The organism is Paraburkholderia sp. (assembly GCF_036488795.1).
Classification (GTDB): domain Bacteria; phylum Pseudomonadota; class Gammaproteobacteria; order Burkholderiales; family Burkholderiaceae; genus Paraburkholderia.
On the sequence record NZ_DASXHA010000134.1, the window covers coordinates 1 to 50,428 of the forward strand.

The following is a 50,428-nucleotide window of genomic DNA, read 5'->3' on the forward strand; positions in this document are numbered from 1 at the left end:
CTTCGCGAAACTCCAAGAGCTGCATCAGTCGCATTTGAAGGGATGGGAAGAAATGCGCGCGCGAGATAAGGATGACTAAAAGCTGTAACTTCGGTGGAGCTTACGCGCCCGGGCTTGACTATGGGTTGCATCGCTCGCGTACAGCGCATGTCCGTCTCGAGATCAGATAGGTCTAGTCGTTATTGCGATCGGCTGGCGGTCTGTAGCAAGAGCAGCAACTGTAGCTGTAGCAAAAGCTAAAAACGCCGAGACATTGGGCGCGAGATCCGAGACGAGTGGGTTCGATCGTTCTTAATCGTCCCGTCGAAAAAACCTACATGGTGCCTACATGGACTGTCTGCAGCGTCTTTGCCTAGCTGATAAACACTGCCAGATCCTTTGCTAGTGGGCATCGGAAAACTGAGCATGAAAAACTCTCTGGAATTTCGAGTTCTGAAGAGACCGCAGTGGAAAGGGTGTGACTCACGTTGATGGGCGGTGACCGAAGCAATAGAGTCAGTAGTTTAACTGTCACGCTTCGGCGTGCTTGCATTGACGCGGGTGGTGGGCTTGATCACTTGCCTGGATCCGTCGGCGACAATTGTTTAACCACGCCAGGAGGATCTTTCATGTCGGCATTAGCACTCTACCGGTGCGGGAATACTTCGCCGATCCGCAATTGCTGCCCTATCTGCGGAACCTGCGCCTGCACATGGTCTTCAATTTGCCGGGTGTCTTCGAAACGAATCCGTTCCCTGGCGCCGTCAACGGCTCCACGTGGTCAATTCCTGTCGAGGTCACATAGTACGTAATACTCGCGGCAGCCGGCCTGCTGACTCTGCTGAAACGTCTCCGGCTGCGCTAGCCATCGGTTGTGGCGTGTTCGCAATGGGCCAGCATATGCTGGGCACGCTGATCGCGCTGGCGCCCTCGATCATAGGGTTCGGCAACGCGTCGACGCCGATCCTGCGCCGCTTCGGGCGCTGTGGCGATCTGTCATATGGAGTCTACCTGTACGCGTTTATGATTCAGCAAGTGCTTATCTGGCGATTCGGCGCCCGCATGACGTTCGCTGGACACCTTGCATGGGCCTCTGCGCTTTCGCTCGCTTTTGCATGGCTTTCCTGGCATCTGATTGAAAAACCGAGCCTTGGCCTGAAGCAGATTTACCGGTCCGGTGCCGCGAAAGTGGTGACGATGATCAGGTCCAAAAGCGGGCCTCGCTATCGTGAAGCGCTTCGCGACCAATAACGTTGGCGTGTCAATCTCGACGGAGGTGACGGGATGTCCGGGATATCGTCTAATGCGATGAGGTGTCTGCTTTCTCTCGCGGCAGTGCCGCTTTTCTCGCTGCATTGCGTGGCCGCACTGGCCGGCGATATTTCGCGGGATACGCCCGCTGCGTCGATGGCACTTGCGCAAGGGTTGTATGCGACACCCGCGCCGTCCGCAACGGTATCGGTCGTGGCGACGCCGACCGTCACAGCGTCCGCGCTACCGTCGGAATCGCCGCCGGACAGAGTAACGGTTGCTGCACCGCCCCCTGTCGAAACGCCACCGCCCTTGAAGGCATCCAGGACGGACTGGACCAGTTACGTGGCTATCGTTACGGGCATAGTGGGTGCGATTGCAGGTATCGCGGGGGCCATCATGGGTGCCCTGGGCCTTCGCAGGGCCAATCGTCAAAGGCGGCGGTATTGATCAGCCATCCCCCAACGCGCTTCATCTAGACGTTCGCGGGCGTGAAACACATGTTCCGACCTGAGCCGCGCGTGGACGGGCGGCGTGCTGATGCCCTTCTCCGCGCCGATGTCGTGAATGAAAAAGTCCCCGCCGGCGGGGACTGGCGGGGACTTGCACAACAGCACTACGCTTAAAGAGCCTGAGGTAAGGCCGGCCAGCATCATACTGCCGCGAGTGGCATAGGCGAAGTCCATACCACGCAAGAGATATTTGCTGCAGTAGCGTCACTATGTCGCGGCTAGTCGCGAAGGAGAAGCGCACTCGCAAATGCGGGCAAATCGGTCATCGGCAGAAAACGACGCGCCGTGCTAGTGTGATGTCCCTTAACTAATGGAGCGTCCATGAATATCGGCCAAACCGCCAGTAGTGTAGCTATGCAGGTCATGCAGCAACCTTCATCTTTAGGTAACGGCGCGGCAGCGTCGCCTCAGCGTGATGCGCTTGCGCTTGTCGAAGCCGCAGCCGCTACCGCGCCGCAGGCTGGCTCGAACGGCATGGTGGGCAGCATCATCAATACCTTCGCTTGACCGGAGGTTGGGCAACAAAACAGCAGGGGGCCACACAGGCCCCTTCGCGTCGGGTCTGAATGGTTGCCGCCTGCATTATCGCAACGGGCGACAGAAAACTGTCACATCGCACGCTGTATAGTGCGGACGCCGCCTTGTTTGGGCGGAGATCCGTCAAGCAGCAGCACCTCGCCGCGCGGGGCCGGAAATACCGCGAAAACCACACGACACGAACTGGCAGCCGGGAAGACGGCATGGGCCGACCTCACAAGGGTCGGCTTTCGCGTTGATGGCGCCGGCAGAGAGCGACACACAGAAGGAACTTCGACGCCCTTGTTCTGGTTGGAGCGCTGTCCGCAGACTCCCGCACTTTTACCAGGCACCTGCGGGCACCTGTCGTCATTGACGCGTATCGGCGTGCGCCGCATGGCGCGGGGAAGGACGGTACCCGCTATCCAGGCGCAGGCAGCGCCGCGATCAACCAAAAAACTAGCCCCGGCCGTGACGTATTCCGTTGGCGCGGGGCTGCAAAGTCAAACGCTCTGTCTCGAGAGCAGACGCGAAGGTACATGTGTCGAAAAGACGCTTCAACTTATCGCAAACACCTATAAAGGAGCCTGCGCGACGACGTCAGGCAATGAGCGTGAACTAGCCAGGGAGACCGTCGACGAGTCGGCGGCCTGCGCGATACGCTGCGTCGCGCGCCTCATCTTCGCTGCCAAACGCCTTGATCAGTTCATAGAACCGCGTGCTCTGCCCGGCGAGATGGGGATTGGCGCCGTGGCGACAGACGTACGCCGAGTAATGCCATAAGGTGACTGGAGCCGACGGAGCGTATGCAGGGAGCGGAAGTACCCAGATTTCAAAGCCTTCGTGTTCGATCTTGTCCCACATGGCGGGCTCCTTCATCAGGTGCGCGGAAGGCCGCCGCGCGCGGCTATGGGTTATTTCGCAAGCTTTCGCCGTTTGGTCGGCGGCTTCCACTCTCAAGTGCGGGACTCGATCGGGAACGTCGCCTCATGATCGCGTGCACATCGTCTGCTTGAGCAGGATTGTGTCGAATTCGACAAAGGTGCTTTGCCGACTGATGTGGTGACGCGCAACAGCGTGCCGCGCATAATTACTCACATGACGAATCTAGCTCCCGGCTGGGGCGAAACCGGACTCCTCATCCGGCGGTTCGTCACCTCATTCCCCCTGTTGTACACCAGCCGTCCGGATCTGCTTTCTGCTGATCCGGACCGGCATGCGGCGCTCATCGAAGCGCCTTTTTCGCTCTTCCTTCCTTGATCGCAACCAGGCTGCGCAGCACAGTGACGGTGTGCTCACGTACGATGGCCGTCAGCCTGGCCAGCCGTTCGGCATCGATCGCGTCCCATCCCAGCACACCCAGCGATTTGCGGCAGTGAATGTGAAACACCAGTAGCGGCCCGTTGAGCGTCATTGCGCGAATCAGCGTCTCTTCGTCGTCTGCCGGACGTCCTAGCAAACGCCCCACGATTGCGGCGTACACCTTCACGAGACGAGAGCTGACCCCCTTGTCGATCATCTCGAAGCCCGACGACGGTCCGAGTCCGGCCTGCTCGCGCGCCATGAACAGACGCCAGTCGCTGGACTCCGCCGAGGTCAGGATGAAGCCGGCGATGCGCCCCTGAATCGCGCAAACCGCTTCGATGAGTACATCGTCAGGCGCGTGATTTTGCAGCGCGGCCTCGGCCGCTTCCACTGGCTCGGCAATGCGGGCCCAGACCCGCGAGATGATGTGCTCCACGCACGCCAGGTAGACCCCTTCCTTGTTGTCGAAGTAATAGCCGATCGCAGGCGCATTGACGCCCGCGCGTTCAGCGATATCGCGCGTGGACGCGCCGTCGAAGCCGCGTTCGCCGAACAGGGAGAGGGCGGCGAGCACGATCCGCGCGCGGGTTTCTTCGCCGCGCTGATAGCCGCCGTCGACGGCATGGCGATGTCTCGGGGGTGGGGACATCCGCAGGGATCCTCGAACTTTCCGTAAGGGAAGCAAAAATATATCAATTGACACAAATTTACCAACTGGAATAATTATACCAATTGGAAAAATTTGGAGTCACCGATGTCAACCACCCTTCCCGCCGCCGAAGCCGGGCGCGCCAATCCCGCCCGAAGCACCGGGCGGCGCAAGCTGCTGCTCGGGGTGGGACTCGTCGTCCTGCTCGGGGCTGCCGCCTGGGGCGCGCGCTGGTGGACCGTGGGACGCTTTATCGAAAGCACCGACGACGCCTACCTGCAAGCCGATAGTATGACCGTCGCGCCGAAGATTTCGGGGTATATCGCTGAAGTGTATGTGGGCGACAACCAGACGGTCGCAGCCGGCCAACCGTTGGTGCGGCTCGATAGCCGCCAGTATCAGGCGGCGCTGGACCAGGCCGACGCGACGGTTGCCGCGCGCCGGGCCGACATCGTGCGTGCCAATGCCGAGCTGGCGCAGCAGCAGGCGAGCATCGTGCAGGCGCAGGCGCAACTGGACGGCGCCGTCTCGAACGAAGCTCATGCCCTCGCACAAGTCAAGCGCTATGAACCGCTTGCCGCGACCGGCGCCGAGACCGACGAGCGCGTTGCCGATTTGCGCAACACCGCCCGCCAGGCCACCGCAACGCGCGCCGCCGACGCCGCGGCGCTGCAAGTCGCGCAACGGCAGATCGGCAACCTGCAGGCGCAGATCCAGCAGGCGCAGGCGCAGCTCGAAGCCGCGCTCGCCAGCGCGCGTCAGTCCCAACTCGACGCGCAAGACACCGTGCTGCGCAGCACGATTGGCGGGCGGGTCGGCGACCGTTCGGTGCGCGTCGGGCAATACGTGCAGCCCGGCACGCGTCTGATGACCATCGTGCCGGTGCAGGACGTCTATCTAACGGCCAACTTCAAGGAAACGCAGATCGGCTTGATGCGGGTCGGCCAGCCGGTGACGATCCGCGTCGACGCGCTGCCCGGCACGGACCTGCATGGCACGGTCGACAGCTTCTCGCCTGGCACCGGCGCGCAATTCGCGTTGCTGCCCGCCGAAAACGCCACCGGCAACTTCACCAAGATCGTGCAGCGCGTACCGGTGAAGATCCGCATCACGGCCGGGCCGGAAACGCGCAAGGTATTGCTGCCGGGCCTGTCGGTCAACGTGGATGTGGACACGCGCGGCGCGCGTGACACCGGGAAGCGCATCGAGAAAGAAAACGCCGGGGACAGCACCCGTGGCTAATGTCACGCCAGTCACCTCGGCGGGCGCGGCACCCACGCCCGCCGCCAGGCCCGCCAATGCTGCCGCTGCCGACTGGATCGCGGTGGCCGCCGGCGCGCTCGGCGCACTGATGGCGACGCTCGACATCTCCATCACGAACTCGGCGCTGCCGCAGATTCAGGGGCAAATCGGCGCGACCGGCACCGAAGGCACGTGGATCTCGACCGGCTATCTGATGTCCGAGATCGTGATGATTCCGCTCGCCGCCTGGCTCACACGGGTGTTCGGGTTGCGCAATTTCCTGCTTGGCAACGCGACGCTGTTCACGCTCTTTTCGATCATGTGCGGCGTCTCGCACAGCTTGCCGCAGATGATCGCGGGGCGCATCGGCCAGGGCTTCGTGGGCGGCGCAATGATCCCGACCGCGCAGACCATCGTGGCGACTCGCCTGCCGCGCCATCAGATGCCGATCGGCATGACGATGTTCGGCCTGATCGTGCTGCTCGGGCCGCTGCTCGGTCCGGTGGTGGGCGGCTGGCTGGCGGAGAATATCGACTGGAGCTGGTGCTTCTTTTTGAATCTGCCGGTCGGTGTCGCGCTAGTCACCTTGCTTATTCTGGGGCTGAAAAACGCTCGCACCGACTGGAGCCAGTTCGTCAAGGCGGATTGGCTCGGCATTGTCGGGCTGGCGGCGGGGCTCAGTTCGCTGACCGTCGTGCTCGAAGAAGGCCAGCGCGAGCGCTGGTTCGAATCACCCATGATCGTCTGGCTGAGCATGCTCTCCGCGCTCGGCATCGGGCTGCTGCTGATCGCGCAGTTCGTGTCGAAGTCGCCCATCGTGCGTCTGAAGCTGTTGAAGAACACCCGCTATGCCAGTGTGATTCTGATCGTGTTCACGGTCGGCGCCGGCCTGTATTGCGTGTCGTATCTGTTGCCGCAGTTTTTGAGCGGCGTGTCCGGCTACAACGCCGAACAGTCCGGCGCCGTGATGCTGATATCCGGCGTACCCGCATTTCTGATGATGCCGGTGTTGCCGCGCCTGATGGGCAAGATCGACACGCGCCTGCTGGTGATTGGCGGACTCTGCTGTTTCGCGGCGAGCTGCATGCTCGATATTTCGCTGACCGCGCAAAGCGTCGGGCATGACTTCATCTGGTCACAACTGCTGCGCGGCGTGGGCCAGGTGCTGGCGATGATGCCGCTCAACCAGGCGTCGATGGCGGCTGTGCCGCGCGAAGAAGCCGGAGATGCCGCGGGGCTCTACAACATGGCGCGCAACCTGGGCGGTTCGGTGGGGTTGGCGTTGCTCGGCACCTTCATCGACCGTCGCAATACGTTTCATGCACACGTGATCCACGAATCGCTGACAGCCAATTCGCTGATCGGGCAGGAGCACATCACCGCAAGCGCGGCGGGCTTCTTTGCGCAACACGGCGACATGGCCTACGCGAAGCTGCAGGCGCTGGGTCAGCTTGCCGCGCAGATGCAGGTGCAGGCCACCGTCATCACTTATTCCGAAACTTTCTACGTGCTGGGCGTGGCGCTGCTGTTGTGCATTCCGCTCGCGTTCTTCCTGAAGAAGCCGACCGCCGGCACGCCGTCGGCGGGACATTGAAAAGCTCATGAAGTCATTGAATTCCGCTCTCTGTTTTGGCCTGCTGCCCATTGCCGCCGTGCTTGTGCTGGCCGGCTGCACGGTGGGTCCCGACTATCGCGGCGCACCCCAGGCCGCACCCGTGGCGGCACATGCGAGTGCGTTCAATCGCGCGCCGCAGGGCGCGCTTTCGACAGCGCCCGCGGTGGCTCAATGGTGGCTTGCGCTGAACGACCCGCAACTGAATGCGCTGATCGACGCGGCGCTCAAGGACAGCCCGGATCTGCACGCCGCCGAAGCACGGGTGCGCGAAGCGCGCGCCGGGCTCACGCAGCAGGAGCGCAATGAGTTGCCGAAGGTCAGCGCCAGCGCGGCGTATCTGCGCACGCGTTCACCGGATCTGTCGTCGCTCGAAGGAGGCTCGGGGTCGTCCTCTAGCGGACGCGGGCCGCTGAGCCTGTACGTTGCCGGTTTCGACGCAAGCTGGGAGATCGATATTTTCGGCGGCACGCGGCGAGCGATTGAAGCGGCATCGGCGGAGGCGGACGCTTCTGCAGCGGATCTCGCGGATGCTCATGTGCAGCTCGCCGCCGAAGTCGCCCAGGACTATGTGGGCCTGCGCGATCAGCAGCAGCGCGTGGCGATCGCGCGTGAATCCGAGCAGCTCGAAGCGCGCATCCTCGAGCTGACGGTGCAGCGCCGCTCGCGCGGCGTGGCGTCGGATCTCGATGTGGAGCGCATCCGCTCGCAAGTGGAAAACACCCGCGCGAGCATCATTCCGCTCGATGCGCAGATTGCCGAATCGCTCGACGAACTGGCCGTGCTGACGGGCCGCGAACCGGGCGCGCTAGATGCGGAACTCGCCGCGCCGAAAGCGCTTCCCGCGCTGCCGTCGACGGTGGCAGTGGGCGATCCGGCGCGCCTGTTGCGCCAGCGTCCCGACATCCGTGCAGCCGAACGGCGGCTGGCCTCACAGAACGCGCAGATCGGCGAGCACGTGGCCGACTGGTTCCCGAAGGTCACGCTGTTCGGCGACCTGAGCTTTACGGCGGCGGATCCGGGTCATCTGGTACGCAAAAGCAACTTCACGTGGCTCGGCGTGCCGTATCTGCAATGGAACGTGCTTGATTTTGGCCGCACCCAGGCCGCCGTCGATCAGGCCAAGGCCGGTCGCGACGAGGCCGAGGCGAAATACCAGAGCACGGTGCTGGGCGCGCTGAAAGATGCGGACGTCGCGTTGTCGCGCTACGGACATGAGCGTGAAAACGCCGTGAGTTTGCGCGAAGTCGAAAACTCGGCGACGCGTGCCGCGACCTTGACCGAGCAGCGCTATCGCGCCGGCACGACCACGGCGCTCGACTGGCTCGACGCGGAACGCACGCGCTATTCCGCGGAGCAGAATCGCATTCAGAGCGACGCACAGGTCATCAAGTACTACGTGGCGCTGCAGAAGAGTCTTGGGCTTGGATGGGAAACGCCGGCTGACGACGTGGCCGGCGCGAACAGCGCAAAGGCCGCAACTTCCGTGCAGTGATGGGGCGCCCGGCTTTAGGGACGCCCGGTTTAGGGACGCCCGGTTAGGGACGCCCGGCAGCCAAAGCCGAACTCCGGTAGGCTTCGGATTGGTCCATCCATCATCCACGGAGGTTTTATGGCAAACGCGTTACGCGAGGTCCCTTTGAAAACGATCGACGGCAAGGACAGCAGCCTTGCCGACTATCAGGGCAAGGTCCTGCTGGTGGTCAACGTTGCTTCGAAATGCGGCCTGACGCCTCAATACACCGGCCTCGAGAGCCTCTACCAGGAGAAGCACGGCAAGGGTCTCGAAGTGCTCGGTTTTCCTGCGAATAACTTTAAAGGGCAAGAGCCTGGCAGCGACAGCGAGATTGTGTCGTTTTGCTCGACGAACTACGACGTGCACTTTCCGCTGTTCTCGAAGATTTCGGTGCTTGGTGACGACCAGCATCCGCTTTACGCATTGCTCACGGAAAAGCAGCCGGTTGCAACCGGCGAAGGTCCGATGCGCGAAAAGCTGAAGGCCTATGGCGTCAATCCTGAGAATCAGGCGGACGTACTATGGAATTTCGAAAAATTTCTGATCAGCCGCGACGGCGAAGTGGTGGGGCGTTTTGCACCGGACGTCACAGCGGATGATCCGCGCCTGGTTGCCGCGGTCGACGCCGAACTGGCGAAGGCATAAGCGCATTGACGTGACAGCGTGACAGCGTGGCAGCGGCAGCACCTGTCACGGCAGTCGAGCCATGCGGGCGCGGACCAATGCGCGCACCGCATGGCGTCATCAGGCAACGACTTCTTTACCGATTGACCGCGTAACGCTCGAGCCAATGCGCGTACGGCGCCGGCAGGGTCCACGAAGGACGTTCGATGCCGAGCTTGCGCGCGGCATGGTACGGCCAGTGCGGATCGGCCAGATGCGCGCGGCCGACCATCACCAGGTCGAGCTGGCCGTCGCTGACGGAGTTGTTGGCGAGTTCCGGCGTATCGATACCCCAGGCCGACGAAACCGGCAGACCCGTTTCCCGGCGGACACGCTCGGCGATCGGAGCCAGAAACGCGGGCGCCCATGGAATGTTCGCGCCCGGCGTGGAGAAGCCCACGCTCACGCTCAGCATGTCCAGCCCTTCACGCTTGAAGTTCTTCACCAGTTCGATCGACTCGGCGAGCGTTTCCTCGTCACGTCCGTCGTATTCGATCACGCCGAAGCGCGCCGTCAGCGGCAGATGCTCTGGCCACACCTTGCGCACGGCGGCTAACGTTTCCAGCAGAAAACGGCTGCGATTGTCGAGGCTGCCACCGTATGCGTCATCACGCTGGTTGGAGTGCACCGAGAAGAAGCTCTGGCCAAGATAGCCATGTGCAAAGTGCAGTTCGAGCCATTCGAAACCGGCATCACGCGCGCGCTTCGCAGCGGCAACGAAATCTTCACGGACCCGTGCAATTTCGTCGAGCGTCATGGCGCGCGGTACTTTCGGCAATAGTCCGCCAAACGCCACGGCCGAGGGGGCGATGGTCTGCCAGCCGCGCGGGTCGCCTGCGGGGATATGGTCGTCGCCTTCCCAAGGCGTGTTGGCGCTTGCCTTGCGGCCCGCATGGCCGATCTGAATGCCGGGCACAGCGCCCGCAGCCTTGATGGATGCGACCACCGGTGCGAACGCCTGGGCCTGTTCGTCATTCCAGAGGCCTGCGCAACCCGGGGTGATGCGGCCCTCCGGCGATACGGCCGTTGCCTCGACGATCACGAGGCCCGCACCGCCGCGCGCGAGGCCGGCCAGGTGTACGCGGTGCCAGTCGTTGATCACACCGTCGACGGCGGTGTACTGGCACATCGGCGGAATCGCGATGCGGTTGCGCAAGGACACGTCCTTGAGCTTGAAAGGCTGGAAAAGTGCGGACATCTGTGAGGTTTCCTTGAATAATCCGATTCGATAGTTCGATAAATATCGAATTACAAGTATCGCAGAAAGCTTTATCATTTGCAGGATGCGAACTTATAACCATCCCGCCCCTGAGGACTTCACGCTCGAACGGGTCTTCCATGCGTTGAGTGACCCCGTGCGCCTCGAAATCGTCATGTGCCTCGCGAAAGTGAAAGAGGCCACCTGCGGCGAACTCGACGGCGGGCGCCCGAAGTCCAGCGTGTCTCATCACTTCCGAATCCTGCGCGAAGCCGGGCTGGTGCAGACGCGCGTGGCCGGCACGGTGCATCAGAATTCGCTGCGGCGTGTCGAACTCGACCGGCGCTTTCCCGGGTTGATGGCAGCGGTCATCAAGCAGAAAGTTTGAGATCTGCTTGACGGTCAGAGGTTTGGAGGCGCGACGACATGTCGCGATAAATCACCCGTTGCTGCCCGGAATATCGGGTCCCGACAAGGTTTCGACATGGTGTCGAACACGAGGCGCACACGCGGAGGTACGTGGCCGCGTTGAGGGCGATAGACACAAATGGACCATGGCTCGGGCGTTTCGTCGTCGAGCACGCTGACGAGCTTTCCCGAACGCTGATAGGGTTGCGCGAGATAGCTCGCAACCTGTCCAAAGCCGAGTCCGGCCAGCACCGCGCGGCATTCGGATTCAGACGCCTTCGCCGCAACGGAAATGCTCAATGGATTGTCCGGCGGCGACGGCACGCTTCAGCCACTCGGGCAGATCGCCGTTGCCGTTCCAGCTATTGCCCCATGCGTCGCGGTAGGACGCGGTCTGTTCGGCGCGGCTGTCGGCTTCGAGAGATTGCGCGAGCGCCGACGGCGTAATGCCGAATTCTTCCATACGATGGCGAATCCAGCGGATCAGGCGATCGCGAGCTTCCCCGTCGAGCCGTTCAATGGTCGTAGACATGGTTCGTGAAAGCGCGCAAGGCAGAAGCGGTCAGGCACATGCGGAATCAATTGGCCTTCTTCGGCGCGACCCGGCTCACTGCGGTATCGAAGAAGTCCTGAGCCTCAGCGAGTTCATCCAGGGCCTGTTCGAGTTGCTGCAGTGCCAGCGCATGTTCGATCTGCCGGCTTTCCGGCACGACTTCCCCCCGTACGACACGAAACGCGATATCTACTTGCCGGGTGGCACGAACGAACCGTTCGGCGGCGCTCGCTTCACGTGAGTGCGCATGAGTCGACATGATGAATCTCCATTCTTTTAGATGACGCCTGATCTCAATGCAGTGAACCCGGAGCGCGTCGGACTCCCAGGCAATCTGGCAGAGAAAAAATCGGCAACAGGACTGGTTTCCATAGCATGCCAGGAACCAGGGAGAAGTGCCAGGGGTATGTTGCGAAATATCACTTTTAGGTCCCATAGGACCTGTTAACTTGAGCGTCTTGATGTTAACTTGTTGGGCTGGCGTACGTATCGGTCTCAAGTGTCGAGATGGCATTCGTGTATTGTTGACGCAATGGCGGTCTTCTCCTGAAGCATCCATGTTCACGCTGGAGACATCATGGAACCGTACGACGACGAGCTGAAGCACTTCGCAATACAGGGCGCAGAACCGTTACCGGTGTCTGGCGAAGAGGGTTACGTGCATCACGACGGCGTCCGCATCTGGTATGCGACGTACGGCAGCGGTCCCACGGTGATTCTGCTGCACGGCGGGCTCGGTCATAGCGGCAACTGGGGGTATCAGGTTCCTGCGTTGGTCGGGGCCGGCTATCGGGCGGTGCTGATCGACAGCCGTGGCCATGGCCGCAGCACGCGCGATGCGCGTCCCTATCAATACGAGCTGATGGCATCCGACGTGCTGGCCGTCATGAACCTTCTGCACATCGAAGCGGCGGCCGTAGTGGGTTGGAGCGACGGCGCATGCATCGCCATGATCCTCGGTATGCAGGTGCCTGAGCGGGTGGCAGGAGTCTTTTTCTTTGGCTGCAATATGGACCCGTCGGGCACGAAGGAATTCGTTGCTACGCCGGTCATAGACCGCTGCTTTGGCCGGCATGCCAAAGACTATGCGCAACTGTCCGCCACGCCGGATGACTTCAACGCGTTCGTCGGCGCGGTCAGTGAAATGATGAAGACCGAGCCGAATTACACCGCGCACGATCTGGCGAAAATCAGCGTGCCGGTTGTGATCGTACAAAGCGAGTATGACGAGTTCATCAAGCGGGAGCATGCGGAATATCTGGCGCGCAGTATTCCCGGGGCGCAGTTGATCGTGATGCCGGGTGTGAGCCATTTTGCACCGCTGCAAAGACCGCAACAGTTCAATGGCGCCATGCTGGAATTCGTCAGTAAAGTGCTTGACTGACCGCGCAAAAGCGTCCTGCTGTTGCGCGGCGTCAGGCAGAGGAGGCACTCATGTGCCTGCATTTGTACGCGCTTCAAAGGCGTGGAGAACCGCGGCCATGTCGAAGCGTCCGTACCCCAATGCCTCTGTTTCACCGAACAGCGCGTAACAGACATCCAGCAATGGCGACGCGATGTGTGCGTCTCTGGCCGCCTCGGCGATGAGCCGATTGTTCTTTAGCACATCCGTGATCGACGCCTGGACATCGAAGTCGCGGTTGACCAGCTTGAGGATTTTTACGCGCGAAATGCCGCTTGCCATCTGTCCGGCGTCGACCACTTCGCGAAACTGCTGCATGTTCAGGCCATGACGTTCGGCGAAATGCGCGGCCTCCGCCAGACCCGTAACCGAAGTGATCAGAAACACATTGACGGCAAGTTTCATCAGCAATCCGCCTGGCACGGCTCCGCATATGATCGTCTGATGGCACATAGGCTGGAGCAACGCGCGGACCTGTTCGACCGCGGTGTGTTCGCCCGCCAGCATGGCGACGAGTTGCCCCGCTTCGGCGGGCTTGCGCGAACCCGAGACCGGTGCTTCCACGTAGCTGCCGCCGGCGGCGCGGATTTCGGCGTCGAGTCCGCGCGAATATTCCGGTGAGGTGGTGCCCATGTGGACGATCGTGTGCTGCGCGACGTTCGACGCGAACTCCGGAGTACGGCGGCCGAGGACGGCATCGATGGCGTCCTCGGTGGCCAGCATCAGGATCACGATTTGCGTTTTCCTGAAGATCTCGGCGGCGCCGGTGGCCACTGTCGCGCCCGCTGCGCGCAACAGTTCGCATCTGTCCGCGGAACGATTCCAGACAAGGAGCGGCGTTCCGGCGCGCGCCAGGTTGAGGGCCATGGGCTGGCCCATCACGCCCAGTCCAATGAATCCGATGTGCATCATGCCTCCCTGGCGGGCAGAAGTAGCGTCATGCTACGTGGATCAATGTGGCCAGCAGATTAGCGGCTAGAGGTAACGCGTGTCTTGAACGATTGTGCGCGGGCGAAAGCTGAATGCACGTCATGCGTCGGCCGTGAGACGCGGGGCAAGCGCGCAAGATCGAGCAAAAAGACAGGTAATCAGGGGTACGGATTGCCGCGCGTTGCCGGAAAGCTTTTACAATACATTTCGTCGGCGGATCTTCCAAACCCTTTAGAGGTCAAGAAAACCATGGATCAGATTTTAGCGCTTCGCCCATTCGTTCCTGCCAAAGACTTCGATCTCTCAAAGCGCTATTACCAGGCGCTGGGTTTCCGATTGACGCACGAGGACGACAGCATCGCAATCCTGAAGTTCGACAACTTTAGTTTCATTCTTCAAAACTACTACGCAAAAGAGTTCGCCGAGAATTTTATGGTGCAACTGCTCGTTCGCGATGTGGATGCCTGGTGGAAGCAGATCCAGCCAGACATGCTGGTGAGCGAGTTTGCCGTCAATGCGCCGCGTGCGCCCGCCATGCAAAGCTGGGGCATGAAGGTTGGCTTTATCTTCGATCCCTCCGGCGTGCTCTGGCATGTATCAGAGGTGCCGTTCTAGAGGGAGGCTTGCGTCTATGCTGCATGTATCGTTTAGCCGGCTTTGACTCTTCTATAGCCTGCGAACCAGGCACCGGGTTTCCTTCACGCCATTTAGCGTTATATAGTAGTGCGGTCCCGGCGGGTACTCATTAGACATCTATAAGAACGGGGAAATAGAAGATGGGCTTAGGCGCTTTAGCGGGAAAGACAAAAGGGGCGCTTGCGTGCGCAATCGTTTTGATTCTGGTCGCCTTCTCCGCCGTGCACATGGTGCCCGCTGGGCATCGCGGGGTCGTCAAGCTGTTTGGCGATGTGCAGGACACACCTCTGTCCGAGGGGCTACATGTGCTCAATCCGTTCGCTCGTGTGGTCGATTTCAACGTGCGGTTTCAGAGCGCAACGGCGACCAAGGCAGAGGGCGGCACGGCCGACCTGCAGGAAGTATTCGAAGACATCACGCTGAACTACGAATACGATCCGGCGCATGCGCCGTACGTCTATAACAACTTCGGGGACGATGCCGATATCGAAGCCAAGTTCATCGTTCCCGCGTTGTATGAATCGTTCAAGGCGGTCACGTCGCAGTACACGGCCGAGCAACTCGTGACTCAGCGCGCAAAGGTATCGCAAGACATCGTACAGAAGCTGCAAGCCAAGCTCACGAAGTATCGGATCATCGTATCGGACATCAACGTTCAGAATTTTCACTTCGATCCGCAATTTGCGGAGGCCGTGCGACAGAAGGTCGTGGCCGGTCAAAACAGACTGACTGCGGAACAGCAACTGGAAACGGCACGCGTTACGGCGCAGCAAAGAATCGTCGAGGCCGAAGGACAGGCGAAAGCGATCGCCATTCAGGCGCAGGCCATTCAGCAACAGGGCGGCACCGAATACGTTGCTTTGGAAGCGGTCAAGAAGTGGGACGGGCATTTGCCGCAGCAGTGGTCGGGCGCCCCCATTCCGTTCGTGAACCTGGCCACGCAAAAGTAGGCATAGAGTCGTTATGACGGCGTTGGCCGCTACGGCGGCCCAAATTCGAACCACCTTACGCGGTTTGGTACCATTCACGCTTTTAAAGATGGGCTAACACCAGCGTGACTCGCCAATTTGTATCGTCTGTACGCGCATTCTGTATCAAATGGATGGGCCGGCTTGCACGCGTGGTGGGCGCTGCCTTTAGTTTGCTCGTTGAACTGATCCGCTTCGTCCTGCGCCTGCTCAAGCCCGTGCTGGTAACGGCGCTGTTTCATGTGCGGCATCCGACGCGGCGCGGCATCCTGCTCACGCTCGTTACGCCGCCAGCATTGGTTCTGCTGTATGTAATCATGCTGATTCCGTTCACGCCCAGCATTAGCGACATTCGCAAGGCGCGGGTCGATCAGCCGGCGCAGATTCTCTCAGCTGACGGCAAGCTGCTCGCCGAATACAAACCGTCTAACCGCGAATGGGTCGCGTTGGCCGAGATCTCGCCTCACATGGTCGACGCACTGATTTCGACTGAAGACCATCGCTTCTACGAGCATCACGGCATCGACTGGCGGCGCACCGCGTCGGCGGCGCTGCATACGTTCGGCGGTGCTCGCCAGGGCGGCTCGACGATCACCCAGCAACTGGCGCGCAATCTCTATCCCGACGAAATCGGCCGTGCGCCCACGCTAACGCGCAAGGTGAAAGAAGCCATCACCGCGCTCAAGATCGAACTGGCCTATAGCAAGCCACAGATTCTCGAAACGTACCTGAACACCGTACCGTTTCTCTACAACGCGTACGGTGTGGAAATGGCTTCGCGCACCTACTTCGGCAAATCGGCGGATCAACTGGACATTCTGGAAAGCGCCACGCTGACCGGTATGCTAAAGGGCAACAGCTATTACAACCCGGTGCTGAATCCGGAACGCGCGCTCGACAGGCGCAATACCGTGCTCGGGCAAATGGTCAAATACGGGCGGCTGTCGCCCGCGGACGAAGCAAAGCTCGAGCGCAAGCCGTTGCGCGTCGATTTCGAGCGTCAAATCGAGCCGCCCGGGCCGGCGCCGCATTTTGCCCAGCAGCTACGCAAATGGCTGATCACGTGGGCCGATCGCAACGACTACAACATCTATTCCGACGGGCTGATCGTTCATACGACGATCGACTCGCGCCTGCAATCGATGGCGAGCGCAGCGGTCGCGTTGCAAGGCAACGCGCTGCAAGCCATCGCCAATTCGGCCTGGAGCGGACGCTCCGGCTGCGCGCCGGGCAACGATCTCTTCAAGACCTTCATGCGCGAAACGCCGGATTACCGCGCCGCGCGCAGTGCGGGTCAGAGCGATGACGAAGCGCTCCAGCATCTAGGTGCAGATCGCACGTTCGTGCGTACGCTGTGCCATGACAAGACCGAGGTGCAGGCGGGTTTTCTCGCCATTGATCCGCGCAACGGCCAGATCAAGGCATGGGTCGGCAGCCGCGATTTCGCTGACGAGCCGTTCGATCACGTGCAGCAGTCGCGGCGTCAGCCGGGCTCGACATTCAAGCCGTTCGTCTACGGCGCTGCATTTGCAAACGGCGCGAAGCCGACCGACACCTTCATCGATCAGCCCGTCGAAATACAACTCAAGGGCGGTGAGATCTGGCGTCCGAACGACGACGTGCCGCCCTCCGGCAAGCCCATGACGTTGCGCGATGCACTAACGTTTTCGCGTAACCGCATCACCGCGCAGATGATGGAAGACGTGGGTCCGGACAAGGTGGTGCGCCTCGCGCGCGCCATGGGCGTGCGCGACGGTCAGCTCGACGCGGTGCCGTCGCTCGCACTGGGCACGAGCCCGGTGACGATCAAGGAAATGGTGTCGGCCTACAGTACGATTGCCAACGACGGCGCGTACCTTGAACCGCGCATGGTCACGAGCATCGAGGATCACAACGGCAACGTGCTTGCGCAGTTTCAGCCGGCGACCCCGGAGCAGGCATTGCCAGCCGCCGCGGACCGGACGCTGATCGACGTGATGCGTGATGTCGTGAATCGCGGCACGGGTGCGAGCATTCGTTCGCGCTTCGGCATTCGCGCGGACGTGGCAGGCAAGACGGGGACGACGCAGGACAATGCCGACGGCTGGTTCATTTTGATGCATCCGCAACTGGTTGCGGGCGCATGGGTCGGTTTCGATGACGGACGCGTGACGCTGGGCAGCAACTATTGGGGCGAAGGCGCGCATACCGCATTGCCGATCGTCGGCGATTTCTATCAGCGCGCGTTGCGCGCGCGGCTGATCGATACGCGTGCACGCTTTGCGACCGACGTGCAACCGGGGATCCTTGATCAGTTCCGCGATAAATTGCATACGTGGATTGCCCATCTATTCGGATCGAAGCCGCCGGTGAAGGCGCCGGTAGCGCCGGTGCGTCACGCGTCGCCCAAGGCGGCGCCGCTTACACCTGCGCTCCCGGTAGCCCCGGTCACGCCACAAGCTACGCCGGCACCGCGTGAAATGCCGCCGTTGATCGGCGAGCCCGCTTCGGCGTCTCGATCTGCTTCGAGCGTCGGATCAAGCGGCATGGCCGCATCGGCAGCAACGAACGCCGCGCCGCCGCGAGAGACATCTGCGACGCAGGCGGCACCCGCAGCGAACGGCTCGCAAAGCTTCGGCACGTTCCCGTCCGAGGCGCCGGGTTCGTCGCCCACGCCCACGCCGGATGTACCGGAAGCACCCGCGGGTGCGAATGCCGACTGAGCGACTGTCAACTCATGCCGGGACTCGCTTCCGCTTTGCTTGCGAGACTCCTACGAGTCTCGCCGCAGACGCGAGATAAAGCGGCGAGGGATGGCGGCGGTCTTCGCAAAGACACGTGTAAGTCATCTTGATCACGTGATCGTCATCGGAGGCGACAGCCATCCTGCACACCTCGTTCCAATCCGCTGCGGCAAGCGGTACTTCGCCAGTTTCTTTCACGCGGCCGGCGATCGTCGCATACGCTGCACAAAGTGCAATCCACATCCCCGGCAGCAAGCGGCTGACCATTGAATCGGGCAGTCCGGCAAAGACGATGCGCGCGGCGTGCGTCGCGGTCACGGTGTGAAGCACCGTGAAGTCCGGCATGCGCCAGTAGGCGCGAAGCGTCGCGTGAGCCAGCTCGTCGAGACAAGCGTGAGCGGGGGGTGCGAGCACCGCAGCGCGAAAGCGCGCGTCGCTGGCCACGACGCCCAGGCGTGCCGTGATGGATTGACCCGGGACCACCACATCGCGCATCGCCTGGATCACGCGCTCGAAGCCTGCTTCGGCGCTTTCGGCCGGAGCGCTCGCGTCCAACTCAAGCTCGACGGGCAGATGCGACGACACGTAGGCGGCAAGCGCGGTGGCAATCTCGCCGTGGTGCTTCGCCTCCATCCCGTAAGCGAGGCGGATCAACGCGTGAAAGGCCAGCGTGGCGGGCGCAAACGGGGCTTCCTCCAATACGGTCGTGATGACCGGCAGAGCGCCCACATCCGTAATCCAGTTCAGAAAGCAAAGCCGCAACGCACCGAATGCGCCTTGGTTGCCCAGGTATTGCCACCATGCGTGGCGACGAACGATGGTGCCGACTGGCACCGCATTCAATGCGTACTCGCGCGCCCACATGTCGAAGAACGCTTGCAGCCGGGCCGGGGAGGCCCCCATTCGCGCTAACGCAACCAGCGCCATCGGACAATGGTTGGTGGTACCTCTAGCCGCCAGATCGAAGCCTGCGTTGGCATCGAGAAGCAGGTTCAGCTTGAGATGAACCGGGTCTTGTTGCATGAGGGCGTCTCGCAATCGAAGGGAGGTGCCTGATTATCAAAGTTAAAGTAAACTTGAAGTCAAGTGCTCATTTCGGGGAGCTCCATGAACGAAACCACCATCACCATTGGCGAACTTGCCAGGCGCTCCGGCGTTGCGGCAAGTGCGATCCGTTTCTACGAGGAGCAGGGGCTGCTCACCAGTACCCGGACGGAAGGAGGGCAACGGCAGTATCGCAGGGACATGTTGCGCCGGGTCGGTTTTATCCGCGCGGCGCAGGCGGTCGGGTTGAATCTCGCGGAGATTCGCTCGGCGCTTGCCGCATTGCCGGGGCAACGAACCCCCACCAAACAGGATTGGGAACGTCTGTCGCGCGCCTGGCAGCCGCTGCTTCAGGAGCGTATTGACGGTCTCATCGCATTGCGTGACCAGCTGGCATCGTGCGTGGGCTGCGGCTGCCTTTCGCTCAAAGCGTGTGCACTCTACAACCCCGAAGACGGCGCCCGGCGGCGCGGCAGCGGCGCCCGCTATCTGATGGGTGACACGGCGCAGGCGGTGCTGGCGGAGTGCAGTCCGGAGAAGCGCAAGAAGTGATGCCGGCAGGCCTGCTCGTTCGCCTTATTTCGACAGATGCAGCTTCTTTGACAAAACGATGCCTTTTTGCGGGCTGACCAGCCAGACGGCGTCGACGTTGGTGTAAAGCGTCGAGGTTCGGGTCGTGATGTCGGTAGGCTCGTCGTCGGTCGGATCGCTGTGATCGTGCCGGTCGCTCAGATAGGGCGGCGTCAAACTGCAGATGATCGCGATGGCGAAGTCGCCGTTCGCGTCGGCGAAAGCTGTCTGCGTAAGGGTCATGCGCCCGTGGACTTTGGTCTTGCTTTCGTCGTCGGCCTTGAGTCCGATCACGTCGATGTTCTGGATATAGCCCTTCGCTTTGGCTTCCGGCGCGATGACGAGCCCGCGCCCGCTCGGCCCGACAACCGTCTTCTTGAGCAGCAACACGCCGGGCTGATCGTCCGCGGAGAGGTCGACATCCACCGTCAGCAGATGCGTCCTGGACCGGTAGAGTACGCCATAGGGCACCGGCACAATAAAGGCCATTTCGCGGTCGAGATGATGTCTGGCCAGGTTGAGGTCCTGCGGCGCTTTTTCGGGCACATGAATCAACTTTTCGATGCGCCGCGTCAGCGAAGGTGAATTGGCGTGAATACTCTCCTTGGCCAGCGCATCTCTGATGGCAACGGGGTCGTCGCCGACAAAAGGCGCACTGGACAGGATGGAAGTCGAGACGGCAGCCGCAGCCGTGCTCGCCTGCGTGGGCGTCGACGCGCCTTGCGGCGCTGCGGCGTGCGCGAGCGTCGCCATGCAGGCGAGGGCGCACACGGTGTGCAAACGAATCAGCCGGTATTTCAGATCGGACACAATGGACTCTCCTGGACGAGGGAAGTCTATCGCAAAGCCTTGTCGGGTCAATGTGAGCAGCACACCTCCGCATTACTTTTTGTCGCCGTTTGCGGACTGGCCTGGGTCAGCTTGACCAATATCTGGGCGAACCCGCGTACGTCGACAGGTCGGCCGGCGGCTCGGGGTAGAGCGTGGAAGCAACACCGTTATATCTGATGGTATATTACGGTCTCGATTCTTTTGATGCGGCGCGCAACGAATCCACGGCAGTCTGAACTCCACCCGGTGCAGTCAACGCTTCCGCAACGCTCGCGCACTCACTGCGCCAGGCAAACCCAACGTGAAAGCCGTGAAGCTGTACGAGAAGCTAGCCACTAAGCTTGAAGAGCAGATCCGGAGCGGCATTTTTCTCCCCGGTGACCGCATCCCTTCGGTCCGGCAGACCAGTCAGCAGCACCAGTTGAGTATCAAAACGGTGTTGCACGCCTACCTTTTGCTCGAAAGCAAGGGGGTGGTCCAGAGTCGACCCAAATCGGGCTATTTCGTGCATCCGGAATGCGTGACCGGGCAGACGCCGGCGCATGAGCTGCGCGCTGCGAAGCCGATAGCCGTGTCCGCGCAGGTCGACGTCAGCCGCCTCGTTCTGTCCACGTTACGCTCGATTCACAACGACGCAATACCGCTTGGCTCGCCGTACCCTGATCCTTCGTTATTCCCGGTGCAAAAGATCGACGCCTACGGCGCCACGATTGGCCGCCGAAACGCACCTTGGGGCGCCGCCGATGAATTGCCGCCCGGTAACCCGGAGTTGATCAGGCAAATTGCGAAACGGTATGCGGAAAACGGCCAGGCGGTCGATCCGAACGAGATCATCGTAACCATAGGCGCGACGGAAGCGATCAATCTTTGCCTGCAAGCGGTGGCGAAGCCAGGCGACACGATTGCCGTCGAATCGCCCACCTTTTACGCCATGCTCCATGCAATCGAGCGCATGGGTTTGCGCGCGATCGAAGTGCCGACGCACGCGAAAAAGGGCATTGATCTTGTCGCGCTTGCGCGCATCTTCAAGCAGGAGCGCGTTGCTGCCTGCATGGTGATGCCGAATTTCCAGAACCCGCTCGGGTTCAGGATGTCTGAAACGAACATGCAAAGGCTGGTGGATCTATCGGCGCGGCATGCCGTGCCCCTCATTGAAAGCGCCGTCTATAACGAACTGTACTTCGGCGATTTGCGTCCCACTTCATTGAAGGCGCTCGATAAGCACGGGCTGGTGTTGCATTGTTCGTCGTTTTCAAAGAGCCTGACAACGGGACACCACATCGGCTGGGCCATCCCCGGCCGTTTCAGGGACCAGGTTGAGAAGCTCAAATTTCTCAATACGCTGACCACCCCCTCTATTGCGCAAAAGGCGATCGCCGAGTACCTGAATCACGAACGTTACGAGCATCATCTGCGCCGCCTGCGCAAAACGTATGAGCAGAATGCGAACCTGATGCGTACCACGATTGAGCGTTACTTTCCTGAAGGTACGCGAACGTCGCATCCTATGGGCGGCTACGTTCTGTGGGTCGAGTTGCCGCCGCAAGTCGATTCGCTCACGCTCTATGAACGCGCACTCGAGCGGCAAATTACCCTGGGGCCGGGCTACATGTTTTCAACGTCCAATGCCTATGGGAACTGTATCCGTCTGAATTACAGCTACGCGTGGTCGACGGCGATTGAAAACGCGTTGATCACGCTTGGCGAGTTGACGGCGCATCTGCAGCACGCACAAGAGCCGCGGCGCCGCATTCCGTAGGCACCGGATCGCTTACTTCGAGAACGGCTTCGCAACGAGCGCGGGATCCGTGGGCAAGATCAGCTGGGACGGTATGTGCTCGACGGCGCGACGTGCGGCGACGAAATACAGCACAGCGGGCACCGCGAGTCCAATGATCCAGGAGATATCCGCTCCATCGAGCGCATCGACCAGCGGACCCGTATAGAACGCGCTGGAAATGAACGGTAACTGCACCAGCACGCCGATCACATAGATGACTATGCCGGTCACATTCCAGCGTCCATAGCGTCCGTTTGGATCGTAGAGTGCAGGTACGTCGTAACGGTCGCGGGTGATGAAGTAATAGTCGACCAGATTGATCGCGCTCCACGGTGTGAAGAAGGCGAGCAGGAACAGGATGAACGACGAGAACTCCTTCAAAAACGCGTGACGTCCTGCCAGTGCGAGCCACATCGCGGCGCCGACCATCACCAGAATGTAGGCAAGCCGGCCGCGCGTGGACAGGCGGTTGTCGCCCTTGAAACCGCTGACCACCGTGGTGAGGGACATTACGCTGCCGTAGGCATTGAGCGTGGTGATGGTGATCTTGCCGAAGGCGATGGCGAAGTAGAGCAGGGCGGCGATGCCGCCGCTCGCACCCAGACCGACGACGAACGACACTTCATGTCCCGAGAATTGTTTGCCGGCGAGCGCGGCGGCGAATACGCCGAATATCATGGAAGTTTGCGCGCCGATCACCGAGCCAAGGCCAATGGCCCAAAAGGTTTTACGCGGTGAGGTCGAGCGTGGCAGATAGCGCGAATAGTCGGCCACGTACGGGCCGAAAGCGATCTGCCATGACGCGGACAATGACATCGACAGCAGGAAACTGGAGAGCGTGAAGTGGCGATTCGTCAGCAACGCGGACACGTCGTGGCCAATCAGCAGTTGCGCGAACATATAGACGAACGCAATCACGCCGACCACGCTCGCAATCCGCCCAATGCCGTGAATCACGCGGTAACCGAGCACCGTGAATACGACGATGATGGCGGTAAATACGACGATGCCCAGCGCGTCGTCCACATGCATTAGTTGAGCGACCGCCTGGCCGGCCAGCACCGAGCCGCTCGCCGAGAAGCCGACATACATCAGGCAAACCAGCGCGATGGGAATCACGGCACCGTAGACACCGAATTGCACGCGGCTGGAAATCATTTGGGGCAAGCCGAGTTGCGGACCTTGCGCGCCGTGCAGTGCCATCACCGCCCCGCCGATCACCTGCCCTAACAGAAGTGCGACTAGCGACCAGAACACGTCGCCGCCCAGCACGACCGCGAGTGCGCCCGTCACGATGGCCGTGATTTGCAGGTTGGCCGCGATCCACAGCGTGAACTGGCTCAACAGACCACCATGGCGTTCGGCGTCCGGAATGTAATCGATGGTGCGGCGCTCGGCAACGACGCGAGCCGGCGTGCGGTCATTGAATGCAGACATTGAAATCCTCTAGCCGTGGCGCCGCTGGTTGCGTATCGCCGGTTTTTAAAGTCTCGACCCATGCTTTCGGGGGGGCCCGCGCCGGACCCGTTCAGATGCGCGTGGCCGACCAGATCGACTGTAGGCGAATCAATATGTCTAGACAAGCTAGCTGCTTCATCGTTTACCCGGAAACTGCGCCCGGAGTCGATTTCATGAATTGCGGAGAAATGCCCTTGCGCGAAGCAGGATCCAGCGTTGCAACCTGCGCTGGAGGGCGCTGGAGTGCACCAGACAAATTGCGGATATGTCTAGCCAGGATGACCGGTGCCCAGCATTGCCGGTCAGTCACGAGCCGGCCGCATGCCCGAATTCGTGGCATTATCGCTCGGCACATTCACACACCAATGGAGGGGCACGCGTATGGCTACGTACATCGTCTTTACACGGGAAAGCACGCAGGATCAGGTTGAGCTCGACACTTACATGCAGAAGGTCGCGGCTACTTTCGTGGGGCACCCCATCAAGATACTCGCCGCCTACGGACCTCAACAGGTGCTCGAGGGCGACGCGCCGGAAGGTGTCGTGATCGTGGAGTTTCCCTCAACGGAGGCGGCGCGTGCGTGGTACGACGGTGCGGCGTATCAGGAGGTCGCGCAACACCGCTTCAAGGGATCGCGCTACCGCGCGGTGCTCGTCGAAGGCGTATGACGTCGGCGCCCCCGTTCCAGGCGCCGCGCCCAGTAACGTAATCGCGCCGGCGCCTCGATATCAGCGCGCGAGCGCCAAGGGCGCTCGCGTTGGCCTACGCGTTCTGGCCGACGCAATCCTTAACGCGGCTGATTCGCCGCGTTGCCGGTCTGGGCGCGTAGACGTTCTTCCTGCTCGCGCAGTTCGGGCGTGAAGTCAGCGCCAAAATCTTCAGCCTCGAACAGCGGCCGGATTTCGATTTCAGATTCGCCTTCCATCGGATTGGGGCAGCGTTTAACCCATTCCAGGGCTTCTTCCATGGACTTCACTTGCCAGAGCCAGAACCCGGCGACGAGTTCTTTGGTCTCCGCAAACGGCCCGTCGAGCACGGTTCGCCGACTGCCCGCGAACTGTACCCGCTTGCCCGCCGCGCTCGGGCGCAAACCTTCACCGGCGAGCATGACGCCTGCCTTGACCAGTTCTTCGTTGAAATTGCCCATGGCGGCAAGCAGTTCCGTGCTGGGCATCTTGCCGGCTTCCGATTGGGCGGTCGCCTTGACCATCACCATGACTCGCATTGAACATCTCCTTGAGTGGTTGTGAAAGCCGCGTACCCCGTGCGAGATGAGGTCGATCAAGCGGCTTTGATACGACGACGAATCGGGCGCGCCGAAATCGACGCCGATTCTAGAGGATTTGCTCCGCGCGCCCGCCATTTAATCTGACGAAACGATCCTGCGGCAAGCAGGACGGCCCTACACCGCACCAAAACCCGAACTTGGCGGATCTTCGCTGAAGCTTGGCGCATCTGATCGATGCATTCATCCGTAGCTCAAGTGAGCATATGGTCAGGCCATTGCCGCAACGCACTTGCGATTCTTGCGCCCACCGTATTGCCTTGTCGCGATTGCCTTGCGACCTTCAGGCCGCCACCGCAACGCCGTTCCATGCGCGTAGCGCCTTCCCATGCTTTACGGACTGGATGTCATGTTTGCCAAACCCATCAGCAACCCTAAGATAGCCGTCCTTGCCAGCCTGCTGATCGGCGTGATTGCGAGCGCCGCGTTTGTTTTGCGGCCCGCCGACGAGCCGCTTCCCGCATATCAGTCAGGCTACGAGCGTCATGACGCTGCGACTTCAGCCGCGTTGGAGCGCACTCCACCGTCCGGAACGGAGACGTCCGGGCAAATATTGCCGAGCCCACAGGCGAACGCTCGCGCAGATGCCGCTGTAAACCAGGTTCTCGATGCCGTGCGCGCCACGCTAAAGCGCAATGATCTTGCTTCTGCAAAGGTGTTGTTGTTGAGCGCGGAGCAGACTCTCAATAAGGATGACGTGCGCGTGCGCGCGCTACAAAGGGAGCTCGAGGCGCGCGAACAGAAGTCGGAGACGCCAGCGCCCGTCGTCGATGAAGCGAACCAGCAGAAGAGCGAGGCGTCGAACCGCTTTGCGACGCGCTCGTGGGCGCATGGCGACCGTACGCATCACGCGCGCCGCAGCAGTGCGCCGCAAGTGAGCCCCGCAACGAGTCGCGATCCGGCTGTCGAAGCGTCCACCCCACCCGTGACCGCTGCAGCGGCCGATGCCGCTTTGCTACGACCCGCCATGCCTGAAGCCGCTCCTCCGACGGCGCCTCAGGCGGTCTCCCAGACGGCGATCCAGGCGGCGACCCCGGTGGTTACGCAGGCACCTCATCCAGAAGCGGCCACCACGCAAGCCGCGCAGACAGTACAGCCCGAAGCGTGGACGCCCAGCGTGTCGCAGCAAGGTCCTAAAAGCCGCGAAGAGGTGCGCATGGAACTGGAACATGCCCGCGCGGACGGAGCGCTGCCGCGTTTCGGCAACCCCGATCCCGCTGGACCCGGTGGGGCGCCGAGCCGCACCGTCAATCCGGTGGCGCCGACTGGCTGGTAGCGCTGCGCGGCAAGCCCGCTGGATGTTCAGGCATGCGCAAGGCTAGCCGTGGCGCGCGTCGGCGTCCGCGTGGGCCACTTGTACCGGCGGCACGAACCATGCAAGCCCCAGCCCGACCAGCGCCGCCACGGCGGCCACGGCCAGGCCGACATGGATCGATTCCACTAGCGCACCGCGTGCTGAATTCATCATCGCGTCGCCGGCATGGCCTGCGCTCACGAGACGCGTGATCAAGGCGGCCTGCTCGTTGCGGTCGACCAGCAGTTCCGGACTCGCAAATGACTTGAACCACTGCGTGGCCTGATACGAATCCAGTGATCGATGCACGCTGCGGGTATAGAGATGTCCGAGCAAGGCGCCGGTCATCACCGTGCCTAGCATGCCGCCAAAGGTGCGCAGCGACTGCAGGAGCGCAGTCGCCGCGCCCAGATGATCGCGCGAGACGATCTGCTGTGAACAGATGGTGAGGCTGGTGCCCACCAGGCCGAGGCCGAGTCCGCTCATGCCCATGCATGCCATCCACACGAGATGGGGTTCGTTGCCTTTGAGCACGACCACGCTCAGCGAGGCGAGCGCAGACAACGCAAACCCCACGTACATGATGGCGTTGGCGCGCCGCAGACGCGTGACAATGCGGTTGTTCACCACGCTGCCCACTGTCGTGCCGAGCAGGAGCGGGGTGATCAGCATGCCTGAAGCGTGCGGCGACATCGCATAGCCGCCCTGAAACAGCAGAGGCACGTAAAAGACCAGCGAGAACAGGGCAAAACCGCCCAGCACCGACATGGCAAAGAGCGCGGCCAGTTTGCGATCGAGCAGCATGTCGACCGGCACGATCGGATAACCCATGCGCTGTTCCCAGAACCACAACGTCAAACTGCAAACAGCGGTGATGGAACCGAGCACGAGAGTCGCCGTGCTAAGCCCTTCTTTGGGGAGCAGTTCGATCAGCAATTGCAGCGCACCGAAGGTAACGGCCAGCACGAATGCGCCGACCCAGTCCAGCCGCACCGGACCGCTGTGCCGCGGATGGCGCAGATGCGGCAGGAAACGGTACACGAACAGGAGCGAGACGACTCCGATCGGCAGGTTGAGGAAAAACACCAGGCGCCATCCGCCGTATTGGGTCAAGAAACCGCCGAGCGTCGGCCCGACGATATTGGCGAGGCCGAACGCAGACGTGACGAACACCAGCCAGCGCAGGCGCAGCTTCGGATCGGGGAACAGATCGGCGACCGTCGCGAACACCGTGCCGATCAGAATGCCGCCGCCAATGCCTTGCAGGCCGCGTGCGATGACGAGGAACAGCATGTTGGCGGCCATGCCGCACAGCGCGGAGGCGGCGGTAAACAGAACAATCGCGGCGAGCAGAAACGGTTTGCGGCCGAACAGATCGCCGAGGCGGCCGAAGATGGGAATCGTGATCACCGAGGCCAGCATGTACGAGGTGGCTACCCAGGCGTACAGATCGAAGCCCTTGAGTTCCGCGACGATGCGCGGCAGCGCGGTGCCGACGATGGTTTGGTCGAGAGCAACCAGCATTGCCACACAGGCCACCCCGACCATGGCCAGCAGCGATTCGCGAAACGGCAGCAATTGCCTGCTTGGATCGTGCGTCGCGGTGCCGGGAGTCATGGCGTGCTCGCTGAGTTAAACGCTGCAGAAGCGTAGCGACCGAATGGCGCTACGTTGCAGACCGACTGTTGCATTCCCAATTGAAAGTGGCAAGCGTTTTTGTGCGCAGGCTCTCAGCGCAACCGATAACCCACACCCCTGATGGTGTGAATCATCGGACGAGTGCCCAGGGCAGCCAGTTTCTTGCGCAGCTGCCCGACGTGCACATCGATCACGTTGGTCGAGGGATCGAAGTGGAAACCCCAGATTGCCTCGAGGATCATCGTACGCGTCAGGACCTGGCCCGGGCGCCGCATCATGAATTCGAGCACGCGGAATTCAGTGGTTTGCAGAGTCTGGGTAGTTTGACCGTGAGTCATCATGCGCTTGACCAGGTTCAGTTCCAGGGCGTCGACGCGCAGCACGGTTTGCTCCGCCGGGAGGTTCTTTCGGCGGCGCAGCAGCACCTCCATGCGGACCAGCATTTCTTCACACGAAAATGGCATGCACAGGTAGTCATCGGCGCCGGCACGCAAGCCCTCAATGCGCTCGCCGACTTCGGATGTCGCGCTCATCATCAATACGGGGATGTCCATGCCGATTCCGCGCAGGTGCGTGACGACCGCGAGCGCGTCGAGATCCGGCAGCGTGCGGTCCAGAATCACTGCGTCATAGGGCTGCGCCATGACCTGACTCATGCCGGCGCGGCCCGAATAAGCCACGTCCACACTGAAGCCGCCTTCCATGAGCGCGGGTACGAAGTTGTGTGTTACACGCTCACTACCTTCAATCGTCAAGACATTTTTCATGGCCGGGGTACCGTTGATTCGCGCTGGATTCACGCGGCGTTCGTGTCTGCTGCGTGAGGGCGGGGATGTGGTTGTACTACAGCTAACACGGCGACTGCCTGGTTTATTCCCGATTGCCGGAAAGTTTGTCAGCGGTTCGTTTGTTCTCCAATCCAAATCAGTCTTTTTCGATTTCGCCGGGAATAAAGCGCGGCAAAGGCGGGTTCTCCTTCACGTAACCCCGAACAAATTCACTGGAGTTCGTCATGAAGAAGATTGCCTTTGCCGTGTTGTCTGTCGCCGTGTTTGCATCATCGAGCGCCTTCGCTGAAGGGAAGACTCGCGCACAGGTTTATCAGGAATTGATCCAGGCGCAGCACAACGGTCTCGACTACGTGACCGATACCTCGTATCCGGATGTGAGCCCGGTGTTCGCGCAGCAGGTGGCGCGCATGAAACAACAGGCGCAGGAATCGTCGGCAAACAATCAAATGTCTGTCGGCGTCGATGTATCGAATGGTAGTACTAACTAATTGTTTGAGGGACGCACGAGTTATTTTTAGAAATTCCGGAATATCCGGCGCAACCACGATGTTCACCTTGATGAATGCGCCACTTACCACCACCCCTGAGGAGTTGAAAATGAAGAAGCTTGTTTTGCTCAGCATGTCGGTCGCCGTCCTTGCTTCGACGAGCGTTTTTTCGAATGCCTTTGCACAGGAAAAGACCCGCGCCGAAGTTCGCCAGGAACTGATCCAGGCGGAAAACAACGGCTCGCGTTTTGTGACCGATACCTCGTACCCCGAAGTCAATCCGATCTTCGCGCAGCAGGTTGCCCACCTCAAGCAGCAGGACAACCCGGCAGTCGGTTCGGATATGTCCGGTTCCGCGCAGAGCGGCAAGCGTAGCGGCATGGCGGGCAAACCCAGCGGCACGTCATGCGTGGGACCCGCGAGCTTTTGCTCAGTGTATTTCGGCAGCTAATCGCGCGCCCTCGACCGTGCAGTTTTGACCTCAATCAATGCAGGAGATGGAATCATGAAAACGCTTCTCTGCCTCACATTAGCTGTCAGCGCACTCGCCAGCCCGGCGCTTTCCTTTGCCCAATCCACGAACACGCCGTTGACGCGTGCGCAGGTGTACGCGGACCTCGTTCGAGTCGAGCAGGCTGGCTATCGGCCCGAAGTAGCCGACGACGCGAACTATCCGGCTGATATTCAGACAGCCGAAGCAAAAGTCGCCGCCGAAGATCAGGCCGCCAACGAAGCGAGCGCAAGTAGCGCAAGTAGCGCGGACAACACCGGCACCGGCCCGGGCATGTCAGGAAGCAGTGCCAGCGGCGCGCACGTTCCGATGAACGGTAAGAGCAGCAACAACGCATGCGTCGGCCCGGTCAGCTTTTGTAATGTGTACTTCGGGAGCTGAAGTCGCCATGGCGAACCGTCCAGATCGCGAACCCGAAATCTCGCGCAGCCACAGCGTGGCGAGCCAACGAGGACTGCGGGGTTCGCGTCGGAGGTAGAGAACCGTATTCCTCGTCTGTTTATCGGGTTTGCCTGACTTGCACATCTGGTTGATCGCGCATCTGATTCAAGATGTGATGTGAGCACGTCGATGCACGCGCTGGCTGCTCCATCGAACCATGCGCCGGTTCCCGATTGCCTGAGGAGGCACCGTAAGATGAGACTCGCATTGGCAATGCTTGCCCTCTTTGTCGTCATGACGTGCGTCGCGGTGTTTGCGGGATCCTATGGAGAAAGCGTGGTGCGCATGGCCGGCTATGTCGCGACGATCGCCTTGGGCGCAGGCGTCGCCTTGCTGGTACAACACCGCAGAGAGCGCCGCACGAGCACTCGCCCGCCGCGCTAGGAAGGTCTAAACAGGCGCACCCAGTCTTAAGCTCACACCCACGCCAGCCAGCACACGTAAGTCCTACCGGGCGGATGTCGTTTTTTCCTGTCTGCGTGTTCTGCCCGCCTCCGACAGCATCCCCATTACCTTGTCCGAATCCGTCCAGCATCAGGGGACCCCCGCCGCGTTGCTGCGAAGTCGTTGCGCCCGCAACGTCGTATTATTCGACCTGGCCCGCAATTTGCATTTGAGTGTTCAGCCGCGAATGGCCAGTACTTCGTTCGCTCAGTTCGTTCAAGGAGGGCACATGAACAAGGACCAGATGAAAGGGATGACTCAAAAGGTCAAGGGCAAGCTCAATGAAGCCGTCGGAAAGGCAACTGGCAACAAGTCGCGCGAATTCAAAGGCGATTTGCAGCAGGTTGCGGGCGGAATCAGGGAGTCCTTCGGTGATGCGAAAGCGCGGCTCAAGAAGGCCGTCCGCTGAGCATGACGATGTGTTCTGGCGGCAGCGACCGCCAATTCACCCTTCGCCCCCTCGCGGCTTGTCTATCTATCATTCACATAACAGAAGGAACTCACCATGCGTCGCCGCCAATTCATTATTTCGACCAGTGCCGCCCTCGCTTCGACGGGTCTCGCGCTCGCCGGTTGCACGACGACTCCGCCTTCTTCCGCTACCGGCGAGTCCGCAGATGCCGGCAAACGCCGATCCATCAATGCGGGAGTCGACTCGACGCTAACGCGTCTTTATGAAACCGTGCACGGCTCGCACGAACTCGTCTCCAAAGCGCAAGGCGTGCTGGTGTTTCCGTCGGTCATTGCCGCAGGCTTCTGGGTGGGCGGCCAGTATGGACAAGGCGCACTGCGGGTGGGCGGTCAAACCGCAGGCTTTTACACCCTTGCAGCAGGATCGTTCGGTTTGCAGATTGGCGCGCAATCGAAGGCGGTTGTCCTGTTGTTCATGACGCAAGATGCGCTGAATACCTTCCGCAACAGCCAGGGCTGGGCAGCGGGCGCCGATGCGACGGTGGCGGTATTGAACGTCGGGGCGAACGGCAATGTCGACACGTCGACGGCAACGAGTCCAGTGGAGGCTTTCGTGCTCACCAACGCGGGCCTGATGGCGGGTGTCTCGCTGGAAGGATCGAAGATCTCGCGTCTCGTGATCTAGGCGTCTGCCCGGCCGGGCTCGTGGGCGTCGATGCAAAAAGCGGTGCGAGGACCTCCTCGCACCGCTTTTTTATCGGGTCGCGCTCGCCGGGAAACGCTCACCCGAAGTCGCTTACTTCGCCGCCCGCGCTGCTTCGACAATGGCGGCCGCCACTTCGGTCGGCTTCGACAGCATCGCCACGTGGCTCGCATTCACGTTCACCACCGTCGCGTTGATCTGCTGCGCCATCGCCGTCTGCAGTGCCGGCGGAATCATGCGATCCTGTCCCGTCACCACGAACCACGAAGGCTTGTTTTGCCACGCGGGTTGCGTCACCTTGTCGTCAGTACAGCCGGCGAACCACGGGCCTTGCGTCGCCGCCACGAGGCGCGCCTGGGCGACCGGCAGATCCTGCGCGAAGTCATGGATGATCGCGTCGGTGGAGAGCGTCAGATATCCTGCGGAATCCTTTTGCAGCGCCGCGGCCCACGCGGGCGCCGGCTTGCCCTTGAGGATGTCGTTGATGGACTGGTCTTTCTGCGGTGCGAACGCGGCAACGTAGACGAGCGCCTTGACCTTGTCGTCATTGCCCGCTTGGGTGATCACCGCGCCGGCCCACGAGTGGCCGACCAGAATCACCGGGCCGTCCTGCTGCTCGATCACGCGGCGCGTGGCGGCCACGTCGCCGTCGAGCGAACTGAGCGGATTCTGCACCGCCACCACATGCAGCCCCTTTGCCTCCAGAAGCGGAATGACTTTGTCCCAGCTCGAGCCGTCGGCGAAGGCGCCGTGCACCAGCACGACGTTTTTGCCTTTGAGGTCGTCATTGGAGGTAGCAGCGCTGGCGGGCGCCATGGCGCTGAGCGACAGGAGGCTGCCGAATATCAGCGTGGCGGCCAGACACTTTTTGAACAGGGTCTTCATAATATCGATCCTCATGGGGTAGTCGGGGGTGGGTCAGAGTGCGGAGTGAAGGATGCGCTGATCGGCCGGCTGGCTGTATCGGTCAAATGACCGAGGGGCTGCCGGAGCCCGGCGGTGCAACCGGGCGGCCCGGGCGTCAAACGAACACAGGTCGACATCGATGGCAGACGTTTCAACTATCCGGGCGCTCGACGCCGTCAAGGCGCTGGCGTTCATCGGCGATCTCAGCATGGGACAGCCAACCGATCATTCGCTGCGCACCAGCTGGCTGGCCGCGCGGCTCGCAGCCGAGGCCGGCCACGACGACACCCGGTGCGGCGTCGTGAAGGCCGTCTCGCTGCTGCGCTGGTCCGGTTGCACCGCCAATGCAGCGGGCTTTTCCGAGTGGCTCGGCGACGATATCGGCGCCCGCGAGGCAATGCTCGCCATGCGGCCCGGCTGGGCCGGCGAAGCCGAGACGCAAGGACAGGTGGAGGCGGCCATCACGCCGCTCGCGCAGATTCACTGTGAGGTGTCCGGCGAAATCGCCCGCATGCTGGGGCTCGACGACACGACCCAGGCGGCGCTGCGGCACATTTTCGAAGCATGGGATGGTCGTGGCCTGCCCGAACGGCTCGACCGCGCGCAGGTGCCCGAAGCCGTGTTTGTGGTGGCGCTTGCGAGCGACCTCGAAATCCTCAGCCGCGTCTACGGACTGGACTCGGCGCAAAAGCTGATTGCGCAGAAGGCCGGGCGTCAATATCCCGAGGCGCTGGCGCGAATCGCCGTCGCGCAAGCGGGCGCATGGCTCGCCGAACTGGACGGGCACAATGAGGCGGACCGTGACGCGCCGCTGGACGCGCTGCCCATGCAGCAGGGCACCGCACCTGAAATCGTCGCGGATGTGATCGACCTCAAGCTGCCGTGGATGGCGGGTTATTCGCGTCGCGTGGCCGAGGCTGCGGCAGGTTGTTGCGCGCGCCTCGGTTGCGACGCCGAGATGCGCCGCTCGACTTACCTGGCCGGCCTGCTGCACGGCATGGGACGCATGGCGGTGCCGAACACCATCTGGAATACGCCGGGGCGTCTGTCCCCGGCCGCGTGGGAGAAAGTGCGCCTCGTGCCCTACTGGACCGCGCGCGCCGGCAAGCAGATCGGCGCGTTGGCGCGCGAATCGGAGATTGCGTCGCAGGCCTATGAACGGCTCGACGGCTCAGGCTATTTTCGCGGCACCGCCGGCGCGGCGCTCGGGCGGGAAGCCCGGGTGCTGGCGGCCGCGGCTTGCTGGGTGGCGTTACGCTCGGCGCGGCCGTGGCGTGGCGCGCTGTCGGTAGATGACGCGGCCAGGCTGCTGGGCGAGCAGGTGGCGGCCGGACGCTTCGATGCCGACGCGGTGGGGGCGCTGGTGTCCGGCGCGATCTCGCCCGAAAAGGACGCGCGGGAGGCGGTCGCCGAGCGCACGAAGCCGGCGCGCGGCGCGCTACTGTCGCCGCGCGAGGCTGAGGTGTTGCGGCACATCAGCCTCGGCGCAAGCAACAAGGAGGTCGCCAAGGTGCTGCTGATGAGCCCGAGCACGGTGCGCACCCACGTGGAAAGCGTGTTCCGCAAGCTCGAATGTTCGACGCGGGCGGCGGCGACATTGAAGGCGTCGACGCTGGGTCTGATCTGAACCTGAACCTGACAGAAGCACTTGCCGCGAGCGCGCGCCGCCCGCTGCATCCAGACAAGGCCGGCAGAGGCTACTTGCCGCCTTCCGGATAGTCCGCGCCGACGGTCGTGGCTTCCCAGGTGTCGAAGTCGTGGCGCAAGCTGTCCAGCTTCTTGCGCGCCAGCTCGAGCGCGGTCTTGCCGAGCAGCAGGCGCAACGGCGGCGTATCAGACAGCGCGGCGTCGATGATGGCCTGGGCGGCCCGCACCGGATCGCCCGCCTGGTTGCCGCTGCGCGCGGCGGTCTGCTTGCGGCGCTCGCCGGCCGTGGCCGCGTAAGCGTCGATCTGCGTGGCCGACTGCTTGATCGACGGTCCCGCCCAGTTGGTGCGGAACGGGCCCGGTTCGACGATCAGCACGTCGATACCCAGCGGCTTGACCTCGGTGGCGAGCGATTCGGAAATGCCCTCCACGGCGTACTTGGTGCCGTGGTAGTAGCCGGTCGCCGCAAAGCTGGTGAGGCCGCCAATCGACGACACATTGACGATCAGACCGCTGTGCTGCTTGCGCATCACCGGCAGCACGGCCTTGGTCATGTCCACGAGGCCGAACACATTGGCTTCGAACATCTCGCGCACCGCCGCGTCTTCGCCTTCTTCAATGGCGGCCAGATAACCGTAGCCGGCGTTATTCACGAGCACGTCGATGCGGCCGAAGCGCTCGCTGGTTTTGGCCACCGCCTGGTCGATCTGCTCGCGCCGGGTGACGTCGAGCGGCAGCACGAGTGCGCGGTCGGCGTGGCCCTCGGCAAGGTCCGCGACCTTCGACGGATCGCGCGCCGTGACGACCGCGCGCCAGCCGCGAGCCAGAACCAGCTTCGCCAGTTCGCGGCCGAAGCCGGTGGAACAGCCCGTGATCAGCCAGACGGGGTTGTCTCGATTCATCATGTTGGAAACTCCTGTTCAGGTTGCAAAGCTTGCAGTCGTTGCAGGGCTTGCAACCGGCAAACGAAGGGAATGTGCAGGGCAGAAATCGCAGCCGTGGCAGGCATACGCCGGCACGCCATTGACGGTTGCGACTAGCGTGCCTCGCCGGTCTCCGGTCAACCCGTTGAAACTGCGTGGGGCCGGTGGCGTCGCCTGATGTGGATGGCGCGTCGAGTCGCTGACCGCGCGAGAATGCGGTGGCTCGATGAAGTGGGCGGCAAGGGCAGCAAAGCCATTGTCGCCGATCTGCCGATCCGGCGTGATAACCCTGCTCGCTGTCGGGGCATCCGCGCAGTGGCGGGGTGTCATCCCGTGCAAAAGCTGGCGTGGCTACTGACAGCACGCTGGCAGGAGCCCCTTCGTAGAATCGCTCTCAACATCACATTCGCGCCTTATGCAGCGGGCGTTGCGGAGATCGAGCCATGAAGAAGACCTATCAAGGCAGCTGTCAGTGCGGCAAGGTCCGCTTCGAAGCGGATATCGACCTGAACGCGGGCACACGCCAATGCCACTGCTGGATCTGCTCGCGCGCGAAGGTCTGGGAAACGCTGGTCGAGCCGGAAGACTTTCGCTTGCTGGCCGGTGAAGCGGAACTCAGCAATCCTCCGTTCGGCGCGCCGCGCTGCCAGTATCGGGTGTGCCGGACGTGCGGCGTCGCGAGCTTCGGGCGTGGCTATCGCGAGACGACGGGCGGCGAGTATGTGTCGATTGCCGCTGCGTGTCTGGACGCTGCGCAGCACGGCGCCACTCAGGCGGCGCAGCCCGTCGAAGCGCGCCGCCGCGCGGCTAGCCTTTCTGCTTCTTCAGCATCGCCCTGATCTCGGCGCCCGCCTTCGGACGGCCGAGGTCGCTGGCGGCGAAATGGCCGATCATCCGGCTGGTCAGATCGACCGTCACATAGTCGTTCGGCGCCTTTGCGCTGACACCGTCGCTCGCCGAGTGATATTCGATGCGCAACTGCGCGTCGGTGACGATCACGCGCAGATAGCCGAAGTTGACGTCGTCGTAGTTTTCGAGCACGACCTGATCGGTCGTCTTCGTGGCCGTTTGCACGATCTGCGGCACGCGCAGCGTGGGCTCGCCATGCTTCGAGAGTTTTGCCACTGCGTGACCGCCGTTGCCGCATACAAGGTACGGAATCTGCGTGCCGTCGGCGCCGCGCGTGCGCGTGAAGCGCTGATAGTTGTGCGCGTGGCCAGACAGGAATGCGTGCGGCCACACCCCCGTTTTTTCGCAGATCGCGTCGATCTGCGCGAGCAGTTCCACACTCCAGCCGTGCCGCGCGACGGTATAGGGCGGATGATGATCGGCAATCACCAGCGCGCCGGTGTACTTCTCCGCCTTGACGCGCTTGAGCGCCGCTTCGAGAAAGGCGAGCTGGCTCTTGCCGATATGCTGGCTGTCCGCAATCACACCCGGGTCTTCCAGCGTATTGCTGTAGAGCACGAGCACGCGCAGAAAGGGGGCTTCGAAGGTGAAAAACACGCCCGGCTGAATTTGTGCGGTGCGCGACAGGCCGCCGGCATCGGGCGTGACCGTGAAGGTTTCGGCGCAGAAGTTACGCAGATACGCGGTGAGGCTCGTCGCGTGCGCCTCGGGCGACACCATGCCGTCGTGATTGCCCGCGCAGGCCAGGATAGGCGCCGGATAGTCGCGATACGGCTCGTAGAACTGATCGTAGTAGTAGCGGCCTTCGCCGAAGTCGTAGACCACGTCGCCGAGCATCAGCATGAACTGCGGCACTTCCTTCGCGTCGGCTTCGACAAAGTCGGCCGTCATCTTGTCGGCCACCTGGTTTTGCGTGGCCGGTCCTTTGGTATTGCCGCAATCGCCGGTGGCGTGAAACACGAGCTGGCCGCGCTTGACGATCTGTTTGATCGCGGCGGCATTGGCGCCCAATACCTGCTCCAGCGTCAATTGCGGCTCGGTTCCACCGCGCGGCGCGGGAAACGGTAGCGGAAACAGCTTGTGCTCTGCGTTGAGCTTGTCGATTTCCTTATAAACGCTGGCGTCGGACGGATGACGTACGCGAAAGACCGTCGGGTCCGGCGTGGGTTCAGGCTGCGAGAAGACGGGCTTCTGCAGGGGGCGCGGCGCGAGCGTCGTGGAATTCGCGGAGGTGGCCGCCGTCACGGCGTTGTCGGGGAGTGCGGTGTTACCGGTTGCAGCGGAGGTGGATGTTTTGCGGCGGGATTTGCTGGAGGGGGATGTCGATTTTGCTTTGTCGGCCACGCGAAGACTCCCAGGACAGTATTGAAGGTCGGCATGCAGCGGGGCCGTGAGCGAACGGTTCTTCGCTCAAAGCCCGATCCGTCACATCAATATATGAAACGCTGGAAATTTTTCAAACGCGTGACGCGAGGCAAATCCGGCAAGCGTGCCCTTAACCTTCGCCTTCCTGACAAAAGCGCCGCCCCGGAATATGCGAGACCACCGCTTGAGCGATTTCAGCTGGCGTGCTTTCGGCGGGCACCACGCGCCGGCATGATTCGGGCGTGTGCTTCATGGTCCATTCGACGAGCCGATAGGAGCGTCCCCATGGAGGCTGCAGCGGGTCCGATACGGTGCAGGACCGGATCTGGCGTACCCACTCGTTACCGGGCATGGCCCGCAGATGTTCGAATACCGTATCTTCAACCATGATCTTATTGTTCCCCTCGCAGCAATGCGCCAATTCTTGCGGTGCGCCGGTGGCACCCCCTCAGGTTAAAAAAATGCCGCCGATACTCAGGCGGCTCAACAGGGGATGTTGAGCGTGATAGTTGCAGGGGAAAATTAAGCCAGACTTAAAACAATGCCGAACCGCGTCAGAAAGGCGCAGCCGTTGCCCGTCAAGGCAATAAAATCTGGTCAATGCGCTGACGTTCTCTGCGATCAGGCTCGCGGAAATGAAATCTGCATGCACCCCTTATGCGTGGCGTATTGGTGCGCCGTGTGCCGCAAGTGGACGTGACCCTCAAGACCCGGCAGAAATGGCCGTTATAAAAAGGGTTGGGGCTGCCGACCCCGTTTCGCCTTAGGGCAGCACTATTGAACGTGACCAATCTCGCCCAAACGCCACTTTCCGACCGCCTGCGTGCGCTTGTCGACACCGTGCAGCACAACGAGCGCACGCTGCGCCGCTTCCAGGATGTGGAGTTACGCCTGATCGGAGCACAGGATTTCGCTTCGTTCCTCGAAACGCTGTTTGTCCAGTTGCCGAAGGAATTCGCGCTGGCGACGGTATGCGTCTGGCTCGACGACCGCGCGCCGATGTTGCGCGATCTGCTCGAACCGGGCGCGCTGCGCTCGCTCAATCTGCACAATCTGCGCACCAGCCGCGAAGGCGGCCTTGCGGCGTCGCGGCTGTGCGTAGCCGGGCGGCCGTGGCTGGGCCGCGTGCCGGAAATGGACGAGACCGCGCGCAGTGCGTTTTTCGGCGACACCGGCGCGCCCGCCAGCGCGATCGTGTTGCCGCTGGCTGCGGGCGGCAAGGTGTCGGGGTATTTGTGCCTCGGCAGCGGGGACGCCGGGCGCTTCGGCGAAGGCATGGCGACCGATATCCTCGAACGCTTCGCGAACATCGTCACGGCGAGCCTGGATAACGTCGCTCATCGCGAGCGCCTCAAGCAACTGGGCATGACCGATCCGCTGACGGGCCTCGCCAACCGCCGCTATTTCGATGAACGGCTGCGCGAGGAAATCCTGCGGGCCGCGCGTTACTCGGTGCCGGTCGCGTGCCTCTTCATTGACGTCGATTCCTTCAAACGCATCAACGATACCTACGGACACCTCACGGGCGACCGCGCGCTCGCCGCGGTGGCGGCCTGCGTGCGGCAGCAGGTGCGGCTCGGCGATACGCTGGCGCGCTACGGCGGCGAGGAATTTGCGGCACTGCTGCAGGGTGACCGTTCCGACGCGCTGGTCGCAGCGGAGCGCGTGCGTCATGCGGTGGAGCAACTGGATCTGCAGGACGACCATGGCGAGCGGATTGCGTTGACCGTGTCGATCGGGGTGGCAGCCCGCACCATGGTGGGCGCCGCGCACAAGGCAGCCGGCTTGGGCCAGCTGCTGATCGAGGAAGCGGATCGCGCGATGTATCAGGCCAAGCACAATGGCCGCAATCGCGTGGAAGTGGCGGGTGGTGACGGGAAAAGCTAGCGGGCGACAGCTCACCCGGTTGCCTCGGCATTCCAACAGTTTTCGATGCCGCGCTGCTGCGCGAGGCGGAGCTTCGTCTCGCAGCGCTCGTTTTGCGGGTCGATCAGCGAGAGCGGACGCAGGAACGATGCATTCCCGCCACCTCGAATGGGTGCTCACGCATCGGGCGGCACCCCCAGCAGCTGCAGCGCGCCGCCCGTGACAGCGCCGAATACCGGACCGGCCACGGTGCCGCCGTAAAACGCCTTGCCGGCCGGGTCGTCGATCATCACGGCGACGATCAGACGCGGGTCGCTCATCGGCGCCATGCCCACAAACAGGGCGCGATAGCGGTTCTTCGCGTAGCTCGCGCCCACCTGCTTGCGCGCGGTCCCTGTCTTGCCGCCCACGCGGAACCCCTCCACCGCCGCGGCGCGCCCCGTGCCGCCTTCTCCCACCGCCATTTCCAGCATTGTCCGGATGGACTTCGCCGTGGCGGGTGTCGTCACTGCATGGCCGGCGCGGGCGGGGTTAAGCGCGTCGGTCTGTCCCTCTGGAGGGCGGTCGAGCAGCAGGCTTGCCGGATGCATCGTGCCGTCGCCGGCGTAGGCGGTGTAGATCTGCGCAAGCTGCAGCAGCGAGGCGGATAGCCCATAGCCGTAAGCCATGGTCGCCTGTTCGATGGGCCGCCAGCGTTTGAACGGACGCACCTTGCCGGCCGCCACGCCGGGGAATGTCAGCGCCGGTTTGCGTCCCAGTCCGTACTCCTGATACTTGGTCCAGATGGTTTGTGCCGGCAGGTTGAGCGCAAGTCTGGCGAGGGCGATGTTGCTGGACTTCTGCACCGCTTCGCTCACCGTCACCACGCCGTGGTTCGACGTGTCGTGGATCACCGCGGGTCCGATCCTGTACCACCCCGGCGAGGTATCGATGAGGCTTTGCGGCCCCACCTTGCCCGCGTCCATGGAAAGCGCGACTACGACCGGCTTGATGGTCGAACCCGGCTCGAACGTGTCCACTACCGCGCGATTGCGTAGCTGCCGCCCGCTCAGGCGAGTACGGTCGTTCGGATCGAAGCTCGGGTAGTTGGCGAGCGCGAGAATCTCGCCATTGCGCGCGTCCAGCACGACCACGCTGCCCGCCTCCGCGCTATGCCTCGTCACCGCCGCCTTCAGCTGCGCGTAGGCGAGCTGCTGGATGCGGCGGTCGATGGTCAATTGCACCGTCGCGCCGTTTTGCGCCGGCACGAGCGGGCGCGTGTCGGACACCGCGCGGCCAAGCCGGTCGCGGATCACTTCGCGTTCGCCGGCCTCGCCGAGTAGCTGCGCGTTGGCGGCGAGCTCGATTCCTTCCTGGCCGTTATCTTCGATGTCCGTAAAGCCGACCACATGCGCCGCCGCTTCGCCTTCGGGATAGAAGCGCTTCGAATCGGCGATCTGCGTGATGCCGGCAAGCCCCAGCTTGTCGAGACGGCTGGCCGTATCCGCGTCAACCTGGCGCTTGAGGAGCACGAACGATTTGTTGCCGGACAGACGCCGGCGCAACTCCGCAAGCGGCATCTCGAGCACGGCGGCGAGCGGAGCGAAGGCCGCCGCGTCGACTAACTTCGGGGTCGCCCAGATCTCGTAGGTGGCGAGGCTGACGGCGAGCATCGAGCCGTGGCGGTCGACAATCCGGCCGCGCGTGGCGTCGAGCTCGATGGTGCGTTGATAGCGCTTCTGGCCTTCGCCGACGTAGAAATCCTGATTGACTACCTGGATCCAGAAGGCGCGGCCCACCAATGCGCCGAAGGCAGCGAACATCAGCAGGATTACGAAGGTCGAGCGCCACTTGGGCAAGCGCGACGTGAGGACCGGATTCCCGGCGGCGGGCGCGTGCGGATCGCGTAGCCGCGATTTTTTCTGCTGGATCATGAATGCGGATACGGGCAGCGCAGCGAGGCTGCGGGGCGCCGGCTCAGCCCGGCGAACCGGATTGCGGTATGTGCTTGTCGCGGCACGAGTGTGCTCCCTTGGCGAAGGCGCACGCTGGCGGGCGTGTGCCGGGTGGGTGAGCGCCGCGCATATGGGCGGCGATAAAGACTTTGAGCGACCTGCGAAACCTCACGGCCAGCAGGCGGGCCGCGAAGTCGCCCAACAGCGCGACGAGCGAGGTCAGTGCTTTGCGCCACGCCCGTATGCTGCAGCGGTGATTGTAATGAGAACGTAATCTGGATGCGAGCATCACGCATGGGGAGGGTGGCCGGGCGGGCTTATCCGAAGCGTCGCCGTACAACGAAAACGCGTTGAGGCAGGTTCGGGTGGGCTGAAGTGCACGCAGGGGGTGGCGCAGGCGGGTGATACGTCTTGTGCGCCGGGAGGATGCGCGCGGGTCGCGGACGAAGGAGGCCGTGCCGCCAAAGAATGCTGGATAGAGCCGCGCGGATTTGAAAATTCGCGCGGCTGGTTCGTTCGATAAGTGCGTCCTCTCCGACGCTGCGTGTTTCGAGGCGCTCGATGAGCGCCTTCTTTTTTGCTTCCTGCGCCGTGCGCCGTAATCAGGCCGGCAGTGCGAAACTCGCAATGGCTTCGCGCAGCACGCTCACCTGATCTTTCAGCGAATGGGCGGCGGCAGCGGCCTGTTCGACGAGCGCCGCGTTTTGCTGGGTGACCTGATCCATTTCGCCGACCGCGCGGTTGACCTGCTCGATGCCGGCGCTTTGTTCACGTGAGGCGTGGCTGATTTCCTCGAGGATTTCGTTGACGCGGCGCACCGAGTGGACGATTTCTCCCATCGTCGAACCGGCGTTGGCGACCAGCGACGCGCCTGCTTCGACGGTGTTCGTCGAGGTTTCGATGAGCGCCTTGATTTCCTTGGCGGCAGTGGCCGAGCGTTGCGCGAGGCTGCGCACTTCGGCCGCGACGACTGCGAAGCCGCGGCCTTGTTCGCCGGCGCGGGCTGCTTCGACGGCGGCGTTGAGCGCAAGGATGTTGGTCTGGAAGGCGATACCGTCGATCACGCCGATGATGTCGCCGATCTGCTTCGAGCTGTGGGTGATTTCGCCCATCGTACGCACGACGTCGTCGACTACACGGCTGCCGCGGGTGGCGACGTCCGCGGCCTGGCCGGCGAGTTGCGCGGCCTGGGTGGCGCTGTCGGCGTTCTGCTTCACGTTGACGGTCATCTGATCCATGCTCGATGCGGTTTGCACGAGCGCGGCGGCTTGTTCTTCGGTGCGTTGCGAGAGATCGGTGTTGCCGGCGGCGATTTCGGTGGCGCCGATGTTGATGTTTTCAGTGCCCAGACGCACTCGCGACACGGTCTCGACGAGGCCGGCCTGCATGGTATGCAGCGCGTGCAGGAGGCTGGCGGTGTCGCGCGCCTGCACGGGGACGTCGACGGCGAGATTGCCGCGCGCCATGCGTTGGGCGGCGCCGACGGCGACTTCCAGATCGCCGCCGAGGCTGCGGCGTACGCTGCGCAGCACGAGCACCATGACGATGGTGGCGACGGCGCCGAGCGCGACGGTGATGGCGAGCCAGATCATCAGGTTGGCGTAGAAGGCTTGCTGGACGTCGTCCATGTACATACCGCTGACGATGTACCAGTCCCACGGTGCGAAACGCAGCGAGAAGCTGGTTTTGGCGACTGGCTGGTCATGGCCGGGTTTGGCCCAGAGGTAGTCGACGAAGCCACCGCCGTCGTGGTTGCCCGCGGTGACGATATTGACGAAGAGGTGGTTACCGGCCGGGTCGGCGAACTGGGCGAGGTTTTTGCCGTTGAGTTCCGGCTTGATGGGGTGCATGACCATGACGGGCTGCGAGTCGTTGATGGACACGTAGCCGTCCTTGCCGTAGCGCATGTCGGCGAGGGCGCCGAGCGCCTGTTTTTTGGCGTCGTCTTCGCTGAGGACGTGTTGTTGCGAGAGGGTGTAGTAGTGGTTGGCGATGCTGGCGGACTCCTGGACGATGGCCGTGAGCTGTTCACGACGGTCGGAGATCATCGAGGAGCGGTTTTGCCAGGCGCCGAAACCGCCGATCAGGATCAGGCCGACCCAGAGGACGGCGATCATCGATCCGAGTTTTCTGTTCAGTGTCATCGGGGGGTGGGTCATCTTTCAGATGTTTTTAATGGGGCTTGGTTTTTTGGCTACGCGTGTTCGTTGTTTACGGCTTTGGTTTGTTTTTTGCGTAGCAGGGATTACCCGTAAATTCAGGTTTTTGTTTTTGTCTGATTAATATTGGATTTTTTTGCCTGCGGCGTTGGTTCTTGCTGGTTGCCTTACGGTGTTGGCCTTGTTCTGATTTTGGTTTGTTAGCTTCGCTGTTTAGCTGGTTGCCTTACGGCGTTGGCCTTTCCTTGTATTCTTGTCGGTCTATTAGCTTCGCCCCTGTGCGGGGCAGCACTCACTTTCTTTGCCGCCGCAAAGAAAGTAAGCAAAGAAAGCGGGCTCAAACCGCCAGCCAGTAGGTGGCCATCTCTGTCGCAAACCGGAAACGGCCCAACACCAGACCCGCCCTCGCACAGTCGCCCTCGTGACACAGCACTCATCCGCTCCAGCGTTGCGCTGCGCGCCCCGCCGTCGGGCATAACCATCCTCGGAGGGCGCGGTGGGTGGGGATCGCAGCGCGATTCGACACGCAAACAGCGGGTGGCAACGGGCCGCGAATGCGGCCCGGCTTTCCCATGCATGCCCGTCCGCGACGCACGGAGTGCGGAGTGGGGTGAATGAGTCCTTTGTCACGAATGCTGGATATGCGAGAGCGGGTCTTGTCTCGCACCACTCTGGTTTTATGGCAGTGGGGGACACTTATGAGCTGGCGGTTTGAGCCCGCTTTCTTTGCTTACTTTCTTTGCGGCGGCAAAGAAAGTGAGTGCTGCCCCGCACAGGGGCGAAGCTAATAGACCGATAACAATTCAAGGAATGGCCAAGATAAAAATAGACGACTTAAAATATAATAAACATTAATCAGATCGCCATTTAAAAATATATAAAAATTAGAAAAGCGAAGATCCAGACTTATCCAGAGAAAATAAAAAAACCACATTTCTCCAATAAAAAGCAAAAAACACCAACAACAAGTCACTTTAAAGACGAGTTGCTTTCATTTCCGATATAGTCCGGTGTTTGATGGCGCGAAGCGCAAAGCACAAAGCGCGGCTTGAAACCGCACTGATAACGTGCCACGCCGGCAAGACCAAAAAAAGCACGACTGAAACAGCAGAACAGCAGAACAGCGAAGCAAACAATCCTGAGCAGGAGAACTCCGTAGATGAACGCCCGCGAACCCAATGCCGCCGCGCGCAGCGCAAATAACGGCACAAACCCCGAATCCCGCACGACCCGCCTGCGCCAGCTTCTCACCAGCCAAAACCTCGAATTCATGATGGAGGCCCACAACGGCCTCTCCGCCCGCATTGTCCGTGAAGCCGGCTTCAAGGCCATCTGGGGCTCCGGGCTCGCCATTTCCGCGCAATTCGGCGTGCGCGACAACAACGAAGCCAGCTGGACGCAGGTCGTCGATAACCTCGAATTCATGGCCGATGCCAGCGACCTCCCCATCCTGCTCGATGGCGATACCGGCTACGGCAACTTCAACAACGTCCGGCGACTCGTGCGCAAGCTCGAACAACGCGGCATCGCCGGCGTGTGCATCGAAGACAAACAGTTCCCCAAGACCAATAGCTTCATCAACGGCGAACGCCAGCCGCTCGCCGAAATGGACGAGTTCTGCGGCAAGATCAAAGCCGGCAAAGACTCGCAGACCGACGACGACTTCTCGATCGTCGCCCGCGTCGAAGCACTCATCGCCGGCTGGGGCATGGACGAAGCACTGCGCCGCGCCGAAGCCTATCGCCAGGCCGGCGCCGACGCCATCCTGATTCACAGCAAACTGTCGCGCCCCGACGAAATCCTCGAGTTCGCCCGCGAATGGGCCGGTCGTGGCCCGCTCGTGATCGTGCCAACCAAGTACTACAGCACGCCGACCGAGGTGTTCCGCGAAGCGGGCATCAGCACCGTGATCTGGGCGAACCACCTGATCCGCGCCGCTACCTCGGCCATGCAGGCCGTCGCCAAAGAGATTCACGATAGCGAAACACTCGTCGATATCGAAGACCGCGTCGCCTCCGTCAACGAAATCTTCCGCCTGCAAGACGCCGACGAATATTCTGAAGCCGAAGACCGCTACCTGTCGGCGTCGCGTGCCTCCGGTTCGGCCGTCGTGCTCGCGGCAAGCCGCGGCGCCGGCCTCGAAGCGGTTACTGCAGATCGTCCGAAAGTCATGCTGCCGATCGCCGGCAAGCCGTTGTTGCGCTGGCTCGTCGACGCATTCAAGAAGCACGGCGTCAACGACATCACCGTGGTCGGCGGCTATCGCGCCGACGCCATCGAAACCGCCGGCATCAAGCTCGTCGTCAACGAACGTCATGCGCAAACCGGTGAGCTGGTGTCGCTCTCCTGCGCAGTCGACGCGCTCAAGACGGATACCGTCATTTCGTACGGCGATCTGCTGTTCCGCAGCTACATCGTGCGCGATCTGGTCGAAAGCGAAGCGCCTTTCAGCGTCGTCGTCGATTCGACGCTGACCGAGCCGGTCAACACCAGTGTGCGCGATTTCGCATGGTGCTCGGCGCCGGACGACCGCGGCCTGTTCGGCAACACGGTACTGCTGCGCCGCGTGTCGAGCGAGCCGCAAGACGCTGCGTCGGGCGAGGCAAAACTGCCGGACGGCCGCTGGGTCGGTCTGCTGAATGTGCGCGGCGCCGGACGCGAGCGGCTGCAAGCGGTGCTGGCCACCTTGCGCGCGCGTCCCGATTTCGATTCCCTCGACATGCCGGCGCTGCTCAACGCGCTGATCGACGCGGGCGAAAGCATTGAAGTGCAGTACGTGCACGGTCACTGGCGCGGTGTGAACGATCTTGAAGACTTCCGCCGCGCCGGCGATTTCGCCCATGCGCAAACGCCGTTTGCAGCCGGCGCTCCGGCACGCGGAGAGGCGCAATGATCGAAGCCGCCCAGTTTGTCGAGGCGGCACGCGAGCGCGGGTTTGACTGGTACGCCGGTGTGCCGTGCTCGTATCTGACGCCGTTCATCAACTACGTATTGCAGGATCCTTCGCTGCACTATGTGTCCGCCGCGAACGAAGGCGATGCGGTCGCGCTGATCGCGGGCGTCACGCTCGGTGCCCGTCAGGGCCGGCGCGGCGTCACGATGATGCAGAACTCCGGCCTCGGCAACGCTGTAAGTCCGCTGACTTCGCTGACCTGGACGTTTCGTCTGCCGCAACTGCTGATCGTCACGTGGCGCGGTCAGCCGGGTGTCGCGGACGAACCCCAGCATGCCTTGATGGGACCCGTTACGCCCGCCATGCTCGACACGATGGAGATCCCCTGGGAGACCTTCCCGACCGAGGCTGATGCCATCGGCCCGGCGCTCGATCGTGCGATCGCCCATATGGACGAAACGGGCCGCCCGTACGCGCTCGTGATGCAAAAGGGCAGCGTCGCGCCCTACGAGTTGAAGCAAGGCGGCGAGGCAGCGCGCCGTACGCCCTGTGCACCGCGTGCGCAATGGCGCGGCCTCGCATCCGATGCATTGCCCACGCGGCAGAACGCGTTGCAGCGCGTGATTGCGCACACGCCGCCCGAATCGACGGTGGTGTTGGCCTCGACCGGTTTTTGCGGACGCGAACTCTACGCGCTCGACGACCGCCCCAACCAGTTGTACATGGTCGGCTCGATGGGCTGCCTGACGCCGTTTGCGCTCGGCCTTGCGCTCGCGCGTCCCGATCTGCACGTGGTCGCGCTCGACGGTGACGGCGCCGCGCTGATGCGCATGGGCGCGTTTGCGACGCTCGGCGCGTATGGTCCGGCCAATCTCACGCACGTGCTGCTCGATAACGGCGCGCACGATTCGACCGGCGGCCAGGCAACGGTGTCGTCGCAAGTGTCGTTTGCAGGCGTGGCGGCGGCATGCGGTTATGCGTCCGCGGTCGAAAGCGACGACCTGGCGGTGCTCGACGAACTCTTTGCGTCGCCGCAGCTGAGCGGTCCGCGTTTCGTACGCCTCGCGATCCGACGCGGCACGCCCGACGGTCTGCCGCGTCCCACCATCACCCCGCCGGATGTGAAGACGCGCCTGATGCGCCACATCGGCACCGCTCAAGGAGCCTGACCATGCTGCTGCTCAATCCCGGCCCGGTGACGTTGACCGAACGTGTGCGCCAGAGCCTGCTGCAGACCGACCTGTGCCATCGCGAGAGTGAATTCTTCGATCTGCAGGAAGAAGCGCGCACGCGCCTTCTGAGCCTCTACGAACTCGACCCCGCCGAGTGGCAAGCGGTGCTGATGACCGGTTCGGGCACGGCGGCCGTCGAAAGCATGATTGCCGCGCTCGTGCCGGAACACGGCAAGCTGCTGGTGATCGAAAACGGCGTATACGGCGAGCGCATCACGCAGATTGCCAGCCAGTACCGCATCCCGCACGAGACCGTGAAGCACGACTGGATGGAAGCGCCCGACCTCGGGCGCATCGCCGCGCAACTCGATGCCGCAGGCGATTTCACGCACGTCGCGGTGATTCATCACGAAACCACCACCGGGCGTCTGAACGATCTGCAGGCGCTTGCCGCCGTGTGCCGCGAGCGCGGTGTGCGTCTGCTGGTGGACGGCGTGAGCAGTTTCGGCGCGGAAGCCATCGACTTCGCGGACAGCGCCATTGCAGCCGTCGCCGCTACCGCCAACAAATGCCTGCACGGTGTGCCGGGCGCGTCGTTCGTCGTGGTGCGGCGTGAGGCGCTCGCGCAAGCGGCGAGCCGCACCTATTACCTCGACCTGGGACGTCTCGCGAAGCTGCAGGAGCAGCGCAATACGCCGTTCACTCCCTCGGTGCACGCGTACTACGCGCTCGTCGAGGCGTTGCGCGAAATGGCCGACGCCGGTGGCTGGCGCGCCCGTCACGCGCACTACGCGGCGCTCGCGGAACAGGCGCGCGTGGGGCTTGCCGGGCGCGGCATGGCGTGCGTGCTGGCGCCGGAGCAATCGTCAGTGGTTTTGCGCGCGTACCGTCTGCCCAACGGCGTCAGCTATGCGCAACTGCACGATGCGCTGAAGGCGCGCGGCTTCGTGATTTATGCGGGACAGGGCGGCCTGTCGGCGGAGTTGTTCCGCATTTCGACCATGGGCAACATCCAGCCCGCGGATATCGACCGGCTGCTGCAAGGCTTTACCGAGCTGACGCGGTAATTCGGTCAAACCGGGTCTTTGTCGGGCGGCCCCTCGGGCCGCTGCGGCTCGTCATTGTGGTGACCCGGCGACGGCGGCACGTACGGATCGCCCTCCGGATCGCGCGTCGGGTCCGCGTGCGGATCGGGAATCGGGCTGGTGTGGATGCGGCAGATCATGATGTCACCTCGGCGATGGCGCGGCGGACCCACGCGCATGTGCGGCGCCGGCCGCCGCGCGATTGCGAGTCCCGATCCTGATAGCGTAGGCGATCCTGGGCATGCTTGCCGCAGCTTCGCCGCCGCCGGCTATCTCCTCGCGCGAAACCCCGGCCCGCGTGACACGCTGAGCTGCCAGTAGCGCTCAGCGGAGAACACGTCGTCGCAGCCGTGCGGACCGAAGGCGCGCAGCTGACTCTCGTATGCGTTCACGGCTTCGCGTTTCAGGAAGATCTGGCGTTCTGCATCGAGCGTGTGGCCGGCGGCCGGATGCGCCGGGGTGGCGACGATGCCGCGCTCCGCCAGATCCTTCATGCGCGCCTGCACCGTGCCGGGGATGCGCCGGTACAGCGCTTCCTCGTACGCAAACCACGCGAGGTGCGACAGGCGCGGCAGAACCTCGCAGCAGGCTTCGTACACCAGCGCGTGATCCGGATGGAACAGGCCGAGCGGCATGACGAGCGTATTGGCGGTCGAGCGGTAGATGGTTTCTTCGAGCGCGGCCGCGAGCGTGCTGATGGACGGCGAGTCGAGGTACTGGCCGTCGCGAAACGGCATGCGTACGGGGACCGCCTCCAGCACCTCCAGCGCATGGTTGTCTTCGAGGGTGCGCGCATGGATCGATTCATACGCACTCGCAAAGCCAGCCTTGCTGTCCCATTCGGTATGCATATCCTGCTCAGGGGGTGCGGCGAACACCGTACAGACGACGGCATCAGGATGGGTTGCGAGCAATGCGCCGCAGCCGAACACGGCGTCATCGAAATGGGGAGAGACGACAAAAAGGCGCGGGCTGGTTTCGCTCATGAGGTCGCAGTAGGTTCTCGGGAAGCGCGTGGGCTGCCGTCGACGTGGCTGGAATGACGATGTCACCTCAGCTTAGACGGTATTGACGCGGTTTGCGCGCAACCTCTGCGGGCTCGCAAGGCGTGTGCCCGCCCCGCTAGTGACTACACGGCGCGCAGGTCTTCGGGCGTGTCGACGTCGCGCAGAATGCCCGGATCGTCGACGTCGAGCCGCAACACCTGATGCTCGGCCAGCAAGGCGCGCGCGCCGGTGTCGCCGTCGAGCGACAGCAGCGCCTCGCGATGCTCGGAGCCAAAGCCCACCGGATGTCCCCGTTGACCTTGATAAACCGGCACGACGATCGATGCGCCGCCGTCGAGCGTGCGCGCGACCGCCTCGATGGTCGGCACCGCGATGCGCGGCATGTCGGCGAGCGCCACAATCCAGCCTTCCGCGTCTTCGCTGGCCTCGATGCCGGCGGCAAGGCTCGCACCCATGCCGCGTTCGGCATCCGCGGAGAACACCACGTCGCAGCCGGCGTCGTTGAGCATGCGCGCGAGCGCTTCCGAGCCGGGCCGCACCACCGCGAGTACGCGGGTGACGACCAGCAGCAGCCGATGTGCGGCTTCGTGGGCGACCAGCGTGCCGTCCGGCATGCGCGCGAGCAGCTTGTTGTGCAGGCCGTCAGGATCGAAGCGCGACCCGTAGCCGGCGGCGAGCAGCACGCCGGTGGCGAGCGAGGCATAGGCCATGGGAGGCACCAGGAAAGGGATGAGGGGAATTGTGCGGCGCAACGCCCGCGGAAGGCAAGCGTGAATGCGCCGACGCGGATATGCCAAGGCGGATATGCC

49 protein-coding genes are annotated in these 50,428 nt (G+C 62.5%); 27 read left to right on the forward strand and 22 right to left on the reverse strand.

Going from position 1 to position 50,428, the window contains the following annotated elements; all coding sequences use genetic code 11:
• Positions 1 to 879: 879 nt before the first annotated feature.
• Together VGH41_RS19350 and VGH41_RS19355 are read left to right on the forward strand one after the other, a co-directional pair.
• Positions 880 to 1,230, forward strand: a complete 351-nt coding sequence (locus VGH41_RS19350; RefSeq protein WP_331599138.1) for a hypothetical protein — start codon at positions 880 to 882, stop codon at positions 1,228 to 1,230.
• An 833-nt stretch (positions 1,231 to 2,063) separates the two neighbouring features.
• On the forward strand, positions 2,064 to 2,249 hold the full coding sequence (locus VGH41_RS19355; protein ID WP_331599139.1) for a hypothetical protein: 186 nt from the start codon (positions 2,064 to 2,066) through the stop codon (positions 2,247 to 2,249).
• Between the two features lie 627 nt (positions 2,250 to 2,876).
• Here the strand turns inward: VGH41_RS19355 and VGH41_RS19360 are convergent.
• Entirely contained in the window at positions 2,877 to 3,122 is a 246-nt protein-coding gene (locus VGH41_RS19360; RefSeq protein WP_331599140.1) for a hypothetical protein, read from the reverse strand.
• A gap of 361 nt (positions 3,123 to 3,483) precedes the next feature.
• Positions 3,484 to 4,212, reverse strand: coding sequence for a CerR family C-terminal domain-containing protein (locus VGH41_RS19365; protein WP_331599141.1), 729 nt, complete (start codon positions 4,210 to 4,212; stop codon positions 3,484 to 3,486).
• A 105-nt stretch (positions 4,213 to 4,317) separates the two neighbouring features.
• Between VGH41_RS19365 and VGH41_RS19370 the strand changes: the two genes are divergently transcribed.
• The 4 genes from VGH41_RS19370 (at position 4,318) to VGH41_RS19385 (ending at position 9,227) form a co-directional block, all read left to right on the forward strand.
• A complete protein-coding gene (locus tag VGH41_RS19370) occupies positions 4,318 to 5,454 on the forward strand; it encodes an HlyD family secretion protein (RefSeq protein WP_331599142.1) in 1,137 nt (378 codons plus the stop codon).
• Positions 5,447 to 7,048: an MDR family MFS transporter gene (locus VGH41_RS19375; RefSeq protein ID WP_331599143.1), complete on the forward strand. Its 1,602-nt coding sequence runs from the start codon at positions 5,447 to 5,449 to the stop codon at positions 7,046 to 7,048. The genes VGH41_RS19370 and VGH41_RS19375 overlap by 8 nt, the downstream gene beginning before the upstream one ends.
• 7 nt (positions 7,049 to 7,055) lie before the next feature.
• A complete protein-coding gene (locus VGH41_RS19380; protein WP_331599144.1) occupies positions 7,056 to 8,561 on the forward strand; it encodes an efflux transporter outer membrane subunit in 1,506 nt (501 codons plus the stop codon).
• A 117-nt stretch (positions 8,562 to 8,678) separates the two neighbouring features.
• Positions 8,679 to 9,227, forward strand: coding sequence for a glutathione peroxidase (locus VGH41_RS19385; protein WP_331599145.1), 549 nt, complete (start codon positions 8,679 to 8,681; stop codon positions 9,225 to 9,227).
• Positions 9,228 to 9,342: 115 nt separating this feature from the next.
• Here the strand turns inward: VGH41_RS19385 and VGH41_RS19390 are convergent, their stop codons facing one another.
• Positions 9,343 to 10,443, reverse strand: a complete 1,101-nt coding sequence (locus VGH41_RS19390; RefSeq protein WP_331599146.1) for an NADH:flavin oxidoreductase/NADH oxidase — start codon at positions 10,441 to 10,443, stop codon at positions 9,343 to 9,345.
• An 85-nt stretch (positions 10,444 to 10,528) separates the two neighbouring features.
• Between VGH41_RS19390 and VGH41_RS19395 the strand changes: the two genes are divergently transcribed.
• Entirely contained in the window at positions 10,529 to 10,831 is a 303-nt protein-coding gene (locus VGH41_RS19395) for an ArsR/SmtB family transcription factor (protein ID WP_331599147.1), read from the forward strand.
• 14 nt (positions 10,832 to 10,845) lie between these two features.
• On the opposite strand, the gene VGH41_RS19400 is transcribed toward VGH41_RS19395, so the two are convergent.
• Genes VGH41_RS19400 through VGH41_RS19410 form a run of 3 tightly spaced genes read right to left on the reverse strand, consistent with a single transcriptional unit; the run spans position 10,846 to position 11,663 of the window.
• Positions 10,846 to 11,175 carry a LysR substrate-binding domain-containing protein gene (locus tag VGH41_RS19400; RefSeq protein WP_331599148.1) on the reverse strand — a complete coding sequence of 110 codons (330 nt, stop codon included), beginning with the start codon at positions 11,173 to 11,175 and terminating at the stop codon, positions 10,846 to 10,848.
• Entirely contained in the window at positions 11,120 to 11,383 is a 264-nt protein-coding gene (locus VGH41_RS19405; protein WP_331599149.1) for an H-NS family nucleoid-associated regulatory protein, read from the reverse strand. Before VGH41_RS19405 ends, VGH41_RS19400 begins: the two co-directional genes overlap by 56 nt.
• 46 nt (positions 11,384 to 11,429) lie before the next feature.
• A complete protein-coding gene (locus VGH41_RS19410) occupies positions 11,430 to 11,663 on the reverse strand; it encodes a hypothetical protein (protein WP_331599150.1) in 234 nt (77 codons plus the stop codon).
• Positions 11,664 to 11,981: 318 nt separating this feature from the next.
• Here VGH41_RS19410 and VGH41_RS19415 point away from each other — a divergent pair, with 318 nt between their 5' ends.
• A complete protein-coding gene (locus VGH41_RS19415) occupies positions 11,982 to 12,788 on the forward strand; it encodes an alpha/beta hydrolase (RefSeq protein WP_331599151.1) in 807 nt (268 codons plus the stop codon).
• A 48-nt stretch (positions 12,789 to 12,836) separates the two neighbouring features.
• Here VGH41_RS19415 and VGH41_RS19420 read toward each other — a convergent pair whose 3' ends face one another.
• Positions 12,837 to 13,715 carry an NAD(P)-dependent oxidoreductase gene (locus VGH41_RS19420; RefSeq protein WP_331599184.1) on the reverse strand — a complete coding sequence of 293 codons (879 nt, stop codon included), beginning with the start codon at positions 13,713 to 13,715 and terminating at the stop codon, positions 12,837 to 12,839.
• An 84-nt stretch (positions 13,716 to 13,799) separates the two neighbouring features.
• Between VGH41_RS19420 and VGH41_RS19425 the strand changes: the two genes are divergently transcribed.
• From VGH41_RS19425 to VGH41_RS19435, 3 genes are all read left to right on the forward strand, one after another.
• Entirely contained in the window at positions 13,800 to 14,351 is a 552-nt protein-coding gene (locus VGH41_RS19425; protein WP_331599152.1) for a hypothetical protein, read from the forward strand.
• Between the two features lie 218 nt (positions 14,352 to 14,569).
• A complete protein-coding gene (locus tag VGH41_RS19430; protein ID WP_331599153.1) occupies positions 14,570 to 15,322 on the forward strand; it encodes a prohibitin family protein in 753 nt (250 codons plus the stop codon).
• Positions 15,323 to 15,474: 152 nt separating this feature from the next.
• Positions 15,475 to 18,042 carry a penicillin-binding protein 1A gene (locus tag VGH41_RS19435; RefSeq protein ID WP_331599154.1) on the forward strand — a complete coding sequence of 856 codons (2,568 nt, stop codon included), beginning with the start codon at positions 15,475 to 15,477 and terminating at the stop codon, positions 18,040 to 18,042.
• A gap of 12 nt (positions 18,043 to 18,054) precedes the next feature.
• Here VGH41_RS19435 and VGH41_RS19440 read toward each other — a convergent pair whose 3' ends face one another.
• Positions 18,055 to 19,086, reverse strand: coding sequence for a questin oxidase family protein (locus tag VGH41_RS19440; protein WP_331599155.1), 1,032 nt, complete (start codon positions 19,084 to 19,086; stop codon positions 18,055 to 18,057).
• Between the two features lie 84 nt (positions 19,087 to 19,170).
• On the opposite strand from VGH41_RS19440, the gene soxR reads away from it, so the two are divergent.
• Complete coding sequence (gene soxR, locus VGH41_RS19445) at positions 19,171 to 19,659, forward strand: redox-sensitive transcriptional activator SoxR (protein ID WP_331599156.1); 489 nt, start codon at positions 19,171 to 19,173, stop codon at positions 19,657 to 19,659.
• Between the two features lie 24 nt (positions 19,660 to 19,683).
• On the opposite strand, the gene VGH41_RS19450 is transcribed toward soxR, so the two are convergent.
• A complete protein-coding gene (locus tag VGH41_RS19450) occupies positions 19,684 to 20,487 on the reverse strand; it encodes a hypothetical protein (RefSeq protein WP_331599157.1) in 804 nt (267 codons plus the stop codon).
• A gap of 331 nt (positions 20,488 to 20,818) precedes the next feature.
• On the opposite strand from VGH41_RS19450, the gene VGH41_RS19455 reads away from it, so the two are divergent.
• Positions 20,819 to 22,267, forward strand: a complete 1,449-nt coding sequence (locus VGH41_RS19455) for a PLP-dependent aminotransferase family protein (RefSeq protein ID WP_331599185.1) — start codon at positions 20,819 to 20,821, stop codon at positions 22,265 to 22,267.
• Between the two features lie 12 nt (positions 22,268 to 22,279).
• On the opposite strand, the gene VGH41_RS19460 is transcribed toward VGH41_RS19455, so the two are convergent.
• Positions 22,280 to 23,725: a cytosine permease gene (locus tag VGH41_RS19460; RefSeq protein ID WP_331599158.1), complete on the reverse strand. Its 1,446-nt coding sequence runs from the start codon at positions 23,723 to 23,725 to the stop codon at positions 22,280 to 22,282.
• Between the two features lie 402 nt (positions 23,726 to 24,127).
• Between VGH41_RS19460 and VGH41_RS19465 the strand changes: the two genes are divergently transcribed.
• Positions 24,128 to 24,415, forward strand: a complete 288-nt coding sequence (locus VGH41_RS19465) for a DUF1330 domain-containing protein (RefSeq protein ID WP_331599159.1) — start codon at positions 24,128 to 24,130, stop codon at positions 24,413 to 24,415.
• 119 nt (positions 24,416 to 24,534) lie between these two features.
• Here the strand turns inward: VGH41_RS19465 and VGH41_RS19470 are convergent, their stop codons facing one another.
• On the reverse strand, positions 24,535 to 24,972 hold the full coding sequence (locus VGH41_RS19470) for a YciI family protein (RefSeq protein ID WP_331599160.1): 438 nt from the start codon (positions 24,970 to 24,972) through the stop codon (positions 24,535 to 24,537).
• A 409-nt stretch (positions 24,973 to 25,381) separates the two neighbouring features.
• Between VGH41_RS19470 and VGH41_RS19475 the strand changes: the two genes are divergently transcribed.
• Positions 25,382 to 26,308: a hypothetical protein gene (locus VGH41_RS19475; protein WP_331599161.1), complete on the forward strand. Its 927-nt coding sequence runs from the start codon at positions 25,382 to 25,384 to the stop codon at positions 26,306 to 26,308.
• 42 nt (positions 26,309 to 26,350) lie between these two features.
• On the opposite strand, the gene VGH41_RS19480 is transcribed toward VGH41_RS19475, so the two are convergent.
• A complete protein-coding gene (locus VGH41_RS19480) occupies positions 26,351 to 27,943 on the reverse strand; it encodes an MFS transporter (protein ID WP_331599162.1) in 1,593 nt (530 codons plus the stop codon).
• A gap of 113 nt (positions 27,944 to 28,056) precedes the next feature.
• Positions 28,057 to 28,731 carry a response regulator transcription factor gene (locus tag VGH41_RS19485; protein ID WP_331599163.1) on the reverse strand — a complete coding sequence of 225 codons (675 nt, stop codon included), beginning with the start codon at positions 28,729 to 28,731 and terminating at the stop codon, positions 28,057 to 28,059.
• Positions 28,732 to 28,976: 245 nt separating this feature from the next.
• Between VGH41_RS19485 and VGH41_RS19490 the strand changes: the two genes are divergently transcribed.
• From VGH41_RS19490 to VGH41_RS19515, 6 genes are all read left to right on the forward strand, one after another.
• The gene (locus tag VGH41_RS19490) at positions 28,977 to 29,243 is read left to right on the forward strand and encodes a DUF4148 domain-containing protein (protein ID WP_331599164.1); all 267 of its coding nucleotides are present in this window, start codon (positions 28,977 to 28,979) and stop codon (positions 29,241 to 29,243) included.
• Positions 29,244 to 29,352: 109 nt separating this feature from the next.
• Positions 29,353 to 29,694 (forward strand): DUF4148 domain-containing protein, encoded by a 342-nt coding sequence (locus VGH41_RS19495; RefSeq protein ID WP_331599165.1) that lies wholly within the window; start codon positions 29,353 to 29,355, stop codon positions 29,692 to 29,694.
• A gap of 51 nt (positions 29,695 to 29,745) precedes the next feature.
• The gene (locus VGH41_RS19500; RefSeq protein ID WP_331599186.1) at positions 29,746 to 30,135 is read left to right on the forward strand and encodes a DUF4148 domain-containing protein; all 390 of its coding nucleotides are present in this window, start codon (positions 29,746 to 29,748) and stop codon (positions 30,133 to 30,135) included.
• Positions 30,136 to 30,390: 255 nt separating this feature from the next.
• Positions 30,391 to 30,579, forward strand: a complete 189-nt coding sequence (locus VGH41_RS19505) for a hypothetical protein (protein ID WP_331599166.1) — start codon at positions 30,391 to 30,393, stop codon at positions 30,577 to 30,579.
• A gap of 289 nt (positions 30,580 to 30,868) precedes the next feature.
• Positions 30,869 to 31,048: a CsbD family protein gene (locus VGH41_RS19510; RefSeq protein ID WP_331599167.1), complete on the forward strand. Its 180-nt coding sequence runs from the start codon at positions 30,869 to 30,871 to the stop codon at positions 31,046 to 31,048.
• A 96-nt stretch (positions 31,049 to 31,144) separates the two neighbouring features.
• Positions 31,145 to 31,735, forward strand: a complete 591-nt coding sequence (locus VGH41_RS19515; protein WP_331599168.1) for a BPSL1445 family SYLF domain-containing lipoprotein — start codon at positions 31,145 to 31,147, stop codon at positions 31,733 to 31,735.
• 111 nt (positions 31,736 to 31,846) lie between these two features.
• Here VGH41_RS19515 and VGH41_RS19520 read toward each other — a convergent pair whose 3' ends face one another.
• A complete protein-coding gene (locus tag VGH41_RS19520; protein WP_331599169.1) occupies positions 31,847 to 32,638 on the reverse strand; it encodes an alpha/beta hydrolase in 792 nt (263 codons plus the stop codon).
• 160 nt (positions 32,639 to 32,798) lie between these two features.
• On the opposite strand from VGH41_RS19520, the gene VGH41_RS19525 reads away from it, so the two are divergent.
• Positions 32,799 to 34,286 (forward strand): HD domain-containing phosphohydrolase, encoded by a 1,488-nt coding sequence (locus tag VGH41_RS19525; protein ID WP_331599170.1) that lies wholly within the window; start codon positions 32,799 to 32,801, stop codon positions 34,284 to 34,286.
• A gap of 70 nt (positions 34,287 to 34,356) precedes the next feature.
• Here VGH41_RS19525 and VGH41_RS19530 read toward each other — a convergent pair whose 3' ends face one another.
• Positions 34,357 to 35,211, reverse strand: a complete 855-nt coding sequence (locus VGH41_RS19530; RefSeq protein WP_331599171.1) for an oxidoreductase — start codon at positions 35,209 to 35,211, stop codon at positions 34,357 to 34,359.
• 461 nt (positions 35,212 to 35,672) lie between these two features.
• On the opposite strand from VGH41_RS19530, the gene VGH41_RS19535 reads away from it, so the two are divergent.
• Positions 35,673 to 36,068 (forward strand): GFA family protein, encoded by a 396-nt coding sequence (locus VGH41_RS19535; RefSeq protein ID WP_331599172.1) that lies wholly within the window; start codon positions 35,673 to 35,675, stop codon positions 36,066 to 36,068.
• Here VGH41_RS19535 and VGH41_RS19540 read toward each other — a convergent pair.
• Both VGH41_RS19540 and VGH41_RS19545 read right to left on the reverse strand, forming a co-directional pair.
• Entirely contained in the window at positions 36,037 to 37,482 is a 1,446-nt protein-coding gene (locus VGH41_RS19540; protein WP_331599173.1) for a metallophosphoesterase family protein, read from the reverse strand. The genes VGH41_RS19535 and VGH41_RS19540 overlap by 32 nt on opposite strands.
• A 151-nt stretch (positions 37,483 to 37,633) precedes the next feature.
• The gene (locus tag VGH41_RS19545; protein WP_331599174.1) at positions 37,634 to 37,891 is read right to left on the reverse strand and encodes a DUF2866 domain-containing protein; all 258 of its coding nucleotides are present in this window, start codon (positions 37,889 to 37,891) and stop codon (positions 37,634 to 37,636) included.
• Positions 37,892 to 38,286: 395 nt separating this feature from the next.
• On the opposite strand from VGH41_RS19545, the gene VGH41_RS19550 reads away from it, so the two are divergent.
• The gene (locus VGH41_RS19550) at positions 38,287 to 39,390 is read left to right on the forward strand and encodes a GGDEF domain-containing protein (protein WP_331599175.1); all 1,104 of its coding nucleotides are present in this window, start codon (positions 38,287 to 38,289) and stop codon (positions 39,388 to 39,390) included.
• 155 nt (positions 39,391 to 39,545) lie between these two features.
• On the opposite strand, the gene VGH41_RS19555 is transcribed toward VGH41_RS19550, so the two are convergent.
• Both VGH41_RS19555 and VGH41_RS19560 read right to left on the reverse strand, forming a co-directional pair.
• The gene (locus tag VGH41_RS19555) at positions 39,546 to 41,282 is read right to left on the reverse strand and encodes a penicillin-binding protein 2 (protein ID WP_331599176.1); all 1,737 of its coding nucleotides are present in this window, start codon (positions 41,280 to 41,282) and stop codon (positions 39,546 to 39,548) included.
• Between the two features lie 623 nt (positions 41,283 to 41,905).
• On the reverse strand, positions 41,906 to 43,447 hold the full coding sequence (locus VGH41_RS19560; protein ID WP_331599177.1) for a methyl-accepting chemotaxis protein: 1,542 nt from the start codon (positions 43,445 to 43,447) through the stop codon (positions 41,906 to 41,908).
• A gap of 1,174 nt (positions 43,448 to 44,621) precedes the next feature.
• On the opposite strand from VGH41_RS19560, the gene aepX reads away from it, so the two are divergent.
• From aepX to VGH41_RS19575, 3 genes are read left to right on the forward strand one after another with little or no spacing between them, the layout of a single operon-like run.
• Positions 44,622 to 46,355 carry a phosphoenolpyruvate mutase gene (gene aepX, locus VGH41_RS19565; protein WP_331599178.1) on the forward strand — a complete coding sequence of 578 codons (1,734 nt, stop codon included), beginning with the start codon at positions 44,622 to 44,624 and terminating at the stop codon, positions 46,353 to 46,355.
• Entirely contained in the window at positions 46,352 to 47,524 is a 1,173-nt protein-coding gene (gene aepY / locus VGH41_RS19570) for a phosphonopyruvate decarboxylase (protein WP_331599179.1), read from the forward strand. Before aepX ends, aepY begins: the two co-directional genes overlap by 4 nt.
• 2 nt (positions 47,525 to 47,526) lie before the next feature.
• Positions 47,527 to 48,594, forward strand: a complete 1,068-nt coding sequence (locus VGH41_RS19575; RefSeq protein ID WP_331599180.1) for a 2-aminoethylphosphonate aminotransferase — start codon at positions 47,527 to 47,529, stop codon at positions 48,592 to 48,594.
• Positions 48,595 to 48,599: 5 nt separating this feature from the next.
• On the opposite strand, the gene VGH41_RS19580 is transcribed toward VGH41_RS19575, so the two are convergent.
• From VGH41_RS19580 to VGH41_RS19590, 3 genes are all read right to left on the reverse strand, one after another.
• A complete protein-coding gene (locus VGH41_RS19580; RefSeq protein WP_331599181.1) occupies positions 48,600 to 48,752 on the reverse strand; it encodes a hypothetical protein in 153 nt (50 codons plus the stop codon).
• 129 nt (positions 48,753 to 48,881) lie between these two features.
• Complete coding sequence (locus tag VGH41_RS19585) at positions 48,882 to 49,598, reverse strand: PIG-L deacetylase family protein (RefSeq protein WP_331599182.1); 717 nt, start codon at positions 49,596 to 49,598, stop codon at positions 48,882 to 48,884.
• Positions 49,599 to 49,741: 143 nt separating this feature from the next.
• Complete coding sequence (locus tag VGH41_RS19590) at positions 49,742 to 50,329, reverse strand: nucleotidyltransferase family protein (protein ID WP_331599183.1); 588 nt, start codon at positions 50,327 to 50,329, stop codon at positions 49,742 to 49,744.
• Positions 50,330 to 50,428 lie beyond the last annotated feature (99 nt).

Coding starts and splice junctions, on each gene's coding strand:
- VGH41_RS19555 (WP_331599176.1), bottom strand. CDS start 41,282: ATGATCCAGCAGAAAAAATCGCGGCTACGCGATCCGCACGCGCCCGCC.
- VGH41_RS19475 (WP_331599161.1), top strand. CDS start 25,382: ATGTTTGCCAAACCCATCAGCAACCCTAAGATAGCCGTCCTTGCCAGC.
- VGH41_RS19385 (WP_331599145.1), top strand. CDS start 8,679: ATGGCAAACGCGTTACGCGAGGTCCCTTTGAAAACGATCGACGGCAAG.
- VGH41_RS19560 (WP_331599177.1), bottom strand. CDS start 43,447: ATGACACTGAACAGAAAACTCGGATCGATGATCGCCGTCCTCTGGGTC.
- VGH41_RS19435 (WP_331599154.1), top strand. CDS start 15,475: ATGGGCCGGCTTGCACGCGTGGTGGGCGCTGCCTTTAGTTTGCTCGTT.
- VGH41_RS19415 (WP_331599151.1), top strand. CDS start 11,982: ATGGAACCGTACGACGACGAGCTGAAGCACTTCGCAATACAGGGCGCA.
- VGH41_RS19350 (WP_331599138.1), top strand. CDS start 880: ATGCTGGGCACGCTGATCGCGCTGGCGCCCTCGATCATAGGGTTCGGC.
- VGH41_RS19405 (WP_331599149.1), bottom strand. CDS start 11,383: ATGTCTACGACCATTGAACGGCTCGACGGGGAAGCTCGCGATCGCCTG.
- VGH41_RS19390 (WP_331599146.1), bottom strand. CDS start 10,443: ATGTCCGCACTTTTCCAGCCTTTCAAGCTCAAGGACGTGTCCTTGCGC.
- VGH41_RS19485 (WP_331599163.1), bottom strand. CDS start 28,731: ATGAAAAATGTCTTGACGATTGAAGGTAGTGAGCGTGTAACACACAAC.
- VGH41_RS19530 (WP_331599171.1), bottom strand. CDS start 35,211: ATGATGAATCGAGACAACCCCGTCTGGCTGATCACGGGCTGTTCCACC.
- VGH41_RS19520 (WP_331599169.1), bottom strand. CDS start 32,638: ATGAAGACCCTGTTCAAAAAGTGTCTGGCCGCCACGCTGATATTCGGC.
- aepY (WP_331599179.1), top strand. CDS start 46,352: ATGATCGAAGCCGCCCAGTTTGTCGAGGCGGCACGCGAGCGCGGGTTT.
- VGH41_RS19355 (WP_331599139.1), top strand. CDS start 2,064: ATGAATATCGGCCAAACCGCCAGTAGTGTAGCTATGCAGGTCATGCAG.
- VGH41_RS19545 (WP_331599174.1), bottom strand. CDS start 37,891: ATGGTTGAAGATACGGTATTCGAACATCTGCGGGCCATGCCCGGTAAC.
- VGH41_RS19440 (WP_331599155.1), bottom strand. CDS start 19,086: ATGCAACAAGACCCGGTTCATCTCAAGCTGAACCTGCTTCTCGATGCC.
- VGH41_RS19380 (WP_331599144.1), top strand. CDS start 7,056: ATGAAGTCATTGAATTCCGCTCTCTGTTTTGGCCTGCTGCCCATTGCC.
- VGH41_RS19370 (WP_331599142.1), top strand. CDS start 4,318: ATGTCAACCACCCTTCCCGCCGCCGAAGCCGGGCGCGCCAATCCCGCC.
- VGH41_RS19525 (WP_331599170.1), top strand. CDS start 32,799: ATGGCAGACGTTTCAACTATCCGGGCGCTCGACGCCGTCAAGGCGCTG.
- VGH41_RS19590 (WP_331599183.1), bottom strand. CDS start 50,329: ATGGCCTATGCCTCGCTCGCCACCGGCGTGCTGCTCGCCGCCGGCTAC.
- VGH41_RS19360 (WP_331599140.1), bottom strand. CDS start 3,122: ATGTGGGACAAGATCGAACACGAAGGCTTTGAAATCTGGGTACTTCCG.
- soxR (WP_331599156.1), top strand. CDS start 19,171: ATGAACGAAACCACCATCACCATTGGCGAACTTGCCAGGCGCTCCGGC.
- VGH41_RS19365 (WP_331599141.1), bottom strand. CDS start 4,212: ATGTCCCCACCCCCGAGACATCGCCATGCCGTCGACGGCGGCTATCAG.
- VGH41_RS19465 (WP_331599159.1), top strand. CDS start 24,128: ATGGCTACGTACATCGTCTTTACACGGGAAAGCACGCAGGATCAGGTT.
- VGH41_RS19515 (WP_331599168.1), top strand. CDS start 31,145: ATGCGTCGCCGCCAATTCATTATTTCGACCAGTGCCGCCCTCGCTTCG.
- VGH41_RS19460 (WP_331599158.1), bottom strand. CDS start 23,725: ATGTCTGCATTCAATGACCGCACGCCGGCTCGCGTCGTTGCCGAGCGC.
- VGH41_RS19490 (WP_331599164.1), top strand. CDS start 28,977: ATGAAGAAGATTGCCTTTGCCGTGTTGTCTGTCGCCGTGTTTGCATCA.
- VGH41_RS19580 (WP_331599181.1), bottom strand. CDS start 48,752: ATGATCTGCCGCATCCACACCAGCCCGATTCCCGATCCGCACGCGGAC.
- VGH41_RS19420 (WP_331599184.1), bottom strand. CDS start 13,715: ATGCACATCGGATTCATTGGACTGGGCGTGATGGGCCAGCCCATGGCC.
- VGH41_RS19395 (WP_331599147.1), top strand. CDS start 10,529: ATGCGAACTTATAACCATCCCGCCCCTGAGGACTTCACGCTCGAACGG.
- VGH41_RS19510 (WP_331599167.1), top strand. CDS start 30,869: ATGAACAAGGACCAGATGAAAGGGATGACTCAAAAGGTCAAGGGCAAG.
- VGH41_RS19575 (WP_331599180.1), top strand. CDS start 47,527: ATGCTGCTGCTCAATCCCGGCCCGGTGACGTTGACCGAACGTGTGCGC.
- aepX (WP_331599178.1), top strand. CDS start 44,622: ATGAACGCCCGCGAACCCAATGCCGCCGCGCGCAGCGCAAATAACGGC.
- VGH41_RS19585 (WP_331599182.1), bottom strand. CDS start 49,598: ATGAGCGAAACCAGCCCGCGCCTTTTTGTCGTCTCTCCCCATTTCGAT.
- VGH41_RS19495 (WP_331599165.1), top strand. CDS start 29,353: ATGAAGAAGCTTGTTTTGCTCAGCATGTCGGTCGCCGTCCTTGCTTCG.
- VGH41_RS19470 (WP_331599160.1), bottom strand. CDS start 24,972: ATGCGAGTCATGGTGATGGTCAAGGCGACCGCCCAATCGGAAGCCGGC.
- VGH41_RS19535 (WP_331599172.1), top strand. CDS start 35,673: ATGAAGAAGACCTATCAAGGCAGCTGTCAGTGCGGCAAGGTCCGCTTC.
- VGH41_RS19480 (WP_331599162.1), bottom strand. CDS start 27,943: ATGACTCCCGGCACCGCGACGCACGATCCAAGCAGGCAATTGCTGCCG.
- VGH41_RS19505 (WP_331599166.1), top strand. CDS start 30,391: ATGAGACTCGCATTGGCAATGCTTGCCCTCTTTGTCGTCATGACGTGC.
- VGH41_RS19410 (WP_331599150.1), bottom strand. CDS start 11,663: ATGTCGACTCATGCGCACTCACGTGAAGCGAGCGCCGCCGAACGGTTC.